55 protein-coding genes and 1 riboswitch (1 of these 56 running past the window's edge) are annotated in these 55,055 nt (G+C 69.0%); of the genes, 37 read left to right on the forward strand and 18 right to left on the reverse strand.

Annotated features, from left to right (window positions below; all coding sequences use genetic code 11):
- Positions 1–121 precede the first annotated feature (121 nt).
- The 3 genes from Q8S40_RS09445 to Q8S40_RS09455 form a co-directional block, all read right to left on the reverse strand.
- Positions 122–412, reverse strand: coding sequence for a hypothetical protein (locus Q8S40_RS09445; protein ID WP_304815501.1), 291 nt, complete (start codon positions 410–412; stop codon positions 122–124).
- A gap of 30 nt (positions 413–442) precedes the next feature.
- Positions 443–552: riboswitch (SAM-I-IV-variant riboswitch) on the reverse strand.
- Positions 553–614: 62 nt separating this feature from the next.
- The gene (locus Q8S40_RS09450; RefSeq protein ID WP_304815499.1) at positions 615–947 is read right to left on the reverse strand and encodes an FKBP-type peptidyl-prolyl cis-trans isomerase; all 333 of its coding nucleotides are present in this window, start codon (positions 945–947) and stop codon (positions 615–617) included.
- A gap of 16 nt (positions 948–963) precedes the next feature.
- Positions 964–1,377, reverse strand: a complete 414-nt coding sequence (locus tag Q8S40_RS09455) for a DUF3830 family protein (RefSeq protein ID WP_305670184.1) — start codon at positions 1,375–1,377, stop codon at positions 964–966.
- Between the two features lie 124 nt (positions 1,378–1,501).
- Here Q8S40_RS09455 and Q8S40_RS09460 point away from each other — a divergent pair, with 124 nt between their 5' ends.
- Positions 1,502–2,425, forward strand: coding sequence for a YihY/virulence factor BrkB family protein (locus tag Q8S40_RS09460; RefSeq protein ID WP_304815497.1), 924 nt, complete (start codon positions 1,502–1,504; stop codon positions 2,423–2,425).
- A gap of 16 nt (positions 2,426–2,441) precedes the next feature.
- On the opposite strand, the gene Q8S40_RS09465 is transcribed toward Q8S40_RS09460, so the two are convergent.
- Complete coding sequence (locus Q8S40_RS09465) at positions 2,442–2,816, reverse strand: DsrE/DsrF/DrsH-like family protein (RefSeq protein ID WP_305670185.1); 375 nt, start codon at positions 2,814–2,816, stop codon at positions 2,442–2,444.
- Between the two features lie 130 nt (positions 2,817–2,946).
- Entirely contained in the window at positions 2,947–3,771 is an 825-nt protein-coding gene (locus tag Q8S40_RS09470; protein WP_305670235.1) for a HesA/MoeB/ThiF family protein, read from the reverse strand.
- Between the two features lie 118 nt (positions 3,772–3,889).
- Here Q8S40_RS09470 and Q8S40_RS09475 point away from each other — a divergent pair, with 118 nt between their 5' ends.
- Entirely contained in the window at positions 3,890–4,558 is a 669-nt protein-coding gene (locus tag Q8S40_RS09475; RefSeq protein ID WP_305670186.1) for an SGNH/GDSL hydrolase family protein, read from the forward strand.
- Between the two features lie 167 nt (positions 4,559–4,725).
- Here the strand turns inward: Q8S40_RS09475 and Q8S40_RS09480 are convergent, their stop codons facing one another.
- Positions 4,726–6,129 (reverse strand): MBOAT family protein, encoded by a 1,404-nt coding sequence (locus tag Q8S40_RS09480; RefSeq protein WP_305670187.1) that lies wholly within the window; start codon positions 6,127–6,129, stop codon positions 4,726–4,728.
- Positions 6,130–6,138: 9 nt separating this feature from the next.
- A complete protein-coding gene (locus Q8S40_RS09485; protein WP_305670188.1) occupies positions 6,139–7,425 on the reverse strand; it encodes a GDSL-type esterase/lipase family protein in 1,287 nt (428 codons plus the stop codon).
- A 121-nt stretch (positions 7,426–7,546) separates the two neighbouring features.
- Here Q8S40_RS09485 and Q8S40_RS09490 point away from each other — a divergent pair, with 121 nt between their 5' ends.
- Positions 7,547–8,293: a GDSL-type esterase/lipase family protein gene (locus Q8S40_RS09490; RefSeq protein WP_305670189.1), complete on the forward strand. Its 747-nt coding sequence runs from the start codon at positions 7,547–7,549 to the stop codon at positions 8,291–8,293.
- A 24-nt stretch (positions 8,294–8,317) separates the two neighbouring features.
- Here Q8S40_RS09490 and Q8S40_RS09495 read toward each other — a convergent pair whose 3' ends face one another.
- The 8 genes from Q8S40_RS09495 to Q8S40_RS09530 form a co-directional block, all read right to left on the reverse strand.
- Positions 8,318–8,671: a VOC family protein gene (locus Q8S40_RS09495; RefSeq protein ID WP_305670190.1), complete on the reverse strand. Its 354-nt coding sequence runs from the start codon at positions 8,669–8,671 to the stop codon at positions 8,318–8,320.
- Positions 8,668–9,267 (reverse strand): nitroreductase, encoded by a 600-nt coding sequence (locus Q8S40_RS09500; RefSeq protein WP_305670191.1) that lies wholly within the window; start codon positions 9,265–9,267, stop codon positions 8,668–8,670. The genes Q8S40_RS09495 and Q8S40_RS09500 overlap by 4 nt, the downstream gene beginning before the upstream one ends.
- Positions 9,268–9,367: 100 nt before the next feature.
- Positions 9,368–10,411, reverse strand: a complete 1,044-nt coding sequence (gene hemC, locus Q8S40_RS09505) for a hydroxymethylbilane synthase (RefSeq protein ID WP_304815483.1) — start codon at positions 10,409–10,411, stop codon at positions 9,368–9,370.
- A 2-nt stretch (positions 10,412–10,413) separates the two neighbouring features.
- On the reverse strand, positions 10,414–11,646 hold the full coding sequence (locus tag Q8S40_RS09510) for a geranylgeranyl diphosphate reductase (protein WP_305670192.1): 1,233 nt from the start codon (positions 11,644–11,646) through the stop codon (positions 10,414–10,416).
- Positions 11,643–12,974 carry a BCD family MFS transporter gene (locus Q8S40_RS09515; RefSeq protein WP_305670193.1) on the reverse strand — a complete coding sequence of 444 codons (1,332 nt, stop codon included), beginning with the start codon at positions 12,972–12,974 and terminating at the stop codon, positions 11,643–11,645. Before Q8S40_RS09515 ends, Q8S40_RS09510 begins: the two co-directional genes overlap by 4 nt.
- Positions 12,971–13,903, reverse strand: coding sequence for a chlorophyll synthase ChlG (gene chlG / locus Q8S40_RS09520; RefSeq protein ID WP_305670194.1), 933 nt, complete (start codon positions 13,901–13,903; stop codon positions 12,971–12,973). The genes Q8S40_RS09515 and chlG overlap by 4 nt, the downstream gene beginning before the upstream one ends.
- The gene (ppsR, locus tag Q8S40_RS09525) at positions 13,887–15,302 is read right to left on the reverse strand and encodes a transcriptional regulator PpsR (protein ID WP_305670195.1); all 1,416 of its coding nucleotides are present in this window, start codon (positions 15,300–15,302) and stop codon (positions 13,887–13,889) included. The genes chlG and ppsR overlap by 17 nt, the downstream gene beginning before the upstream one ends.
- 96 nt (positions 15,303–15,398) lie before the next feature.
- Positions 15,399–16,358, reverse strand: coding sequence for a B12-binding domain-containing protein (locus Q8S40_RS09530; RefSeq protein WP_304815473.1), 960 nt, complete (start codon positions 16,356–16,358; stop codon positions 15,399–15,401).
- A 276-nt stretch (positions 16,359–16,634) separates the two neighbouring features.
- On the opposite strand from Q8S40_RS09530, the gene bchF reads away from it, so the two are divergent.
- Genes bchF through Q8S40_RS09620 form a run of 18 tightly spaced genes read left to right on the forward strand, consistent with a single transcriptional unit; the run spans position 16,635 to position 36,885 of the window.
- A complete protein-coding gene (bchF, locus tag Q8S40_RS09535; RefSeq protein ID WP_305670196.1) occupies positions 16,635–17,210 on the forward strand; it encodes a 2-vinyl bacteriochlorophyllide hydratase in 576 nt (191 codons plus the stop codon).
- Positions 17,207–18,484 carry a ferredoxin:protochlorophyllide reductase (ATP-dependent) subunit N gene (locus Q8S40_RS09540; protein ID WP_305670197.1) on the forward strand — a complete coding sequence of 426 codons (1,278 nt, stop codon included), beginning with the start codon at positions 17,207–17,209 and terminating at the stop codon, positions 18,482–18,484. Before bchF ends, Q8S40_RS09540 begins: the two co-directional genes overlap by 4 nt.
- A gap of 4 nt (positions 18,485–18,488) precedes the next feature.
- Entirely contained in the window at positions 18,489–20,072 is a 1,584-nt protein-coding gene (gene bchB, locus Q8S40_RS09545; RefSeq protein WP_305670198.1) for a ferredoxin:protochlorophyllide reductase (ATP-dependent) subunit B, read from the forward strand.
- A gap of 33 nt (positions 20,073–20,105) precedes the next feature.
- Positions 20,106–23,741 (forward strand): magnesium chelatase subunit H, encoded by a 3,636-nt coding sequence (locus Q8S40_RS09550; RefSeq protein WP_305670199.1) that lies wholly within the window; start codon positions 20,106–20,108, stop codon positions 23,739–23,741.
- On the forward strand, positions 23,738–24,634 hold the full coding sequence (gene bchL, locus Q8S40_RS09555) for a ferredoxin:protochlorophyllide reductase (ATP-dependent) iron-sulfur ATP-binding protein (RefSeq protein WP_304816072.1): 897 nt from the start codon (positions 23,738–23,740) through the stop codon (positions 24,632–24,634). Before Q8S40_RS09550 ends, bchL begins: the two co-directional genes overlap by 4 nt.
- A 1-nt stretch (position 24,635) precedes the next feature.
- Positions 24,636–25,337 (forward strand): magnesium protoporphyrin IX methyltransferase, encoded by a 702-nt coding sequence (bchM, locus tag Q8S40_RS09560; protein ID WP_305670236.1) that lies wholly within the window; start codon positions 24,636–24,638, stop codon positions 25,335–25,337.
- Positions 25,334–26,764 carry a BCD family MFS transporter gene (locus Q8S40_RS09565; RefSeq protein WP_304816071.1) on the forward strand — a complete coding sequence of 477 codons (1,431 nt, stop codon included), beginning with the start codon at positions 25,334–25,336 and terminating at the stop codon, positions 26,762–26,764. Before bchM ends, Q8S40_RS09565 begins: the two co-directional genes overlap by 4 nt.
- A 50-nt stretch (positions 26,765–26,814) precedes the next feature.
- On the forward strand, positions 26,815–27,564 hold the full coding sequence (gene puhA / locus Q8S40_RS09570; protein ID WP_305670200.1) for a photosynthetic reaction center subunit H: 750 nt from the start codon (positions 26,815–26,817) through the stop codon (positions 27,562–27,564).
- Complete coding sequence (gene puhB / locus Q8S40_RS09575; protein ID WP_305670201.1) at positions 27,561–28,226, forward strand: photosynthetic complex putative assembly protein PuhB; 666 nt, start codon at positions 27,561–27,563, stop codon at positions 28,224–28,226. The genes puhA and puhB overlap by 4 nt, the downstream gene beginning before the upstream one ends.
- A gap of 17 nt (positions 28,227–28,243) precedes the next feature.
- Complete coding sequence (puhC, locus tag Q8S40_RS09580) at positions 28,244–28,690, forward strand: photosynthetic complex assembly protein PuhC (RefSeq protein WP_304816067.1); 447 nt, start codon at positions 28,244–28,246, stop codon at positions 28,688–28,690.
- A 5-nt stretch (positions 28,691–28,695) separates the two neighbouring features.
- Positions 28,696–29,025: a hypothetical protein gene (locus tag Q8S40_RS09585; protein WP_304816066.1), complete on the forward strand. Its 330-nt coding sequence runs from the start codon at positions 28,696–28,698 to the stop codon at positions 29,023–29,025.
- On the forward strand, positions 29,013–30,137 hold the full coding sequence (gene acsF, locus Q8S40_RS09590; protein WP_305670202.1) for a magnesium-protoporphyrin IX monomethyl ester (oxidative) cyclase: 1,125 nt from the start codon (positions 29,013–29,015) through the stop codon (positions 30,135–30,137). Before Q8S40_RS09585 ends, acsF begins: the two co-directional genes overlap by 13 nt.
- 6 nt (positions 30,138–30,143) lie before the next feature.
- The gene (gene puhE / locus Q8S40_RS09595) at positions 30,144–30,980 is read left to right on the forward strand and encodes a putative photosynthetic complex assembly protein PuhE (RefSeq protein ID WP_304816062.1); all 837 of its coding nucleotides are present in this window, start codon (positions 30,144–30,146) and stop codon (positions 30,978–30,980) included.
- Positions 30,977–32,188 carry a 5-aminolevulinate synthase gene (gene hemA, locus Q8S40_RS09600; protein ID WP_304816061.1) on the forward strand — a complete coding sequence of 404 codons (1,212 nt, stop codon included), beginning with the start codon at positions 30,977–30,979 and terminating at the stop codon, positions 32,186–32,188. Before puhE ends, hemA begins: the two co-directional genes overlap by 4 nt.
- 38 nt (positions 32,189–32,226) lie before the next feature.
- Positions 32,227–33,249 carry a magnesium chelatase ATPase subunit I gene (bchI, locus tag Q8S40_RS09605; RefSeq protein ID WP_304816075.1) on the forward strand — a complete coding sequence of 341 codons (1,023 nt, stop codon included), beginning with the start codon at positions 32,227–32,229 and terminating at the stop codon, positions 33,247–33,249.
- Positions 33,246–34,979: a magnesium chelatase subunit D gene (locus tag Q8S40_RS09610; protein ID WP_305670203.1), complete on the forward strand. Its 1,734-nt coding sequence runs from the start codon at positions 33,246–33,248 to the stop codon at positions 34,977–34,979. The genes bchI and Q8S40_RS09610 overlap by 4 nt, the downstream gene beginning before the upstream one ends.
- Complete coding sequence (gene bchO, locus Q8S40_RS09615) at positions 34,979–35,860, forward strand: alpha/beta fold hydrolase BchO (protein ID WP_304815776.1); 882 nt, start codon at positions 34,979–34,981, stop codon at positions 35,858–35,860. Before Q8S40_RS09610 ends, bchO begins: the two co-directional genes overlap by 1 nt.
- A complete protein-coding gene (locus Q8S40_RS09620; protein ID WP_305670204.1) occupies positions 35,857–36,885 on the forward strand; it encodes a phytoene/squalene synthase family protein in 1,029 nt (342 codons plus the stop codon). Before bchO ends, Q8S40_RS09620 begins: the two co-directional genes overlap by 4 nt.
- A gap of 3 nt (positions 36,886–36,888) precedes the next feature.
- Here the strand turns inward: Q8S40_RS09620 and Q8S40_RS09625 are convergent, their stop codons facing one another.
- The gene (locus Q8S40_RS09625) at positions 36,889–37,686 is read right to left on the reverse strand and encodes a DUF2189 domain-containing protein (RefSeq protein ID WP_305670205.1); all 798 of its coding nucleotides are present in this window, start codon (positions 37,684–37,686) and stop codon (positions 36,889–36,891) included.
- Positions 37,687–37,907: 221 nt separating this feature from the next.
- Between Q8S40_RS09625 and Q8S40_RS09630 the strand changes: the two genes are divergently transcribed.
- The 15 genes from Q8S40_RS09630 to Q8S40_RS09700 all read left to right on the forward strand — a co-directional run bounded on the left by Q8S40_RS09630 (position 37,908) and on the right by Q8S40_RS09700 (position 52,319).
- Positions 37,908–38,780 carry a polyprenyl synthetase family protein gene (locus Q8S40_RS09630; protein WP_304815782.1) on the forward strand — a complete coding sequence of 291 codons (873 nt, stop codon included), beginning with the start codon at positions 37,908–37,910 and terminating at the stop codon, positions 38,778–38,780.
- Positions 38,781–38,821: 41 nt separating this feature from the next.
- The gene (locus Q8S40_RS09635) at positions 38,822–39,931 is read left to right on the forward strand and encodes a methyltransferase (RefSeq protein ID WP_305670206.1); all 1,110 of its coding nucleotides are present in this window, start codon (positions 38,822–38,824) and stop codon (positions 39,929–39,931) included.
- 79 nt (positions 39,932–40,010) lie between these two features.
- Positions 40,011–40,940, forward strand: a complete 930-nt coding sequence (bchC, locus tag Q8S40_RS09640; RefSeq protein ID WP_305670207.1) for a chlorophyll synthesis pathway protein BchC — start codon at positions 40,011–40,013, stop codon at positions 40,938–40,940.
- Positions 40,937–41,956, forward strand: a complete 1,020-nt coding sequence (locus Q8S40_RS09645; RefSeq protein WP_304815788.1) for a chlorophyllide a reductase iron protein subunit X — start codon at positions 40,937–40,939, stop codon at positions 41,954–41,956. Before bchC ends, Q8S40_RS09645 begins: the two co-directional genes overlap by 4 nt.
- A 3-nt stretch (positions 41,957–41,959) precedes the next feature.
- Complete coding sequence (gene bchY / locus Q8S40_RS09650; RefSeq protein WP_305670208.1) at positions 41,960–43,441, forward strand: chlorophyllide a reductase subunit Y; 1,482 nt, start codon at positions 41,960–41,962, stop codon at positions 43,439–43,441.
- A gap of 3 nt (positions 43,442–43,444) precedes the next feature.
- Complete coding sequence (gene bchZ, locus Q8S40_RS09655) at positions 43,445–44,905, forward strand: chlorophyllide a reductase subunit Z (protein WP_304815792.1); 1,461 nt, start codon at positions 43,445–43,447, stop codon at positions 44,903–44,905.
- 139 nt (positions 44,906–45,044) lie between these two features.
- Positions 45,045–45,224, forward strand: a complete 180-nt coding sequence (locus Q8S40_RS09660; RefSeq protein ID WP_304815795.1) for a light-harvesting protein — start codon at positions 45,045–45,047, stop codon at positions 45,222–45,224.
- Between the two features lie 36 nt (positions 45,225–45,260).
- Positions 45,261–45,446, forward strand: a complete 186-nt coding sequence (gene pufA, locus Q8S40_RS09665; protein ID WP_304815797.1) for a light-harvesting antenna LH1, alpha subunit — start codon at positions 45,261–45,263, stop codon at positions 45,444–45,446.
- Between the two features lie 129 nt (positions 45,447–45,575).
- Positions 45,576–46,403, forward strand: coding sequence for a photosynthetic reaction center subunit L (gene pufL, locus Q8S40_RS09670; protein ID WP_304815798.1), 828 nt, complete (start codon positions 45,576–45,578; stop codon positions 46,401–46,403).
- A 21-nt stretch (positions 46,404–46,424) separates the two neighbouring features.
- Entirely contained in the window at positions 46,425–47,429 is a 1,005-nt protein-coding gene (gene pufM / locus Q8S40_RS09675) for a photosynthetic reaction center subunit M (RefSeq protein ID WP_304815801.1), read from the forward strand.
- Positions 47,426–48,499 carry a photosynthetic reaction center cytochrome PufC gene (gene pufC, locus Q8S40_RS09680; RefSeq protein WP_304815804.1) on the forward strand — a complete coding sequence of 358 codons (1,074 nt, stop codon included), beginning with the start codon at positions 47,426–47,428 and terminating at the stop codon, positions 48,497–48,499. Before pufM ends, pufC begins: the two co-directional genes overlap by 4 nt.
- An 84-nt stretch (positions 48,500–48,583) precedes the next feature.
- Entirely contained in the window at positions 48,584–49,012 is a 429-nt protein-coding gene (locus Q8S40_RS09685) for a YqaA family protein (protein ID WP_371136824.1), read from the forward strand.
- A 19-nt stretch (positions 49,013–49,031) separates the two neighbouring features.
- Positions 49,032–50,558: a phytoene desaturase gene (locus Q8S40_RS09690; protein ID WP_304815809.1), complete on the forward strand. Its 1,527-nt coding sequence runs from the start codon at positions 49,032–49,034 to the stop codon at positions 50,556–50,558.
- Between the two features lie 284 nt (positions 50,559–50,842).
- Positions 50,843–51,529 carry a response regulator transcription factor gene (locus tag Q8S40_RS09695; RefSeq protein ID WP_305670210.1) on the forward strand — a complete coding sequence of 229 codons (687 nt, stop codon included), beginning with the start codon at positions 50,843–50,845 and terminating at the stop codon, positions 51,527–51,529.
- 61 nt (positions 51,530–51,590) lie between these two features.
- Positions 51,591–52,319 carry a hypothetical protein gene (locus Q8S40_RS09700; RefSeq protein ID WP_305670211.1) on the forward strand — a complete coding sequence of 243 codons (729 nt, stop codon included), beginning with the start codon at positions 51,591–51,593 and terminating at the stop codon, positions 52,317–52,319.
- A 21-nt stretch (positions 52,320–52,340) separates the two neighbouring features.
- Here the strand turns inward: Q8S40_RS09700 and crtD are convergent, their stop codons facing one another.
- Together crtD and Q8S40_RS09710 are read right to left on the reverse strand one after the other, a co-directional pair.
- On the reverse strand, positions 52,341–53,819 hold the full coding sequence (gene crtD, locus Q8S40_RS09705; protein WP_305670212.1) for a 1-hydroxycarotenoid 3,4-desaturase CrtD: 1,479 nt from the start codon (positions 53,817–53,819) through the stop codon (positions 52,341–52,343).
- Between the two features lie 4 nt (positions 53,820–53,823).
- A complete protein-coding gene (locus tag Q8S40_RS09710) occupies positions 53,824–54,564 on the reverse strand; it encodes a hypothetical protein (RefSeq protein ID WP_305670213.1) in 741 nt (246 codons plus the stop codon).
- A gap of 67 nt (positions 54,565–54,631) precedes the next feature.
- Between Q8S40_RS09710 and Q8S40_RS09715 the strand changes: the two genes are divergently transcribed.
- A protein-coding gene (locus Q8S40_RS09715) for a cytochrome P450 (RefSeq protein WP_305670214.1) crosses the window boundary here: on the forward strand, positions 54,632–55,055 show its 5' end (the start). Its footprint extends 971 nt past the window's final position; only the first 424 of its 1,395 coding nucleotides appear in the window; its start codon is at positions 54,632–54,634; its stop codon lies off the right edge, out of view.

The raw sequence follows: 55,055 nt of genomic DNA on the forward strand, positions 1-55,055 counted from the left end.
GCCAGGCCGAGCGCGGCGGCCAGTCCGCCGATGCCGCCGCCGGCGACCAGGATGGGCGGATTGGTCTGCATGTGGGTGTGTCCTGCCCGGTCGCCGCAGGATCACGCGCCGGTGGGCGCTGTCAATCGCGTGGCCCCATGCGCTGCCGCAGCCAGGCCGCCAGCTCCGCGCGGCGGTCCCCCGGCAGGGCGCGTTCCAGGTGCAGGGTCAGGTGCCCGCGGCGGCGATCCGGCGGGATGCGGCAGGCATGGGTCCAGGTCTCGCCGCCGCGCTGGTGCAGCAGCACGTACAGCAGGGCCGGCCGGCAGCGCCCCGCGCGGTCGCGCCAGGCGCCGGCGCCGACGAATTCCGCCATGTCGTCAGGCCCCAGGAAAAGGGAGAGATCCGGGCCATCGCCTAATGAATCCAGCACGCCGTCCTCCTGAACACGGACCGACGGCGGCGCTTCCCGAATAATTGCCGGAACGGCCGCATCCCCCCGGTGAAGGAGGCGCCACCTTGCCCGGGCGGGCAGGTTGGCGTTGGGCGTCGGCCCAACTCTTGATGCAGGGGCGGAAATAGCAAGCAGATGCCGCATGGGGCAAGGGGATTTTCCCGCTTGCCCCATGGGGAGATCACCCGACTTCGAGCAGCTCCACGTCGAAGACCAGCGTGGCGTTCGGCGGAATCACGCCGCCGGCGCCGCGCGCGCCGTAGCCGAATTCGGGCGGAATGGTCAGGGTGCGGTGGCCGCCCACCTTCATGCCCTGCACGCCGCGGTCCCAGCCCGCAATCACTTGGCCCGCGCCGAGCTGGAAGCGGAACGCCTCCCCCCGGTCGCGGGAGCTGTCGAATTTCCGGCCCTTGTTGTCCGCCGCCTTCGCGTCGAACAGCCAGCCCGTGTAATGCACCGCGACCGGCTTGCCGGAGACGGCGAGCGTCCCCTCGCCGACGGTGGAATCAACCATCGCAACGCCCATTGAGTCAGCCCTTCCGGAAAGTGATGTTCTTGGCCCCGTCCCACAGCACGGAACGGCCGATCCTGGCCAGGCGGTCCAGCCCGCCGGTGATGGTCAGGAAATGATTGCCCGCCAGCTGCCCGGCCTTGGAGGAAAAGCAGCAGGGACCATAGGCGATCAGGATCTCCGTCTCGCTCACCCCGCCCGGATAGACGATGACATGGCCGGGCGCCGGGTGGCTGGTGGCATTCTCATGCCCGATGCCGAGGTCGCGGTCGCCCATCGGAATCCAGCAGGCCTCGCCGGACCAGCGCACATGGATGATACGGTCGCTGAAGGGGAGCAATTCCCGGAAGCGGGCGCAGGTCTTCGGCGCCTCCGCATCCTCGAAGCGGGCCTGGAAGATCTCGCCCGCGATCTCGATCTCGATATCCGCCACCTTTTTCGCCTCCGTGCTGTTCGTCCCGCCTACGCGAGCGGCCGCCTCTTGCCAAGCCGGTCCGACCGGTGCGCAACCGTCGCGGGTGCCGACCGTTCTGCCCGCTGAGTGACAGGAGACCCCAATGCTGCTGGCCCGGACACGTGCCCTGCTGGCCGATACCATCCGCGGCTACATCGCCGATGAGGCGATGACCCGGGGTGCGGCGATTGCCTGCTACACCATGTTCTCCCTGGTGCCGCTGCTGGTGGTGGCGGTCGGCATCGCCAGCGTCTTCTTCGGCGAGGCGATCGTGCAGGGCGCGGTGGATGACCAGCTGGTCGCGCTGGTGGGCCGACAGGGTGCCAGCGCGGTGCAGTCCATGGTGCGCGATGCCGGCGGGCTGGAGGGTACCGGCGTGCCGGCGCTGGTCGGCCTGGTGGTGCTGCTGATCACCGCGAGCGGCGTCTTCGCCGAATTGCAGGGGGCGCTGAACGCCATCTGGAAGACGCAGGAACCGTCCATGTCGGTGTCCTACCTGCTGCGCGCCCGGCTGCTGAGCATGGGGCTGGTGGGCGCCACCGGCTTCCTGCTGCTGGTGTCCCTCATCGCGAGCGCGCTGCTGGCGGCGCTCGGCGCCTGGACGGACATGATGTTTCCCGAATTTGCCCCGGTGATGCGGGCGATGAACATGGGCGTGTCCTTCCTGCTGACCGCGCTGCTGTTCGCCGCGATCTACAAGGTGCTGCCGGACCGGCGGCTGCGCTGGCGGGACGTGGCGGTGGGCGCGCTGGTCACCGCCTTCCTGTTCACCATCGGGCGGGTGCTGATCGGCTGGTATCTCGGCGGCAGCGGCATCGCCGCCCGCTATGGCGCGGCGGGCGCGCTGATCGTGGTGTTGCTCTGGGTGTATTATTCGGCCCAGGTGTTTCTGCTCGGCGCCGAATTCACCCGCGCCTGGACCGGGCGCATCGGCAGCCGGCGCAAGGCGCCGGTCGGCGGGGTGGTGGAGCCGCCGCCCTCCATCGGCGATGGGCGGGATGAGGTGGCGCCCGGCGAAAAGGCCTGATCCCTGGGCGGGGCCGCTACAGCGTGGCGATCTGGCCCTGGCCCACGGCGCCGAGGAAGGTCACCACGCCCGCCACTTCCACCCCCGGCGCCAGCCCGGCGGCGGCGAGACCTTCCACCTTCAGCCCGGCCTCGCAGGCGATGCGGCGGATGCCGAGGTCTGCCGCGGCTTCCAGCAGTTCGGCCAGGGTGGCGACGCCGCGTTCGGCCAGCAGCCCCTCCCGCGCATCGGCCAGCAGGGGGGAGGGGGCGAGGAACAGGCGGCAGCCTGCATTGCTGGCGAACAGCACGACATCCCGCCCCACCGCCGCGGCGCCGGTGGCCAGTACAAGGGCGTAATGCGCCCGGTCATGCGCGCCGGACAGCAGCAGGATGCCGAGCGGGAGGCTCATGCCAGGGACCATGGGGTGTGACCCCCCGAAGGCGGGCGAGCGCCCAAATGGGCGCCGCGCCAAGTGGCGCGTAGCCCGGCGAAGCGCCGGCGCGTGAGGACGGATCGGTCACGATCCGTCGGATTGCGGTTCATACCGCGCAGGCCGGCGCGGCGGGTTCGGCATGGGCCGACAGGTCTCGGATGCTGGGCGCGTCGCCACACAGCGCGCAGGCTGGGTCACGCCGCAGCTTCACGGTCCGAAAGCGCATGTCCAGCGCATCCCACAGCAGCAGCCGGCCGGACAGGCTCTCCCCGATGCCGAGGATATGCTTCAGCACCTCCGTCGCCTGCAGCGTGCCCATCACGCCGGTGACGGCGCCGAGCACGCCTGCCTCGGAACAGGTCGGCACCAGCCCCTCCGGCGGCGGTTCCGGGTGCAGGCAGCGGTGGCAGGGGTGCGGCGCGCCTTCATGGCTGCGGAAGACGGAAAGCTGCCCCTCGAAGCGCAGCACCGCCGCCGAGACCAGCGGGCGGCCCAGCAGATGGCAGGCATCGCCGAGCAGGAAGCGCGTGGCGAAATTATCCGTACCGTCGCAGACCAGGTCGTATTTGCCGATATTGGCCCAGGCCCATGCGGCATCGAGGCGGCGCGCATGCACCTCCACCCGGGTTTCCGGGTTCAGCGCGGCGATGGTCTCGGCGGCGCTCTCGGCCTTGTTGCGGCCGATGCGGGCCGTGTCATGCGCCACCTGGCGCTGCAGGTTGGACAGCTCCAGCCGGTCATCGTCGATCAGCCCGATCGTTCCCACGCCGGCCGCGGCGAGATACAGCGCCAATGGCGAGCCAAGGCCGCCGGCGCCGACCAGCAACACCCGCGCCGCGCGCAGCTTCGCCTGGCCGGTCGCGCCCACTTCTTCCAGCAGGATGTGGCGCGAGTAGCGGCGGATTTCCGCCTCGGAAAAATCGAGGTCCATTTCGGGGTCCATCGGCAGGATATGGGCGCGCCGCATCCAACGATGCAAGACGCGGTTCACGCCCGGTTCATGCCTGCGGTGGCATGCGGCGAGGGTAGGGCGGAGCATGCGGCGGTTGATGCGGTGGCTGGCGAGCCTGGGTTTCGGAATGCTGCTGGCCGGGCGGGCCTGGGCCTGCCCGGATGTGCTGCTGGGCGACAGCCTGGCGGTCGGCATGGCACCCCACGCCCGCGCCGCCGGCTTCGAGGTGATCGCCCAGAACGGCGCCGGCCTGCCCTGGCTGCGGCAGCAGGCGCCGCGTTGCGTCGGCCGGCTGGTGCTGGTGTTCGGCACCAATGACCTGCGCGGCCTGGGGACGGAGGCGGCGGAGGCCTATCCGCGCCAGATCGCCGCCATCATGGAACGCTGGCCGGCCGAGCGCATCATCTGGGCCACCCCCGGCTGCTTCGCCCGTGATGCGGCGCTGGAATCCGCCAGCCGTTTGCTGGACCGGGCGCTGCTGGACAGCCAGACCCGCGCCGAGGCAGCGCTTGCCCATCTGCCGGCCCTGCATCGCGGCCGGGTCTCCCGCTGCGAATACCCCACCGCCGATGGCGTCCACCCCACCGCGGCGGGTTATCGGGCGTGGTGGGAGGGCCTGCAGGGGATGATGGCTCAGCGCCCGGTGCCGAGTGCGGCTGCAACCGCCTCGACGAGGTTCGGGATGCCGAGTGCGGCCATGGCGGCATCCCAGGCCTCGGCCAGGGCGATCAGGGCTTCCGTCCCGGGCACCAGCGGCAGCCCATAGGCCGCATCCAGCATCGCGCCGGACCGCCCGGCGGCGAAGACCAGCAGCGCCAGGCCCACCACCCAGGCCGCCGCACCGGCCCGGCGCGTGGCGCTGCGCGGGGAGAAATCATCCGGCAGCGGGCTGGTCTGGGCTTCGAGCCAGGGCTGGCGCATCGCGGTCCCCCGTCAGAACTGGAAGTAGATGAAGGGCGCCACACCCTCCGGCGCCGCCAGGATGATGGCCAGCATCGCCAGGCCGAAGACCAGGCCGAGCAGCGGCGCCGGCAGCGGCCGCAGCGCATCCTCCAGCCGCTGGCGCAGGTCCGGCGGCACGAAATGCAGGCCGAGGCCGAGCGCGATGATCGCCAGCAGCCGCGGCGTGGTGGCCATTCCCTGGGCGGCATCAGGCGCGCCATCGACAATCCCCTGCGCCAGGGCGGCGATGGTGGCGAGGTCCGGCGCGCGGAACAGCACGAAGGCGGCGACCACGATGTGGAAGGTGATTGCCCAGCGCAGCACCCGCCCGGCGAACGAGGCCGGCACAGCACGCCCGCCAAGGGCACGTTCCACCACCAGTGCCAGCCCGTGCAGCAGCCCCCACAGCACGAAGGTCCAGGCCGCACCGTGCCAGATGCCGCCCAGCAGCATGGTCAGCAGCAGGTTGCGCCGGGTGCGGCCCTCCGGCCCATGGCTGCCGCCGAGCGGCTTGAACAGATAATCCCGCAGCCAGGTCGAGAGCGAGATGTGCCAGCGGCGCCAGAACTCGGACAGGGTCAGGGCGCGGAAGGGCTGGTCGAAATTCTTCGAAAAATGATAGCCGAGCAGCGCCGCCAGCCCGATCGCCATGTCCGAATAGCCGGAGAAATCCAGCCAGATCTGGATGGTATAGCCGTAGCAGGCGAGGATGATGTCCAGCGCGCCCCAGGCGCCTGGGTCGCGGAACACCGGGTCCACCAGCCCCGTCGCCAGCTCATTCGCCAGCAGCATCTTCTTGGCCAGCCCACCCAGGATCAACAGGCCGCCCATCACCACCGGCACGCGCTGGCGGTCCGGCAGCGCGTGCAACTGCGGCAGGAAGCGCGCGGCGCGGACAATCGGGCCGGCTGCCAGATGTGGGAAGAAGGTGAGGTAGACCAGCACCTTCAGCGGCGAGCGTTCGACCCGCGCATCGCCACGATGCACATCCACCATGTAGGAGAACGCCTGGAACACGTAGAAGGAGATGCCGACCGGCAGCAGGATCTCCGGCACCGGCAACGGCGGCAGGCCGAGCGCGACCGCAAGTGGCGACGCCTCCCGCACCAGGAAGCCGGCATATTTGAACCAGCCGAGCCACAGCAGCACCCCGGCCACGCCAAGCCACAGCAGCCCGCCGCCCCGCCCCTCCGCCACGCCGCGCCCGATCGCCCAGGTCCATAGCCCGATGCCCAGCAGGGCGGCGCAGAAGGGCAGGCTGAAGGCGGCGTAGAACACCAGGCTGGCCAGCAGCAGGAAGGGCAGCACCAGCGCCGGCAGGAAGCGCACGGTCAGCCAATGGCCAGCGAAGACCACGGCGAAGAAGATCGCGAACAGGCCGGTCGGGAACAGCATCGCCCGGCGTCAGGCCCCGGCGGGGCCGAGGCCGGCGCCGCGCAGCAGATGCGCGTGCAGCCTGTCGGCGGTCAGGCGATAACCATCGGCGGTGAAATGCACCAGGTCGGGCCGCATCAGTGGCGGATTGGCCTGCACCAGGCGGGGCAGGCGGCAGGGGTCCTGCGTCACCTCCGCCGACCAGTCGAAGAAGCCCACCCTTTCGCTGGCGGCGACGCGGCGCTGCGTGGCGCGCACCGCCTGCAAGGCGGGCAGCGGGGTGACCGGGCAGGCGCCGCGGCCGCGCCGGACCGGGCGGCCCGCATCCGGCACGCCCATCAGCAAAATGCCGCTGCGCGGGCTGGCGGCGCGCAGCGTGGCGATGCGACGGGACAGCGCCAGGCCGTAGGCGGCGGCATCGAAATCCCGGTCCGTGGCTTCGTTGGTGCCGTATTCCAGGATGATCAGCGCCGGCGGCGCCACCGCCAGCTCCCGCGCCAGGATGGCCGGGTCGCGATTATCCAGCGTGGCGAGGGTGGCGCCGTTGATGCCGAAGGATTCGACCAGCACGCCATTGCCGCGCCGGTCCACGCCCCAGCCCAGCAGCTCGACCTGGCCATCCCCCACCAGTTCCAGCGCCACCTCCCGGCTGCCGGGGGCGAGGTCCAGGCGGATGATCCGCGTGGTCGGGCGGGCGGTGCGGGTGGCGCGCGGCAGATCGGGGATGCCGGTGTTCAGCACCCGGAAGCTGCCGCTATCGGGTCCGCATTGCAGCACCAGGTGCAGCCGGTCGAAGCCGCGCGGGTCGCTCGCCCGCAGGCCGATCCGGTCGCCTGCGCGAGAGCCCGCCAGGCGATAGCCGGACAGGCCGAAGGGGCCGGGCGTGGCGGCGCGCAGCGCATGGGCGGCGGTCCATTCGCCCTCCTGCTCCAGCGTCAGGCCGGCGGGCAGGAAGCCGCGCTGCGCCCGGCCGGGCGGCATGCGGCCGGGCCCGATCGCGCCGAAACGCCCTTGCAGATGCTCCCGCAGCCGTTCCGCCAGGCGCGGGAAGGCGATGTGGCTGTCGCCCAGCAGCAACACCAGCGCGCGGCCCTGGGCGCCGCCCTGCAATGCCCGGAGCGCCCCGCCCAGTGGAGCAAGGGGATCGTCGCCGGCGGCGGCGGGCAGCAGCGCCTCGAATGCCGGATCGGGGGCACCCTCCAGCCCCTCCGCCCGCCTTGCGGCGTCGGCGGCCGGGCTTGTCGGGACGGGCTGGCTGCGGCATCCGGCCAGTAGGGGCAGCGCCAGGCACGCAATGAGGCCCCGTCGTTTCAACATGCTGCGCCGGTTGTCCTTATGCCGTTCATATTCAACTGCTAGTGTGGCGCAGTTCCTCGTGCATGCGGAGTCTCGGATGCGGTCGCGTCGCAGCCTTTCTTCCACCGAGTCATCCCGGCCGATGCTGCTGGGGCGTCGCCACCTGTTGCTGGCCGGGGCGGCCTGTGGGCTGGGCCGGCCCGCCGCGGCCGATACGGCGCCGGTGCCGGAGCGGCTGAACCTGCTTTTCCTGGGCGATTCGCTGGCGCAGGGCCTGTTCCTGTCGCTCAGCCCCGTGCTGCGCCGCAGGCCGACACCGCGCATCATCAACGGCACGCTGCACGCCACCGGCGTGACCCGCACCGATGAGCATGACTGGACCGCCGTGACCCGCGACCTGGCGGCGGCACACCAGCCGCAACTGGCCGTATTCTGGATTGGCGCCAATGACTTCCGCCCGCTGGTGGTGCGGGAGGAGCGCACCCGTCACCGCTTCGGCACGCCCGGCTATGCCGAGCATTACGCGCGGCGGGTGACGGAGATGGTGACCCACGCCACCGATGCCGGCGCCCGCGCCGTCTGGCTCGGCCTGCCCAATATGCGGGAGGCGCAGTTCGCCGGCGCGGTGCGCCAGCTCAATGCCATCCAGCAGGCGGCGGCAGAGGCGGCGGGCGCCATCTGGGTGGATACCTGGGAGGCGACGAGCGATGCCGAGGGCCGCTTCCTGCCCGCCGTGCCACTTCCGGCAACGACGCGCGTGTTCCGCGCCGAGGATGGCGTGCATTTCACCGGCTGGGGCTATCTGCGGATCGGCGCGCTGCTGTTCGACGCCGCGGCGGAGCATTTCCCGGACCTCGCCCCGGGGCTGGGGCGGCTGACCGAGGCCTGACCGGCTACGCGCCGCAGGGCCTGGTCAGACCTCGGCGCAGCCGAAGCGCAGCAGATTGCCGTGCGGGTCGATCAGGTGGAATTCATGCATGCCCCAGGTGCGCAGCGCGAAGGGCGACAGGCCGGGCACGCCGCGCGCCGCGAATTCCGCATGCAGCGCCGGCACCTGGCCGCCTCGGATGTAGCAGGCGGTGTGTTCGGCATCGATGCGCCGCGTGGTGAGCCAGAAATGCAGCTCCATCGCCTCCCGCCGCACAATTCCATAGTCGCCATAGCTCTCCCCGGTGAAGCCAAGCTGGTCGCGGTAGAAGTCCAGCGTCTCCGCCAGGTTCAGCGAGGCGAGGATGGGGATGCAGCGGGCGGGGTCGGGCGCCGTCATGCCGGCTGCCAGTCCCGCCAGAAGCCGTCCGGCGCAGGGCGCTCCGGGCGGGGGCGCCCGGCCTCCGGCGTGCCGACATAGATCCAGCCGAGCAGGCGGTCCGTCTCCGCGAAGCCCAGCGCGCCCTTGATGGCCGGGTCCTGCAAGGCGGCGGAGGACAGCCAGCAGCAGCCGAAGCCCATCGCATCCAGCGCGTTGAGGAAGTTCATGATCCCGGCGGCGGCCGTCGCCTCCTGTTCCCAGGCCGGGATCTTGGGATGGGCGCGGATGGTGGCGCCGGCGGCCACCACCAGCGGGGAGCGCAGCGGCTTCAGCCGTTCCAGATCGAGCCGCGCCTCCGGCGTTTCCGGTGCGCGGGCCTGCATGGCCCGGGCGAGCAGCTCGCCGAAGGCGGCGCGGGCCTCGCCCTGGATGCCGACGAAGCGCCATGGACGCAGGCCGCCATGGTCCGGCGCCCGCGTGGCGGCGGCAACGGCCAGCGACAGCGCCGCCGCATCCGGCGCCGGGTCGTGCAACTGGCGGGGCGGGACGGAGGCGCGGGCGAGCAAGGCGCGCACCGCCTCATTCACGGCAGGGGGGAAGGGAGCTTCGGGCATGGTCGTCCTGTGACAGGGTGCGACCTAGATGATGCGAATCATTCGCAATTACAAGCTTCGGAATGTGGCGGTGGGGAGGGGCCGCAGCCCCCTCCACTGGTCAGCCGAAGATGTCGGCCGGGCTGTCCTTGCGCAGGCTGTCGCCCAGTTCCCGGCCCATGGCGGCCGCATCGGCCGGCGCGCCCCACAGCTTGCGCTTCAGCAGGAAGGACCCGTCGGCACGGGCCACCAGCCCGGTCAGGTGCAGCGAGCCATCCGGCAGAAGCTGCGCATGGCCACCGATCGGCGTGCGGCAGGACCCGTCGAGCGAGCCCAGCAGGGCGCGTTCGGCGGCGCTGACGCAGGCGGCATCCCGGTCCTCGATGGCGGAGAGCAGCTCGCGCAGCTCCACGTCATCGGCCCGGACGGTGACGCCGACGATGCCCTGGCAGGCCGCCGGGACCATGGTTTCCGCATCCAGCACCACCGCCGCCTCGTGCTCCATCTCCATGCGCTTGAGGCCGGCGATGGCGAGCAGCGAGGCCTGCGGCCCGCCTTCCGCCCGCACCTTGGCCAGGCGCATCTGCACATTGCCGCGGATGATCTCGACCTGCAGGTCCGGCCTTGCATGCAGCAACTGGCTTTGCCGGCGGATCGAGGCGGTGCCGATCAGCGCGCCATGCGGCAGGCAGCCATAGGGGTCGTCGGAGGCGCCGCCGGGGCAGGTCGGGCCGAGCACGATTGCGTCCCGGCTATCCTCCCGCTTCAGGGCGCAGGCCAGCACGATGCCGGGCGGCAGCTCGGTTTCCAGGTCCTTCATGCTGTGGACGGCGAAATCGACCCTTCCGTCCAGCAGCGCCTCATGGATTTCCTTGGCGAACAGGCCCTTGCCGCCGATATCGGCCAGCCGCCGGTCCTGCACCAGGTCGCCGGAGGTGGCGATGATGCACTCCTCGAAGGCCTTCACCTCCCGCAGCAGCGGGCAGACCTTGGTGATCAGGCCGAGGAAATGCCGCGTCTGCCACAGCGCCAGCGGCGACCCGCGAGTGCCCACCTTCAGCGGCAGGGTGCGCGTGGAATGCCGGTGCTGCGGCGAATGGCCATGAATGGCGCCGCGTTGGCGAAGGCCCTGGGGACCGGTGGAATCGAGGGAAGAAAGCAGCATGGTCAGGCGTCTCCACGCGAGGTCGCGGCGGTCCGGTCCAGGCGTGGCCCCGCGAGGCCGACAAGATGCGCCATGTCCTTCAAGAATATCTTGATGTGCGTCAAAGGGTCTTTGCGCACGAGTTCCTTGTTCATGTAGGCCTCCCAGGTCAGGCGCTGGACGTCCTTGTCCTGGCAGATCGCAACGAACTTCTCGCGGCGCTTGTCCGAGGAGTACCAAAAATACTGCATGATCCCGAGGATCAGGAAGACGCGGCCATGCGCCTTCATGAAGCGCTTCCGCGCCGTCCGCAGCGCGCTGGCGCGGCCGGTGGCGCAGAATTCGGCGGCGGCATCGGCGGCCAGGCGGCCACACAGCATGGCGTAGTAGATGCCCTCGCCGGACGAAGGTGCAACCACCCCCGCCGCATCGCCGGCCAGCACCACGTCCCGCCCATTGTCCCAGCGCTTCAGCGGCTTCAGCGGAATCGGCGCGCCCTCGCGCCGGATGGTCCGCATCTTGTCGAGGCCGGTGGAGGCGCGCAGCTCGCTCACCGAACCGCGCAGCGAGAAGCCCTTATTCGCCGAGCCGGTGCCGATCGAGACCTTGTCGCCATGCGGGAAGATCCAGGCGTAGAAATCCGGCGAGAGCTTGCCCTGGTAGAACACGTCGCAGCGCTTCGCGTCATACTTGGGTGCTTCTGTCGTCGGGGCTTCGACGATCTCGTGGTAGGCGAAGACGCAGGGGATCTTCTCCGCGCCCTTCACGGATTGCTTGGCGACTGCGCTGCGCGCGCCATCGGCGCCGATGATGCAGCGGGCGCGGATGCGGGTTTCTTCCGTCGCACCCTTCGCCGTGTAGGCGACGATGGCGACGCCATCCGCATCATGCTCGATCCGTTCGAAGCTGCCGGTCAGGCGCGTGGCGCCGGATTCAGCGGCGCGCACGCGCAGGAATTCGTCGAAGGGTTCACGCTCGACCATGCCGACGAAACCGCCATCGATCGGCATGTCGACCTCGCGGTTCGAGGGCGAGATCATCCGCGCGGCATTCACCTTGGCGACCAGCATATGGTCCGGGATTTCGAAATCACGTATCAGGCGCGGCGGGATGGCGCCGCCGCAGGGCTTGATGCGCCCCGCCTTGTCCAGCAGCGCCACGCTGCGGCCCTGGCGGGCCAGGTCATGCGCCGCGGTAGCGCCGGCGGGGCCGCCGCCGACGACGACGACGTCGAATTCCTCCATCATGAAGGTCATGCCTGTTGCCTCCCCATCAGCGGCGGGACATTACCCGCGCTGGTCTGTCGCCTCGGCGCGCGCCCGATGCGCAGCGCCAGAAATGCCGCGACGAGGAACAGCCCCGCATCGGCCAGAAAAACTGTGACGTAGCCACCCCCGGCGCTGCCGGTCAGCAGCCTGCCGAGATCCAGCACCACCGTGCCGGCCAGCCCGCCGGCGCCGAAGGCGATGGCCTGCGCCGCGCCGAACATGCCCATCCGCACGCCCTGCCGCCCTTCCGCCCCCTGGGAGACGAGCTGCATCATCGCGGCGATGGCGGCCGCGGCGAAGGCGCCATTGGCCAGGCCGAGGGCGAAGAAGGCTTCCCGCAATGGGAAATGCGCGCCCGCCATGCCGGCGCTGGCCAGCACCACCAGCATCGCGCAGGCCGCGAAGCAGCCGGCCAGGATGCAGCCCCGCAGCACCGCGATCCGGCCGCCGGAGAGGGTGCCGATGAGGGCGGCCAGAATCATCCCCGCCAGGACACCGGCATTCTGCACGGATGAAAGCCGGGTGGTCTCGCCGAGGGTCATGCCGAAGACGGTGCCGGCGAAAGGCTCCAGGATCAGGTCCTGGGCGCTGTAGGCCAGCATGGAGACGAAGACGAAGATGCTGAAATGCCGCGCCACCGGCTCCGCCCATACTTCGCGCAGCGCGGGGCCGAAGGCGGTGCGGGCGCTGGCGGGCGGCGCGGCGCGGGTCCTGCCCTCGATGCCGGTCACGGCCACCAGCGCCAGCAGAAAGGCAATGACAGACACGCCGGCGGAGACCGCGACAAGCCGCATGCCGGAATAGGGGTCCAGCAGCCGCCCGGCGATGGCCGTGGTCAGCACGAAGCCCGCGATCATCATGATCCAGACGAGGGAGGCCGCAGCCGGCCGCCGCGCCGGCGCGACCCGCGCGGCCAGCAGCACCAGCAGCGAGGTGCCGGCGGCGCCGACGCCGATGCCGACCAGCAGGAAGGCCAGCACCGCCAGCGCGATGCCGGGAACCAGGGCCGTGCCCATCCAGGCCGTCGCCACCGCCCCCAGCACGCCACCCAGGCCGAGCACCGCCATGCCGCCGATGATCCAGGGCGTGCGCCGCCCACCCTGGTCCGAGCCATGGCCCAGCCGCGGCCGGAGCATCTGGATTGCGTAATGCAGCGCCACCAGCACGCCGGGCAGGGTGGCCGGCAGGGCGTGTTCCACCACCATCACCCGGTTCAGCGCCGCCGTGGTCAGCACCACCACGGCACCCAGCGCCGTCTGCACCAGGCCAAGCCGGATGATGCCGAGCCAGCCGAGCGGGGGAAGCGTTGCGGTCATGGGGCGAGCGCCACCGCCGCGGCCATCATGCCCGCGACGTAGAGGGTGATGCCGGTGCCATTGTACCAGGGCGCCAGCCCGCGCGGATCGCGCAGCAGCTTCCGCATCAGGGCGAACTGCGCCAGCAGGGATGCCGCGATCAGCCCGGCCGCGATCGGCATGCCCCACAGCATCAGCAGCGCCACCACCACCGCCTGCGGCGCCGCCATGAACAGGCAGGCGACCCGCGCGGCGCGCGGCGCGCCGAGGATGACGGGCAGGGATCGCAGGCCGAAGCGGGTATCACCCTCGATCGACTTGAAATCATTCAGCGTCATGATGCCATGCGCGCCGAGGCCGTACAGCACGGCGATGGCCACCACCCGCGCATCCGGCGCGCTGGCGGTCAGCACCGCGACGGCGGTGATCCAGGGCAGCGTCTCATAGGACAGGCCGCAGGCCAGGTTGCCCCACCAGCCATTCTGCTTCAGGCGCAGCGGCGGCGCGGAATAGATCCAGGCCATCACCACCGCCAGCACCGTCGCCGCGAAGCCCCAGGGGCCGAGCGCCAGGCCAATGGCCAGCGAGGCCAGCGTCCAGGCGATGGCGACATACAGGCCCCACATGCCGGGCATGCGGCCCGAGGGGATCGGCCGGTTCGGCTCGTTGATCGCATCCACATGCCGGTCGAACCAGTCATTCACCGCCTGGCTCATGCCGCAGACCATCGGGCCGGTGAGCAGCACGCCCAGCGCGATGAGCGGGAAGTTCTCGAGCACATTGACGCCGGAGGCGGCGACGCCGCAGCCGAAGGCCCACATCGGCGGAAACCAGGTGACCGGCTTCAACAGCTCCAGCACCGCCGCCGGCTGCAGGCGCGGTGCAGGCCGGGGCGCGGGCAGGCCGATGCCGGTCGCCGGATTGCCCATCTCGCTATCCCTGCTGGTCATCGAGATCACCAAGGCCGTAGCGCCGCAATTTGACGTACAGGCTCTGCCGCGACAGCCCGAGCATCTCGGCCGCGGAGGCGCGGTTGTCGCCGGTCAGCTCCAGCGCCGCCTCGATGCAGAGCCGCTCGATGGCGTCGGTCGCCTCGCGCACCAGATCCTTCAGCGGCACCCGGCCGATGAGCTCGGTGAGCTGTTCCACCGATCGCGTCGCGCCATCCGCGGCGCGCACGGCCGGGCGGGTGCGCGCGCCGATGTCGCGCAGCTGGAAGCCGAAGCAGGATTGTCCCTCATTCATCACGGAGACGGCGGAAATCTCCACCTCCACCTGCCCGCCCAGCGCGCCATGCAGCGTGGTGGTGTAGAGCCGGACGGCGCCCCGGCTGCGGAGGTTGGAGAGCAGCACATCCAGCTCCACACCCTGCCGGCCAATCCAGCGGTCCAGCGTCTCCCCGCGTGCCTGATCCTCATGCGCCAGCTGCGCCATGTCGAGGAAGGCGGCGTTGGCGGTCAGGACATGGGCGCTGGCATCGGTGACGACGAAGCCATCGGGCGCCACCTGGACCACCTTCAGCATCCGGGCCTGCGTATCCGGCAGCGCCGCGGCGGGCTGCGCGAGCGCGGAGAGCCGCACCAGGAACAGCAGCCCCGCTTCCTGCCGGAAGGTGGAGGCGGAAACCACCATCGCCTCGCCGCCTTCCGCCAGATGCGCGGTCACGTCATCCGCGCGGCCGGCGCTGCGGACGCTGGCCAGCAGGGCCTGCACCGCGGGGCGGTCTGCCGGTTCGAACATCTCGGCCAGGGTGCGGGCCGAACTGCGCCGGGCGTTGCGGCCGAACAGGCGCTGCGCGGCGGGGTTGGCTTCCAGGATGCGCTGCTGGTCGGCGTCCAGGATCAGCACCGGGTCCATCGCCATCTGGAACAGCAGGCGGTAGCGCGTCTCGGCCTGGCGCAGGCGGGAATAGTCCCGCTCCATGGATTGCTGCACCTCGACCATACGCTGCTGCAATTGCGACAAAGGCCGCAGGTCCCGCGCGAACACCACATGCCGCCCGGCGTCGCCCAGCGGCGCCACAGAACACAGCAGCGGAATGGTCGCGCCGCGCGTCGTCACCTGGTTGATGTGGCGCCAGCGTGCCGCATCCTTCGGCGGGTCGCGCGCCAGCATGGCCTCGACCTTGACGCGGCTGTCCTTGGCCACCGTCTCGCTCCAGGCGCGGCCGAGCAGGGTGTCGGGGCCATCGAAGTCCCGCGCCAGATCCTCCTGGCTGAAGGCGATGTCCCGGATGATGCCCGCCTGGTCAAGCACGAGCGCAACATCCGCGGCTGCGGTGATCAGCCCTGCGGTGGCATCCGCATCGAGTGGGCCGAGCGAAATCCTGGGGGTAGCGAACGATTTCACGAACCATTGCGTCCTTCATCCCGAGGGTCCCCTCCCCAGCCGAGCCTCCTGAGCATCCACACGTCTTCATTCACATCCTGCCGGGAAGCCCCCGGCTTAGGCCTCACGCATCAGCAGAGCCAGTAGCGTCTCCGCCTTCAGCGCTGCTTGTTGACCGTCTGCCGCCGTTGCATCCGCGCCCACCAGCGCGGCCAGCTCCGGCCGATCGACGAAGACCCGTCCGCCGACGAGCACCCCGATCTGCGGGTTGCGGGAGGCGCGTCGCACCGCCCGGATGGTGGTGGCCAGGACCTCAAGATGATCCTCGCTGGCCATCGAGAAGCCGATGGCGGCGAACCATTGCCGCCGCACCACCGCCGACAACTCCTTGGCGGTGGTGCCGGTGCCGGAGGAAACCTCCCACCCCTGGCGCCGGAAGAATTCGCCGACCATGACCAGGCCAAAGCTGTGCTGCTCACCCGGTACCGGGGCCAGCAGGATCCGGCGTTCCACATCGCCGCGGCCGAGTCGCGGCTGGAAGGCGGGGCTGTTCTCCAGCACCACCTGCTGCAGGCAGCACAGGCCGATGGTGACCGCCGTGAAGTCGCAGCGGTCCTGTTCCCACATCTCGCCGAGATGCCGGGCGACCGGGGCCAGCAGGTACAGATAGATCCGCTCCAGCGGCATGCCGCGCCCGGTGAGGCCGCCGACATAGGCGAGTGCGCCGCTGAGGTCGCCCTGCAGGGCCAGGCCGGCAACGACGGAGATATCCTCCGGCTGCGGCATGCTGGCGCCGGGGCTGTCGATATAGGCGGGCGTATTGGCTTCGCGCCGCGAAAGCACCAGGCGGGGGATCACCTCCGTCTCCAGGGTGCGGGCCAGCAGGGCGACGCGCCGGCGCTCGGCGTTCGCAGGCCGGATGCGCGCGGGCGGCGCACGGGGGCTGGCAGGCGGCGACCACCTGTCGCTGCCGGCGGGGTCGCGGCCATGGCCGGAATGCGGGGCGGACCCTGCCTCCTGCGCCTGGCTGGCGGTTTCCGCCATGTGCTGTGCTGCCATCATCGGCTTCGCGGACATCGCCCCCTCCGGTGCTTCATACTTGAATGCCGACGCCCTCCCCTGTCAACCGCGATTTACGTCAATCGTGCTTGACACTGTGAGCGCCGGGCCTCTAGCCTCCCTGAACAAGCACGGTGTGGGAGAGAAAAAGATGCGCAGGGAAGCGGCCAAGCCGGCCAACAAGCGCAGTCTTCTCGGACATTTCCCCCATCGCGGGCTGCCGGCCAGGGGCCACGGCAGCCGTCTGCGGACAGCGGACCGCCTTTGACGGAGGGTTGTCAAGCCATGCTTACAATGAACGGGTTGTCTGGACTGCTTGACGCACTGGATGCGTCACCCTGGGGGGCCACCTCCGGCCGTGCGGCGCGCCACAACCGGGAGGCGCAGGTCGCCCGCCGGCCGCTCTACACCGCGGAGGAGCGCCGGCGGCGCGATGCCACGCCCTGGACCCTGGTTCAGGGCGTCCTGGCGCCGATCCAGTTTGCCGTATTCCTGGTGAGCCTCGGCCTGGTGCTGAGCTTCCTCGCCACCGGGGACGGGCTGGCGGTGGCCACGGCCTCCGTCGTGGTGAAGACACTGCTGCTCTACACCATCATGGTCACCGGCTGCGTGTGGGAGAAGGTGGTGTTCGGCCGCTACCTGTTCGCGCCGGCCTTCTTCTGGGAAGACGTCTTCAGCATGCTGGTGCTGGCCTTGCACAGCGCCTACCTGCTCGCCGTCTTCACCGGTTTCGGTGACGGGCAGGGCCAGATGCTGCTGGCACTCGCCGCCTACGCCGCCTACGTCGTCAACGCCGCGCAGTTCCTGATGAAGCTGCGCGCCGCGCGGCTCGATGAAGCCCGCGCCAACGCCCGCGGCGTGGTGGCATGAGCGCCGCGGCCGCCCTGCCCCAGCCTGGCTGCGCCGATGCGCCCGTGCTGCGGGAGCGCGGCCAGCGCGAGGTGTTCTGCGGACTGACCGGCATCGTCTGGCTGCATCGCAAGATCCAGGACGCCTTCTTCCTGGTCGTCGGCAGCCGCACCTGCGCGCATCTGCTGCAATCCGCCGCCGGCGTGATGATCTTCGCCGAACCCCGCTTCGCCACCGCCATCATCGATGAACGCGATCTGGCGGGCCTCGCCGATTGTAACGCGGAACTTGATCGCGTCGTGACGCGGCTGCTGGAGCGGCGGCCGGACATCCGCATGCTGTTCCTGGTCGGCTCCTGCCCCAGCGAGGTGATTAAGCTGGATCTGTCCCGCGCCGCGCAGCGCCTGTCGCAGCGCTTTCTGCCGCAGGTGCGGGTGCTCAACTATTCGGGCAGCGGCATCGAGACCACCTTCACCCAGGGCGAGGATGCCTGTCTCGCTTCCCTGGTGCCGGAAATGCCCGCCGAACCCGGCGCCGCGCGGTCCCTGCTGGTGGTCGGCGCATTGGCCGAGGTGGTGGAGGACCAGTTTCTGCGGATCTTCGCTGCGCTGGGCGTCGGGCCGGTTCGTTTCCTGCCGTCACGCCGCGCGACGGAGTTGCCGGCGGTGGGTCACGGCACCCGCTATCTGTTGGCGCAGCCCTTCCTGAACGATACGGCGCGGGCGCTGGAAGCCCGCGGTGCGACCCGTATCGCGGCGCCGTTCCCGCTGGGCGTGGAGGGCACAACCGCCTGGCTGAGCGCGGCCGCCGAAGTCTGGGGCGCCTCGCCCGCGCGCATCGCGGAAGCGACCGGCGCCGCAGCGGCAAGGGCCGGTGCGGCACTGGCAAGAATTCGCCAAAGGCTCGAGGGCAGAAGCATCTTCTTCTTCCCCGACAGCCAGCTCGAGATCCCGCTGGCGCGCTTCCTGTCGCGCGAGCTCGGCATGCGGCTGACCGAAGTCGGCACGCCCTATCTGCATCGCCAGCATCTGGCGGAAGAACTGGCCCTGCTGCCGGCGGAGGCCACGCTGTCCGAAGGCCAGCATGTCGATCGCCAGCTGGATCGCTGCCGCGCGCTGCGGCCGGACCTCACCGTTTGCGGTCTTGGCCTGGCGAATCCGCTGGAGGCGGAGGGGCTGACGACGAAGTGGTCCATCGAACTCGTCTTCACGCCGATCCAGGGCTACGACCAGGCCGCGGATCTAGCGGAGCTGTTTGCGCGGCCGTTGCTGCGCCACGCGAAGCTGGCGGTGTAGCACCATGCAGCTCGCGCTCTGGACCTATGAAGGCCCCCCCCATATCGGCGCGATGCGCGTCGCCACCGCGATGGAAGGCGTGCACTACGTGCTGCACGCCCCGCAGGGCGATACCTACGCCGACCTGCTGTTCACCATGATCGAGCGCCGCGCCAAGCGCCCGCCCGTCACCTACACCACCTTCCAGGCGCGCGACCTCGGCGGCGATACGGCAAACCTGTTCCGTGAGGCTGTGCTGGATGCCTATGAGCGGTTTAAGCCGCAGGCAATGCTGGTGGGTGCAAGCTGCACGGCGGAGCTGATCCAGGATGATCCGGGCGGGCTGGCGAAGACGCTGGGTCTGCCGATTCCCGTGGTGCCGCTGGAACTGCCTGCCTATCAGCGCAAGGAAAACTGGGGCGCATCCGAGACCTTCTACCAGCTGGTGCGCGCCTGCGCCGGTCCGCATGTGCCGAAGCCCGGTACGGTGCGGCCGAAGAACGCCACGCCCCGCTGCAACATCCTCGGCCCCACCGCACTCGGCTTCCGTCACCGGGACGATGTTCCGGAAGTTGAGCGCCTGCTGGAGACGCTCGGGATCGAGACGCATGTGATCGCGCCGATGGGCGCGACGCCGGCCGATCTCGCGACGCTGGGTGATGCCGATTTCAATGTGGTGCTGTACCCGGAAGTCGCCGGACAGGCGGCCGCCTGGCTGCGCCGCAGCTTCGGCCAGCCTTGCACCACGGTGGTGCCGATCGGTGTCGGCGCGACGCGGGATTTCGTGCAGGAAGTGGCGAAGCTGGCCGGTGTGCCGGCGACCACGGCCGAAGGCACGCTGCGGCTGCCGTGGTACTCGCGCTCCGTCGACAGCACCTACCTGACCGGCAAGCGTGTTTTCATCTTCGGCGATGCGACGCATGCGATCGCGGCGGCGCGGGTGGCGGAGAAGGAGCTTGGCTTCACCGTGGTGGGCCTCGGCAGTTATTCCCGTGAATTCGGCCGCGAGATCCGCGCCGCCGCCGCGCTGCATGGCGTGGAGCCGCTGATCACCGACGACTACCTGGAGGTCGAGGCGCAAATCACGGCGCTGCAGCCGGAGCTGGTGCTGGGTACGCAGATGGAACGCCATGTGGCCAAGCGCCTCGGCGTGCCGTGCGCGGTGATTTCGGCGCCAGTGCATGTGCAGGATTTCCCGGCGCGCAATTCGCCGCAGATGGGTCTCGAAGGCGCGAATGTGCTGTTCGACACCTGGGTCCACCCCCTGATGATGGGGCTGGAGGAACATCTTCTCGGCATGTTCCGCGAGGATTTCGAGTTCAACGACGTGCAGCCCAGCCATCTTGGCCATGGTGCGCCGTCACAGTCGGGCAAAGAGGCCGCGCCCGCCGCGCAGCCCATGCCCGTGCCCGCGGCGGAGACTCCCCACTCCGCCGCGGGCGCCCCTTTGCTCGCCTGGGGCCAGGATGCCGAGAAGGAGCTGAAGAAGATTCCCTTCTTCGTCCGTGGCAAGGCCCGGCGCAACACCGAACGATTCGCGCAGGAGCGTGGGATCGGGACCATCACGATCGAGACGCTTTACGACGCGAAAGCGCATTTTTCGCGGTGAGATATTTCTCTCACCGCCGCACCGGAGGGCCGGATGCCTGAGGGTATGAATTGGCGTGCTGCCACCACGATGCGAGTCGTCGTGGTCACCATGGACAGCCATCTGGCCGGCGCGATGATGCAGGCGCGCGACGTGTTGCGGCGGGACATTCCCGGGCTGGAACTGTCCGTGCATGCGGCGGATGAATGGGGCACGGATGCGGAGGCGCTGGCCGCCTGCCATACCGACATCGCCCGCGGCGACATCGTCATTGCCACCATGCTGTTCCTGGAAGACCACATCAACCTGGTGCTGCCGGCGCTGCGCGCGCGGCGCGATGCCTGCGATGCGATGGTGTGCTGCCTTTCGGCCGGCGAGGTGATGAAGCTGACCCGCCTCGGTCGCTTCGACATGGGCGCCGAGGCGAAGGGCGTGATGGGCCTGCTGAAGCGCCTGCGCGGCAGCAAGAAGGGCGCGGCATCGTCCGGCAAGGGCCAGATGAAGATGCTGCGCGAGTTGCCGAAGCTGCTGCGCTTCATCCCCGGCACCGCGCAGGATGTGCGGGTGTATTTCCTGGCGCTGCAATATTGGCTGGCCGGCAGCCAGGCGAATCTTTCAAACCTCGTGCGGCTGCTGGTGAACCGTTACGCGGCGGGTCCGCGGCAGGTGCTGGTCGGCACGCTGAAGGTGGCGCCGCCGGTCGAGTATCCTGAAGTCGGGCTGTACCACCCGCGCATTCCCGGCCAAGTCACGGATCGCGTTTCGCAGCTTCCGGCACGAGGGACCAAGGGCACGGTCGGGCTTTTGATCATGCGGTCCTATGTGCTGGCCGCGAATGCAGCGCATTATGATGGCGTGATCGCGGCGCTCGAGGCGCGTGGCCTCAACGTGGTGCCGGCCTTCGCCAGCGGCCTCGACAATCGCCCGGCCATCGAAGCCTTCTTCGTGCGGGACGGTGTGACGACGGTGGATGCCGTCGTCTCGCTGACCGGCTTCTCGCTGGTCGGCGGGCCGGCCTACAACGACGCGCGCGCGGCGGAGGAAACGCTGGCGGCGCTGGATGTTCCCTACATCTCCGCCCATCCGCTGGAATTCCAGACGATGCGGCAGTGGCAGGCCGACCCGCGCGGCCTGCTGCCGGTGGAGGCCACGATGATGGTGGCGATTCCGGAGCTGGATGGCGGCATCCTGCCGATGACCTTCGGCGGCCGCTGCGGCGCGTCCTCCACCGGCACGGTCTGCCCGGGTTGCGACGGCATTCAGTGCGGCCGCGACATGGTATCCTATCGCGAACGCGCGGACACCCTGGCGGCGCGCGTCGCGCGCATCGTGGCGCTGCGGCGCTCGGCGCGGGCGGAGCGGCGCGTGGCGGCGGTGGTGTTCAATTTCCCGCCGAATGCCGGCAACACCGGCACCGCCGCCTACCTCTCCGTCTTCCAGTCGCTGTTCAATACGCTGGGGGCGATGCAGAAGGCGGGCTACACCGTGGAGATGCCGGCCAGCGTCGATGCGCTGCGCAACGCCATCATCAACGGCAACGCCCAACAATACGGCGCGGTTGCCAATGTCGCGGCGCGCATCCCGGCCGATGACCATGTGCGGCGCGAGACGCATCTGGCCGAGATCGAGCGCACCTGGGGCCCCGCGCCCGGCCGCGCGCAATCGGACGGCGCCAGCATCTTCGTGCTCGGCGCGCAGTTCGGGAATGTCTTCATCGGCGTGCAGCCTGGCTTCGGCTATGAGGGCGACCCGATGCGACTGTTGTTCGAGCGCGGCTTCGCGCCGACGCACGCCTTCAGCGCCTTCTATCGCTGGATTCGCGAGGATTTCGGCGCCCATGCCGTGCTGCATTTCGGCACGCATGGCGCGCTGGAATTCATGCCTGGCAAGCAGGCGGGCCTGTCCGCGGAATGCTGGCCCGACCGGCTGATCGGCGACCTGCCGAACCTGTATCTGTATGCGTCGAACAACCCGTCGGAAGGCATGCTGGCCAAGCGGCGCGCGGGGGCTTCGCTGATCAGCTACCTGACACCGCCGGTGACCAGCGCCGGGCTGTATCGTGGCCTTCTCGACCTGAAGGCGACGCTGGATCGCTGGCGCGCGCTGGAGCCGGATTGCGATGCCGGCGTGCGTGCTGCGGTGGCCGAGTTGGTGCAGGCGCAGGCGGCCGCAGTGGATTTGGCCCCGGCCGAGCCGGCCTGGGACGCGGATGATGCGCCCGGCGTGATCCAGCGCCTCGGCAACCAGCTTCTGGAGCTGGAATACACGCTGATCCCGCATGGGCTGCATGTGGTGGGCGAGGTGCCGGATGCGGCGCAGCGCAAGGAGATGCTGGACGCCGCCGGCGTGACGGAGCCGGCCGAATTCGCCCGCCTCGACGCGCTGCTGGCGAAGGAGCATGAGCTGCCCGCAATCCTGCACGCGCTGGATGGCGGCTATACGCGGCCAGCCCCTGGCGGCGACCTGCTGCGGACCACGGATGTGCTGCCGACCGGTCGCAACCTGCATGGCTTCGACCCCTTTAAGATCCCCTCCGCCTTCGCGGTGCAGGATGGCGCACGCCAGGCAGACCGCCTGCTCGCGCGGCATGCAGCGGATGGCAAGGGCCTGCCGGAGACGGTGGCGATCGTGCTGTGGGGCACCGACAACCTCAAGACCGAGGGCGGCCCGATCGCGCAGGCGCTGTGGTTGATGGGCGCCGAGCCACGGCATGACAGCTATGGCCGACTGACCGGCGCCAAGCTGGTGCCGCTGGAGGTGCTGGGCCGCCCGCGCATCGATGTGATGGTGACGCTGTCCGGCATCTTCCGCGATCTTCTGCCGCTGCAGACGAAGCTTCTGGCAGAAGCGGCGCTGCTCGCCGCCAGCGCGGACGAGGCGATTGAGCAGAACTACATCCGCAAGCATGCGCTGGCGCATCTGGCGCAGCATGGCGGTGAAATGGCGCAGGCGGCGCTGCGGGTTTTCGGCAATGCCGACGGCGCCTACGGCACCAACGTCAACCAGATCCTCGATGCCGGGCTGTGGACGGATGAGGATGAACTGGCCGAGGCCTATGTGAAGCGGAAGGGCTTCGCCTATGGCGTCGACGGCAAGGCGGCGCGGCAGGACAAGGTGCTGACGCAGCTTCTGGGGTCCGTCGATGTCACCTACCAGAATCTCGACAGCGTCGAGGTTGGCCTGACCACCATCGACCAGTATTTCGACACGCTCGGCGGCATGAGCCGGGCAGTGCGGCGGGCGCGGGGCGGGCAGGAGGCCTCGGTCTATGTCGGCGATCAGACCCGCGGCGAGGGCACCATCCGCAGCGTCGCCGAACAGGTGGCGCTTGAGACCCGCACGCGGGCGCTGAACCCGAAATGGTTCGAGCCGCTGCTGGCGCATGGCTATGAAGGCGTGCGCCAGATCGAGGCGCAGGTGACCAACACCATGGGATGGTCCGCGACGACCGGCCAGGTGGCGCCCTGGATCTACCAGAACCTGGCCGAGACCTACATGCTCGACCCCGCCATGCGGGCGCGGCTCGCAGCATTGAACCCTACCGCTTCCGCGAAGATCGCCAACCGGCTGATCGAAGCGCAGGAGCGCAGCTACTGGCAGCCGGATGCCGAAACCCTGGCGGCGCTGCGGCGCGCGGGTGAGGAACTTGAAGACCGGCTCGAAGGTATTACCGAGGAGATGGCGGCATGACCGTGATCGTACGACCGCGGCCCGATGAGCGTCTGATCGGCGATGGCGATGGCAGCGTGCAGGTGCACATGGCCGACCGCATCGAAGGCGCGAAGGTCTTTGCCATCTATGGCAAGGGCGGCATCGGCAAGAGCACCACATCATCGAACCTGTCCGTCGCCTTCGCCAAGCTTGGCAAGCGCGTGCTGCAGATCGGTTGCGATCCGAAGCATGACAGCACCTTCACCCTCACCGGCCGCATGATCCCGACGGTGATCGACGTGCTGGACGGTGTCGGCTTCCATTCGGAAGAGCTCCGCGCCGAGGATTTCGTGGTGGAAGGCCGCCATGGCGTGATGTGCGTCGAGGCTGGCGGCCCCCCGGCCGGCACAGGCTGCGGCGGCTATGTGGTGGGCCAGACGGTGAAGCTGCTCAAGGAGCATCACCTGCTGGAAGACACCGACATCGTCATCTTCGACGTACTCGGCGACGTGGTCTGCGGCGGCTTTGCCGCGCCGCTGCTGCATGCGGATCGCGGCGTGATCGTCGCGGCGAATGATTTCGACAGCATCTTCGCGATGAACCGCATCGTGGCCGCCATCAAGGCGAAATCGCAGAACTACGGCGTGCGGCTGGGCGGCGTCATCGTCAACCGCTCGAAGGACACCGACCAGATCCAGAAGTACAATGCGGCAACCGGCATGGAGATGTTGGCGCATCTGCCGGACCTCGACGTGATCCGCCGCTCCCGCCTCAAGAAAGCGACGCTGTTCGACATGGAGCAGACGCCGGAGGTGGAGGCGGTTTGCACCGAGTACCTGCGTCTTGCTGCCGGGCTCCTCGCCGGCGTCACGCCGCTTGAAGCGACGCCGCTTAAAGACCGGGAAATATTCGACCTGCTGGGGTATGACTGAGATGCAGACCACCAGCTACGCGACCCGCCGCGGCGAACTCGAAACCTATTTCGACCGCACCGCCGCCAAGGCCTGGGAACGCCTGACCTCGGATGCACCGGTCAGTGGCATCCGCGCCACCGTTCGTGCCGGACGGGATGCGATGCGCGGCAAGCTGCTGTCCTGGCTGCCGCCGGATCTGCGCGGCAAGCGCGTTCTGGATGCCGGCTGCGGCACCGGTGCGCTGGCGGTGGAAGCCGCGCGACGTGGCGCGGAAGTGGTGGCCGTCGATATCTCCCCCACCCTGGTCGGGCTTGGCCAGGAACGTGCAGCGGGGCAGCACGGTGCGGGCTCCGTCAGCTTTCATGTCGGTGACATGCTCGACCCTGCCTTTGGGCGGTTCGATCATGTGGTGGGCATGGATTGCCTGATTCACTACAGGCCCGCTGATGTGCTGCGCGCTCTCTCGGGTCTTTCGGCGCGGACGGAGGGCAGCATCCTGTTCACCTTCGCGCCGCGCAGCGCCTTCCTGATGGCCTTCCTCACCGTGGGCCGCCTGGTGCCGCGTGGTGATCGCTCGCCGGCCATCGTGCCGGTGGCGGAAGCGACGCTGCGGCGGCTTGTTGGCGGCGACGCAGCCATGGCCGGCTGGGACGCGGTGCGCACGCACCGGGTGGCCAGCGGCTTCTACACCTCCCAGGCACTGGAGCTCGTGCGTCGATGAAGCGCCCCGGCAGGATCATCCGGATGTGGCAGGGCGTGGGGCCGCATCTGCTACCCTTCGCCAACGCCACATCCGAACGCCTGCCGATGTCGCGGCTGCTGCGGCTGTCGCTGTTCCAGATTTCCTGTGGCATGGCAGCGGTACTGCTGGTCGGCACGCTGAACCGCGTGATGATCGTGGAGCTGAAGGTCTCCGCCTGGCTGGTCGCCACCATGGTGGCGCTGCCACTGGTTTTCGCGCCGCTGCGGGCGCTGATCGGATTCAAGTCCGACACCTACAAATCCGTGCTCGGCTGGCGCCGCGTGCCCTATCTGTGGCTCGGCACGATCATCCAGTTCGGCGGCCTGGCGATGATGCCCTTTGCGCTGCTGGTCCTGGCCGGGGACACCTGGGCGGATCCCTGGACCGGACAATTGGCCGCGGCCATCGCCTTCCTGATGACCGGCTTCGGCATGCACATGGTGCAGACGGTGGGCCTCGCCCTGGCCGCGGACCTGACACCGCGCGACCAGCAGCCGAATGTTGTGGCGATGCTTTCGGCCATGCAACTCGTCGGCATGGTTCTGGCTGGTCTGGTCTTCGGTGCGTTGCTGGCGGATTTCTCGCAGCTGCGGCTGATCCAGGTGGTGCAGGGCGCGGCGGCGCTGACGCTGGTTCTGAACCTGGTCGCGGTCTGGCAGCAGGAAGCACGCGATCCGTCCCGCACCGCGCGGACCGCGGAACGTGAGCCGACCTTCCTCGAAGCGTTCCACGCATTGCGGCAATCCGGGCCGTGGAACCGCCGCCTGCTGGGTGCCGGGTTGGGCACGGCCGGCTTCGCCATGCAGGACGTGCTGCTTGAGCCCTATGGAGGACAGATTCTTGGCCTGTCCGTGGGCGCGACCACCGGCCTGTCCGCGTTGCTCGCGGGCGGTGCGGTCATCGGCTTCCTGCGCGCGGCACGCCGCCTGCGACACGGCGCGGACCCGCACCAGGTCGCGGCAACCGGCGGGTTGTTCGGCATTGCCGGCTTCACCGTGATCATCTTCTCCGGCGCCATCGGCAGCGGTGGGCTCTTCGCGGGCGGTGTGGCGCTGATCGGCCTTGGTGCCGGTCTGTTTGGCCACGCAACGCTCACGGCCTGCATGCGCGCGGCGCCGCCGGAGCAGACGGGCCTGGCACTCGGCGTCTGGGGCGCGGTGACGGCGACCTCGGCGGGGGTTGCCATCGCGCTGGGCGGAGTGTTGCGGGATCTGATTTCCGCGCTGGCAGAGGCCGGCGCGCTCGGCGAAGGCCTGGCACAGGCGGCTACCGGCTATGTCAGCATCTACCTGATCGAGATCGTGCTGCTGTTCATCACACTCGCCGTTGTCGGACCGCTGGTCCGCAGCCGCGGTGCGTCTCAAGCTCGCCCCGCAGCCGGCCTCGCCGGCGCGGCACAAATCTGACCAACAGGAAGCGGAGGCCTACAATGCCCGGCGCACACCAATTCGTTCAAATGGATCTGGCGGCAGGGCTGCTCTACGCCTTCTTCGCCTTCTTCTTCATCCTGGTTCTCTGGCTGCATCGCGAAGGCAAGCGGGAGGGTTATCCGCTGATCTCGGACCGGCCGAGCCACCCGCTGCGCGTGCCGATCGAGGGTTTCCCCGGCGTGCCGCCGCTGAAGGTCTTCAAGCTGAAGCATGAGGACCATCACGCGGCGACACGTACCGAGCGCGACCTGACCGGATTGGTGGTGCCGGCCGATGGCTATCCCGGCGCGCCGCTGATCCCGACGGGCGATGCGATGCGCGACGGTATTGGCCCGGCCGCCTATGCCGAGCGGGCCGACGTGCCGGACCTGGCCTTCGACGATGATCTGCCGAAAATCATTCCGCTGCGGGCGGCGCACGGCTTCACCATCGGTGAAACGGACCCGGATCCGCGCGGCAAGCCGGTCATCACGCTGGATGGCAAGGTGGCCGGCGTGGTCGTGGACCTCTGGGTCGACCGGTCCGAGATGATCCTCCGCTATCTGGAGGTCGAGGCCACCGGCGCCGCGCGGCGCGTGCTGGTGCCGATGTTCCTGGCCACCATCAATTCCGCCGGCACGGTACGCGTGATCTCCGTCACCGCCGCACAGCTGGCGGCTGCCCCGGCCATCGCGCAGCCGGAGCAAATCACGCTGCTGGAGGAAGACAAGGTCGCGGCGTATTTCGGCGGCGGGCATTTCTACGCGACGCCCGAGCGCAGCGAGGCACTGGTATGAGCCGGCATCCCGAAGTCCAGGAGCATGACGGGGAAGACGTCCCCGGCCTGCCCGGTCCGCTGCCGAAGGGTGAAAACATCCTTTGGCAGGGTGCGCCCGAATGGCAGGGCATTGCACGGCGCGCGCTGTTCGTGCGCGGCATCGCGATCTATTTCATCCTGCTCGCGGTGCTGCGTGGCGGCGACCTGACCTCGCAGGGCGCGGGCGCGATGGAGGCGGTGGCCGAGGGGCTGCTGCTGGTGGTGATCGGCGCCGTGCCGGTGGCGCTGCTGCTGCTGTTCGCCGGACTATCGGCGCGCACCAGCCTGTACACCATCACGACGCGGCGGATCGTCATGCGCGTCGGCGTGGCACTGCCGATGACCATCAACATCCCCTTCGTGCTCATCGACAAGGCCGATGTGGCAAAGCATGCGGATGGCACCGGGGACGTGATGGTGACGCTGGCGAAGCCGCACCGGGTGTCCTGGCTGGCCCTATGGCCGCATATCCGGCCCTTCCGCATTTCGCATCCGCAACCCATGTTGCGGGCGTTGAAGGATGCGGATGTGGCGGCGCAGGTCCTGTCCCGCGCCCTGGCGGCCGCGGCCTCCGTGCCGGTGCCGGCAGTGGCGGCGAGCGGTGAGGCGCGCAAGCCGGGCCACGCCGAAGCGATGGCCTGAGAGAAGGAGGGAAGGTGATGTCACAGACCATCGAGACCAACCCCATCCTGCGCCGCCCGGCCCTGGTCTGCGGCAGCATGATCGCGGGCGTGCTGGCGCTGGTGCTGGCCTCACCCTTCCTGCCCAGCGCGCGGGATGGCGTGGTGCCGGTGGCGCTGGCGCAGCGCGACCTGTTCTTCTCCGATCGTGGCGATGGTGGTGTGGTGGTCAGCGATTCGCGTGATGGCCGGCAGGTGGCGGTGCTGGAGCCCGGCGAGGGTGGCTTCGTTCGCGGCACGGTGCGGGGCCTGGTGCGCGAAAGGAAGCGCGAGGATATCGGTTCCGCCATACCGTTCCGCCTCACGGCATGGCAGACTGGCCAGATCACGCTGGAGGACCAGGCTACGGGCCGCAAGCTGGACCTGACGGGCTTCGGTCAGACGAATGCAGGGGCCTTTGTGCGTTTCTTGTCAAACAGGGAGTAACCAGGATGAACGGCCGCTGGGGAGTGGGCCGGGCGATCTTCGGGGGTGAAACACTCGAAGTGCCCTGCACGGTGGATATCGAGAGAACGGCGGACAGCTTTCACGCCTATGCCGTGCCGGAGGGCGTTTTCCTGCGCCCCGGCGACCAGGTCATCGTGCATGGCACGCCGGGGCATGTGGCATTCGGCGAGCGCATGACCTTCGAGACGCGGGCAACGGTGCTGCGCGCCGGGCCGCTGACGCGCTTCTGGACCCAGTGGGTCGCAATCTTCGAGCTGACCGAATTGTACCATTGCGGCTTCGAGCCGAAGGAGGCCATCGCATGGAACGCCTGATCCTGGATGGGCCCGCCATTGTCGAGCCTTCGGTTGCCGCGGGTAACACGCCGGGTGGACGCCCGGATGCGGATGGTGTCGCAACCAAGATGGCGCTGACCGAGACGGTGCTCTCGCCGCGCTTCTACACCACCGATTTCGCGGCGATGGACCGCATCAGCATTGAGGCCGTGCGGCCGCAATGGGATGCGATGATGGCAGAATTCCACGCCGACCCGAACAAGGGGCATTTTACCCGCACATCGGAATTCGACGAATACGACATCACGACGCTGCCGGAGCCACTGCAGAAGGAGCTGCTGGATTTCCTCGTCAGCTCCGTTACCGCCGAGTTCTCCGGCTGCGTGCTGTATGCGGAAATCAAGAAGCGCGTGACCAACCCGGACATGAAGGACATCTTCAGCGTCATGGCACGCGATGAAAGCCGGCATGCCGGCTTCATCAACGATGCGCTGAAGGATCTGGGCGTCGGCGTCGACCTCGGCTTCCTGACCAGGGCGAAGAAGTACCACTACTTCCAGCCGAAGTTCATCTTCTACGCCACCTACCTGTCCGAGAAGATCGGCTACGCACGCTACATCACCATCTTCCGCCAGTTCGAGCGGCACCCGGAGCTGCGTTTTCACCCGATTTTCAAATGGTTCGAGAATTGGTGCAATGACGAGTTCCGCCATGGCGAAGCCTTCGCCCTGCTGATGCGCGCCAACCCGCATCTGCTGTCCGGCGGCAACGTCTATTGGGTGCGGTTTTTCCAGCTCGCGGTCTTCGCCACGATGTATGTGCGCGACCATGCGCGGCCGGAATTCCACAAGGCGCTTGGCATGACGCCGACCGAATACGACATGAAGGTCTTCCGCATCACGGAGGAGATTTGCCGGCAGGTCTTCCCCGCCACGCTCGACGTGGACAATCCCAGCTTCCTGCGGGGGCTGGAGCGGCTGCGGAAGATCGGTGACGGCATTGCCGCGGCCAAGGCCCGGGGCGGCATCGTGGGCGGTATCAAGCGCGCCGGGCTGACGGCGGCGGCGGCGGCGAGTTTCGCGCGGCTGTACTTCCTGCCGCCGCGGCGGCAGGCGCTGCCGGCCGATCCACGTCTCTCGCCGGCCTGGTAGAGCATCATGGCCGAGCATGGGCTGCCCGCGCTGTTCACGCTGTTCATCTGGTGGTTCAGCACGGGCATCATCCTGTACCTGGATGGGCTGCGGCGGGAGACCTATCGCTGGACCATGCTCGGCGCGACCATCCTGCTGGTGGCGGCCCTGGCCGGGCTGCATGCCTCGGCCTGGGACCTGACGACACGCGGCGCCTATCTCGGCTTCCTCGGCGGGCTTCTGGTGTGGGCCTGGATCGAAATGGCGTTCCTCACCGGCCTCGTCACCGGACCGCGCCGCACCGCCTGCCCACCGGGTGCCACCGGCTGGCCGCGGCTGCGTGCGGCGCTGGCGGCGGTGCTATGGCATGAACTGGCGATCATCGCGGGGGCCGCCTGCATCGCGCTGGCCACCTGGGACGCGCCGAACCGTATCGGGCTTTGGACCTTCCTGGCCTTCTGGATCATGCGGCAATCCGCCAAGCTGAATGTCTATCTTGGCGTACGGAACCTGGCGGAGTCCTTCCTGCCGGATCACCTGCGCTACCTCGAGAGCTTCTTCCGCCGGCGCCGGATGAATGCATTGCTGCCGTTCTCCGTCGTTGCCGGCATCCTGGCCTGCGGTCTGCTTGTGCAGCAGGCCATCGCGCCGGACGCGTCACCGCATGAGGTGACGGGCTACACGCTACTCGCCACACTCGTCGCACTCGGCCTGATCGAGCACATCTTCATGGTGATGCCCGTGCCCGCCGATGCGCTGTGGCGCTGGGGCCTTGCCTCACGCAAGGAAAAGCCAGTTCGTGACAGGATAGGGTGCGAGCCAACGCACTGCAGACCAGTTCCGGCCACAGGGGGTCCGAGATGAACTACGAATCCTTCTTCCGTGCCCAGCTCGACGGCCTCCGGCGCGAGGGGCGCTATCGCGTCTTCGCCGATATCGAACGCCATGCCGGGCAGTTTCCGAAGGCCACGCGGCACCGCAACGGCAAGACCTCCGAGGTCACCGTCTGGTGCTCGAACGACTATCTCGGCATGGGGCAGCACCCGAAGGTGCTGGCGGCGATGCACAAGGCGCTGGACCAGCATGGTGCGGGCGCCGGTGGCACGCGCAACATCTCCGGCACCAACCATGAACATGTTCTGCTGGAACGCGCGCTGGCGCGGCTGCATGGTACGGAAGACGCGCTGCTGTTCAATTCGGGCTACATGTCCAACTGGGCCTCGCTCTCCACCCTGGCGGCGCGGATGCCCGGCTGCGTGATCGTCTCCGATGAGATGAACCACGCCTCGATGATCGAGGGCATGCGCCATTCCCGCGCCCAGCGCCGCATGTTCCGCCACAACGACCTGGTGGACCTGGAGCGCGTGCTGTCCGAGATCGACCCCTCCGCGCCGAAGCTGGTGGCGTTCGAGAGTGTCTATTCCATGGATGGCGACATCGCCCCGATCGCCGCCATCTGCGACCTGGCCGACAAATACGGCGCGATGACCTATTGCGACGAGGTGCATGGCGTCGGCCTGTATGGTCCGAATGGCGGCGGCATCACGGATCGCGATGGCGTCTCGCATCGCCTGACGGTGATCGAGGGTACGCTGGCCAAGGCGTTCGGCGTGATCGGCGGCTACATCGCCGGCTCCGCCGCCATGTGCGATTTCGTCCGCAGCTATGCCAGCGGCTTCATCTTCTCCACCGCGCTGCCGCCGGCGATCGCGGCCGGGGCACGCGCCTCCATCGAACACCTGATGGCCAGCGGCGTGGAGCGGGAACGGCTGCATGAACGGGCGGCGACGCTGCGCAAGCGGCTCGATGCCATCGGCGTGCCGCATCTCGACAACCCGAGCCACATCGTGCCGGTAATGGTGGGCGATCCCGTGGTGTGCAAGGCGATCAGTGACATCCTGCTGGATGATCACGGCGTCTATGTGCAGCCCATCAACTACCCCACCGTGCCGCGTGGCACCGAACGGCTGCGCATTACGCCCAGCCCGGTGCACAGCGATGCCGACATGGACCATCTGGTGGAGGCGCTGTCCGCCGTGTGGTCGCAATTCAGCCTGCAGCGGGCCGCCTGATGCATATTGGAACCAGTACCTTGACCAGCCGCAAGACCATGACAGCGCGGCCGGTCTTCCCGTTCGATGCCATTGTCGGGCAGGACGAGATGAAGCTCGCCCTGCTGATCGCGGCGGTGGATCCTTCCATCGGCGGCGTGCTGGTGTTCGGCGATCGCGGCACCGGCAAATCCACCGCGGTACGTGCGCTCGCGGCGCTGCTGCCGCCGATGCAGGCTGTTGCCGGCTGCCGCTTTTCCTGCGATCCGGCGCGGCCGGAGGGGCTGTGCGACGCCTGCCGTGACTCCACGGATCTGGTTGTTGCCACGGTGCCGGTGCCGGTGGTCGATCTGCCGCTGGGCGCGACCGAGGACCGGGTTGCAGGCGCGCTGGATATCGAGCGTGCACTTGCGCAGGGCGAGAAGGCCTTCGAGCCCGGGCTGCTGGCCCGCGCGCATCGTGGCTTCCTCTACATCGACGAAGTGAATCTTCTGGAAGACCATCTGGTCGACCTGCTGCTGGATGTCGCCGCCTCGGGCGAGAATGTGGTGGAGCGGGAGGGCATCAGCATCCGCCACCCGGCGCGCTTCGTGCTGGTCGGCAGCGGTAATCCGGAGGAGGGAGAGCTGCGGCCGCAATTGCTGGACCGCTTCGGCCTGTCCGTCGATGTCCGCACGCCGACTGACCTCGCGACCCGCGTCGAGGTCATCAAGCGGCGCGATGCGTTCGAGCGCGATGGCGCCACCTTCCTCGCCAACTGGGCGGAGGCCGCCGCAGCGACGCGGGAGAAGATCCTGGCGGCGCGTGCGCTGCTGCCGGCGGTCGCGGTGCCGGATGTGACGCTGGAAAATGCGGCGCGGCTGTGCATGGCGCTCGGCACGGATGGGCTGCGCGGCGAACTCACGCTGATCCGCACGGCGCGTGCCCTAGCGGCGCTGGAGGGTGATGAGGTGGTGGGCGTGCCGCATCTGCGCCGCATCGCCGCCCCCGCCTTGCGCCACCGCCTGCGCCGCAACCCGCTGGATGAAGCGGTGGCCACCACCCGCGTGGATCGCGCCGTCACCGAGTTGTTCGGCGCGTGACCGACACCGCGGCACCCGCTTCGGATGCCGTGCAGGCCGCGATGCTGCTGGCGGTCGATCCCGCAGGTCTCGGCGGCGCCGTGCTGCGCGCGGCGCCGGGTCCGGCGCGGGAAGGGTGGCTTGCCGGGCTGCGTGCGGCGTTGCCCACGGGCACGCCCTGGCGGCGCCTGCCGCTCGGCATCCCCGATTCGCGGCTGCTCGGCGGGCTGGACCTGGCCGGGACACTGGCCGCCGGACGGCCTGTGCTGGAACGCGGCGTGCTGGCGGAAGCCGATGGCGGCATGGTCATCGCCCCCATGGCGGAACGGCTGGAGGCGAATACCGCGGCGAAGCTTGCCGCGGTGCTGGATGCCGGTCACGTAGCGGTGCAGCGAGACGGGCTGGACCTGATGCTGCCGGCGCGCGTTGCGCTGATCGCGCTGGATGAGGGGCTGACGGAGGAGGAAACGCTGCCGCCGGCGCTGGCGGAACGTCTCGCCTTCAGGCTGGAGCCGGAGACTGTGCCGCTGGGTGCCGCCCCGCAGATCGCTGTGGCCCGTGCACGGCTGGATCAGGTTGCGGTGCCCGATGCGCTGCTGGCCGCGCTGTGCGGCGCCGCCATGCAGTTCGGCATCGCCTCCCTCCGCGCGCCCCTGTTCGCGCTGCGGGCCGCGCGGGCTGCCGCGGCGCTGGCCGGACATGAGGCTGTGACGGAGGCGGATGCGGCGCTCGCCGTGCGGCTGGTCTATGGGCCGCGGGCGACCCGCCTGCCCGAATCGGATCCCGACCAGGCGGAGCCACCGCCCTCGCCGGAGGAGAACCCGCAGGACAGCGACCAGCCCGAGCCGCAGCCCGGCCCGCAGGAATTGCAGGAGATGCTGCTGGAAGCGACGCGCGCGGCGCTGCCCGCTGGGCTGCTTGCTGCGCTCGGCGCCGGCGCGCGTGATGCGGCGCGGCAGGCGGGCGCGCAGGGTCGGGAAGGCCAGCGCCGCATGTCCGCACTGCGTGGCCGCCCAATCGGCACGCGCGCAGGTGCGCTGCGGGCCGGTGCCAGGCTGTCGCTGGTGGAGACGCTGCGCGCGGCCGCACCCTGGCAGGGCATTCGCCGGCGGGAACGTGGCGACCGGCCCGGCCCGCTGGTGCTGGTGAAACAGGATGACGTCCGCCTGCTGCGCTTCCAGCAGCATACCGAAACCACCGCGATCTTCGCCGTCGATGCTTCCGGCTCCGCCGCGCTCGCGCGGCTTGCCGAGGCGAAGGGCGCGGTGGAACTGCTGCTGGCCGATTGCTATGTGCGGCGCGACCGCGTCGCCGTGGTCGCCTTCCGCGGCCGCGCGGCGGAGCTGCTGTTGCCGCCGACCAATTCGCTTCTGCGTGCCAAGCGCAGCCTCGCTGGGCTTCCAGGTGGAGGCGCCACGCCGCTCGCCGCCGGCATCGATGCGGCCATGGCGCTGGCCGAGGAAGCGCGCCGCCGAGGCCGCACGCCGCTGCTGGTGCTGCTGACCGATGGCCGCGCCAATATCGCCCGCGACGGCACGGCGGGCCGCCCGCGCGCCGAGGCCGATGCGCTGGCTGCCGCAGCACCCTGCCGCGCCGCCGGGATTGCCACGCTGCTGGTCGATACCGCACCGCGCCCGCAACCCTTCGCGAAGCAGCTGGCCGAGGCGATGGGGGCCCGCTACCTGGCTTTGCCCAGCGTGGATTCGCAAAAGCTGTCGGCCGCGGTGGCGACGACACGGGAGGTGGCGTGATGGCCGAACGCCCCAACTGGAACATCGAGGGTCGCGACTGGCCGAACCGGGCGGCGAGCCGATTCGTCACCGCTGCCGGGCTGCGCTGGCATGTGCAGGTGATGGGCCAGGGGCCTGTGCTGCTGCTGCTGCACGGCACCGCCGCGGCCACGCATTCCTGGCGCGACCTGATGCCGCTGCTGGCGCGCGACTTCACCGTGGTGGCGCCCGATCTGCCAGGCCATGGATTCTCGGATGGCGTGCCGGCGGTGCGGCTTTCGCTGCCGCATATGGCGGCCTCCGTCGCAGCGTTGCTCGGCGTGCTCGGGATGCGGCCGGTGCTGGCGGCGGGTCATTCGGCGGGGGCGGCGATCCTGCTGCGCATGGCGCTCGATGGGCGCATCGCACCGGATTGCATCCTCAGCCTGAATGGCGCCCTGCAGCCGCTGGGGGATCGCCACGCCGCCTTCTTCACGCGCACGGCGCGGATGCTGGTGGGCCTGCCCTTCGTGCCGAGCCTGTTCGCCTGGCGGGCCGCGGATCGCGCGGTGGCGGAGCGGTTGTTGCGCGATACCGGCAGCCGGATCGAGGCGCGCGGCGTCGATCTCTACGCCCGGCTGTTCCGCCATTCCGGCCATCTGGCCGCGGCCTTGGGCATGATGGCGCATTGGGATCTGGTGCCGCTGCTGCGCGACCTGCCGAGGCTGGCGCCGCGCCTGGTGCTGGTGGTGGGAGCCGAGGATCGCGCGGTGCCACCGGTGCAGGCGGAGGCCGTGCGAAAGCGCCTGCCCACCGCGCGAATCGTCACGCTGCCAGGGCTTGGCCATCTGGCACATGAGGAACAGCCGGCGCAGGTTGCGACTCTCATTCAGCAGGAATGCGCGGGGGCGCTGGCGGCATGAACAGGTTGCAGGGTCTAGCCGCCGAGGATCGTGCCGCCTGCCGCGCCATGCTCGCCAGCGGGTCGAAATCCTTCCGGGCTGCTTCACTACTGCTGCCGGCGCGAATCGCGGAACCGGCGGCGGCGCTCTATGCCTTCTGCCGCGTCGCCGATGACGCGATCGATGAGGCGCCGGACCCCGTCGCGGCCCTGCCGCCGCTGCAGCGCAGGCTGGATGCGATCTATGCCGGGCGGCCGCAGGCGCATGCGGCGGATCGCGCCTTCGCCGTGGTGGTCCGGGATTTTGCCATCCCGCAGGTGCTGCCCGCCGCGCTGCTTGAGGGTTTCGCCTGGGATGGCGAGGGCCGGCGCTACGCCGATCTCGCAGCGCTGGAGGGCTATGCCGCGCGTGTTGCCGCCACGGTCGGCGCGATGATGACGCTGCTGATGGGGGTGCGCGATGCCGCCGCGCTCGCGCGTGCCTGTGACCTCGGCGTGGCCATGCAGTTCACCAACATCGCCCGCGATGTGGGAGAGGACGCGCGCAATGGCCGGCTCTATTTGCCGCTCGACTGGTTGGCGCAGGAAGCGATTTCGGCGGAGGAATTCCTCGCCCGGCCGGTCTTCACCCCGGCGCTCGGCCGTGTGGTGCAGCGGCTGCTGGATGCGGCGGATGTGCTGTATGCGCGGGCGGAGGATGGCTTCGCCCGGCTGCCCTGGGATTGCCGTGCGGGCATCGGCGCCGCGCGCCACGTCTATGCCGGGATCGGCCGCGCGGTGGAACGCCAGGGCGGCGATTCGGTCAGCCGGCGCGCCATGGTGCCGAACCGCAGCAAGGCGCTGCTGATGGCGCGTGGCGCCGCGGCGCTGACCGCCCGGCGCGCCGCCAATCCGGCACCACCCCTGCCGGCGACCCGCTTCCTGGTGGAAGCGGTGGCCGCGCAGGCGCCGCTGTCCAAAGATCGGCTGGCGGAGCGGATTGCCCGCGCTGTCGCCCTGTTCGATCGCCTGGCGGAAAGTGCGACTCTGGGTCCGATGGCGCGCTGAGTCTCAGCGCACCACCGCCAGCCGGTACAGATGCCAGGTCGCATGCCCCAGCACCGGCAGCACGACGGCCAGCCCGATGAACAGCGGCAGCGAGCCGAGCAGCAGCAGCACCGCCACAATCAGCCCCCAGGCCGCCATCGGCAGTGGATTCTTCGCGACCACGCGCAGCGAGGTGCCGATGGCCTGCCCCAGCCCGGCCTGCGGCCGGTCCAGCAGCATGGGAAAGGACACCACCGTCAGCGCCAGCACCAGCGCGGCGAAGCCAAGTCCAACCACGTGGCCCAGCAGCAGCATGCGCTGCCCCTCCGACGTGCCGAAGACCTGTTCCAGCAGCGCCAGGCCGCCGCCGTTGAAGCGCGGGTCCTGCGCCAGCGTGCCGAGGGTGGCCGCATGGATCGCATCCGCCGCCCAAAGCCAGGCGAGGAACACAACCAGCAGCAGTACGCCGAGGCCGATGATGGCCGGCAGAGCCGGTGCACGCAGCACACCGAACACATCGGTCCAATGGGTCGGCTGCCCGGCCTCCCGCCGCCGGCTGATCTCATACAGGCCGAGCGCGGCAAGCGGGCCGACCAGGGCGAAGCCGGCGGCCATCGGGTAGAACAGGTGCATCACCTCGCCCCCCGCCGCCAGCGTGGCCGCCACCAGCCCGATGAGTGGATAGAGGACACAGAGGAACATCAACTGCGTCGGCGTGGCCAGGAAATCAGCCCAGCCCTCGCGCAGGGCGGCGCGCAGATCCCCCAGCCCGATGCGCCGCAGCGCCGGCGGGGAGAGATCGAGATGTCGCGTGGTGGTCATAGCCTCAGCCATCGTTCGCTTCCCCCATTCAGGTTCCACGGACGGCCCGGTGCCGGCGATGGCCGGCAAGGACCCCGCGACTGTCAAGTGGGGCGTACAGGGCCTCGCTGCGCCTCAAGCCCGCGTGACCGAATGACGGTTGACTTGACTGTCAAGAAAGTCTGACACTCCGGACTGACAAGCTGGACTTACATCAGGCCGGCGCGTTCGGGAGGTTGCCAATGGATACGGTGTCGCGGATCGAAGCCAGCCTGGCGGATGCGGTGCTTTGCGCCGAAGCGGCCGGTGCACCGCCCCGGCTTGCGGCGGCCATGCGGCATGCGGTGTTTCCGAAGGGCGGGCGCATCCGCCCGCGGCTGACACTCGCGGTGGCCGCGGCCTGCGGCGATGACCGCCCGGCGCTGTCCTCCGCCGCCGCCGCGGCGATCGAACTGCTGCATTGCGCCAGCCTGGTGCATGACGACCTGCCCTGCTTCGACGATGCCGCCACCCGCCGCGGCAAGCCCAGCGTGCACCGCGCCTTCGGCGAGCCACTGGCCGTACTGGCCGGCGATGCGCTGATCGTGCTGGCCTTCCAGACCCTGGCGCGGGCCGCGCCGGCGGGGCCGGAACGGCTGGGCCCGTTGCTGTTGATCGTCGGCGATGGCGTCGGCGTGCCCTTCGGCATCGTCGCCGGCCAGGCCTGGGAGTGCGAGCCGCGCGCCGACCTTTCCGAATACCAGCGGCAGAAAACCGGCAGCCTGTTCGCCGCCGCGACCGTCGCCGGCGCCACTGCCGCGGGCCATGCGGAGCCGGAAGCCTGGCGCCTGCTCGGCGACCGGCTGGGCGAGGCCTACCAGGTGGCGGATGACCTGCGCGACGCGGTGGAGGATGAGGCCACCATCGGCAAGCCCGTGGGTGTGGACAAGGCGCTCGGGCGGCCGAGCGCGGTGGCCGAATTCGGCCTCGCCGGCGCGGTGGCACGGCTGCTGGCGCTGTCCGAACAGGCGGTGGCGGCGATTCCGGAATGCCGCGGCCAGGCGCTGCTGCGTGGCCTGATCCTGGCCGAGTCGAAGCGCCTGATGCCGGCGAAGCTGGCCGCCCAGGCGGCGTGAAACCCGCCATGCAGGCGCCCGCCATTCCCGCACCCGGCCTGATGGACCGCTTTCGCGCGTGGCGCGAAGGCGTCACGGCCAATCCGCGCTTCCGCGCCTGGGCCGCACGCTTTCCGCTGACCCGGCCGGTGGCGCGGCGCCGGGCGCGGCAGTTGTTCGATCTCTGCGCCGGCTTTGTCTATTCGCAGGTGCTGGCCGCCTGCGTGCGGCTGCGGCTGTTCGAGATGCTGCATGAATCGCCCGCCAGCGAGGCTGCTCTGGCGCTCCGCCTGGCGGTGCCGCCGGAGGCAATGGGCCGCCTGCTGGCCGCCGCCGCCGCGCTGGACCTGACCCGCCAACGCCAGGACGGCATGTGGGTGCTGGGGCCGCTCGGGGCGGCGATGATCGGCAATCCCGGCATCGCCGCCATGGTGGAGCACCACGCGCTGCTCTACGCCGATCTGGCCGATCCGGTGGCGCTGCTGCGGCGTGACCGCGGTGGCAATGCGCTGTCCAATTACTGGGCCTATGCCGGTGCCGATGCGCCCGAGGCGCTGGGGGCGGAGCGCGTTGCGGATTACTCCGCGCTGATGGCGGCCTCCCAGCCCATGGTCGCGGCGGAGGTGCTGGCCAGCTACGATTTCCGGCGCCACCGCGCGCTGCTCGATGTCGGCGGCGGGGAGGGGGCCTTCCTGGCGGAGGTCGCCCCGGCCGCGCCCGATCTGCGGCTGATGCTGTTCGACCTGCCCCAGGTGGCGGCGCGTGCCACGGCGCGTTTTGCTTCGCGCGGCCTGGCTGATCGTTCGCAGGTGTTCGGCGGCGATTTCAGCACCGATCCGCTGCCGCAGGGCGCCGACCTCATCAGCTTCGTCCGCGTGCTGCACGACCATGACGATGCCGTGGTGCTGGGCCTGCTGCGCGCTGCCCGCGCCGCGCTGCCACCCGGCGGCCGCCTGCTGATTGCCGAGCCGATGGCCGGCACCAGCGGCGCCGAGCCGATGGGGGAGGCGTATTTCGGCTTCTACCTGCTGGCCATGGGCCGCGGCCGTCCGCGCCGTGCGGAGGAGCTGCAAGCCATGCTCGCTGCCGCAGGATTCGCCCGCAGCCGAGCCCTGCCGACGCCGACGCCGCTGCTGACCCAGGTGCTTGTCGCCGATGTCAGCATTACCTGACGCTCGCATGTCAGTTTGTCTTGACATGTGCGACTGTCAGGGTAGGCTGACACACAAGGAAAAGGGAGCAACCGTCCAGGTGGACACGGTGGCAGTCTTGCTGGAAGCGCCGGAACGTCTCGTTCTCAGCCGCCTCGACCTCACGCCTCCGGGCGAGGAGGACATCGTGGTGGATGTGGAATGGAGCGGGATCAGCACCGGCACCGAGCGTCTGCTGTGGTCCGGCCGGATGCCGCCCTTCCCGGGCATGGGCTACCCGCTGGTGCCTGGCTACGAATCGGTGGGCCGCGTGGCCTCCGCTGGTGCCGCCTCGAAGCGTCGTGTGGGTGAGCGGGTCTTCGTGCCTGGTGCGAAGTGCTTCGGTCCGGTGCGTGGGCTTTTTGGTGGCGCCGCTTCGCGTCTGGTTGTGCCAGGTGCGCGGGCCGTGCCGATCGATGAGGCGCTGGGCGAAGATGGCGTGCTGATGGCCCTCGCCGGCACCGCGCAGCATGCCATCGCGGCGGAACTGCCGGAGCTGATCATCGGCCATGGCGTGCTCGGCCGGCTGGTGGCGCGGCTGGTGGTGGCGGCCGGTGGTGCGCCCACGGTGTGGGAGACCAACCCGGCGCGTGCCGATGGGGCCATGGGCTACCAGGTCGTGGCGCCTGAAAACGACGCGCGGCGTGATTATCGCAGCATCTGCGATGTCAGTGGCGACAGTGGATTGCTCGACACGCTGGTGCAGCGCCTGGCGCCGGGCGGCGAGATCGTGCTGGCGGGCTTCTACAGCGCGCCGCTCAGCTTCTCTTTTCCACCCGCCTTCATGCGGGAGGCGCGGTTCCGTGTCGCCGCGGAATGGCGGGAGCCGGATCTGATTGCAGTGCGTGACTTGCTCGATGCCGGGCGTCTGTCCTTCGAAGGCCTGATCACGCATCGGCGTGACGCGACGGCCGCACCGGACGCCTACCGTACCGCCTTCAATGACCCGGCGTGCCTCAAGATGATCCTCGATTGGAGAGCATGCTCATGACCGCACAAACCGGTTCACAGCCCGCGCCGTCCGCACAGCAGAGCATGGCGGATGCGCTGCGGGCGGAAGCGGAGCAGGAGCCGGACGCGGTGGCGACGGGGCCTGTGAAGAAGGAAACGCAGATCATCGCCATCTACGGCAAGGGCGGCATCGGCAAGTCCTTCACCCTGGCGAACCTGTCCTACATGATGGCGCAGCAGGGCAAGCGCGTGCTGCTGATCGGCTGCGACCCGAAATCCGACACCACCAGCCTGCTGTTCGGCGGCCGTTCCGTGCCGACGATCATCGAAACGTCTTCGAAGAAGAAGGCGGCCGGTGAGGCGGTGAAGATCGGCGATGTCTGCTTCAAGCGCGACGGCGTCTTCGCCATGGAGCTCGGCGGCCCGGAAGTCGGCCGCGGCTGCGGCGGGCGCGGCATCATCCACGGCTTCGAATTGCTGGAGAAGCTCGGCTTTCACCAGTGGGATTTCGACTACGTGCTGCTCGACTTCCTGGGCGACGTGGTCTGCGGCGGCTTCGGCCTGCCGATCGCACGCGACATGTGCCAGAAGGTGATCGTGGTCGGATCGAACGACCTGCAGTCGCTGTATGTGGCGAACAACGTCTGCTCCGCGGTTGAGTACTTCAAGAAGCTCGGCGGCAATGTCGGCGTGGCCGGCATGGTCATCAACAAGGATGACGGAACCGGGGAGGCGCAGGCCTTCGCGAAGGAAGTCGGCATCCCGGTGCTGGCCGCCATCCCGGCCGATGACGACATCCGGCGCAAGTCCGCCAATTACGAGATTGTCGGCGTGCCAGGTGGCCAATGGGCCAGCGTGTTCGAGGAACTCGCCCTGCAGGTCGCAGGCGCACCGCCGGTGCGGCCCTACCCGCTGACGCATGAGAATCTGCTGAACCTGTTCAAGGGCGATGCGGTCGGCCGCGGCGTCGTGCTCGACCCGGCAACGATGGAAGACATGTGCGGCGCCGAGGTGCTGAACAAGCCGTCCCTCGAAGTCGTCTATGAGGGCGCCTGAATCATGACCGAGACCGCAGGCTGCCACGGAGGCCGTGAGACGTTGGAGGCCGCCGCGCGCGCCGCCGGCAAGTCTCTGGTGATGGACGAGCTGACCAAGAACTACCCGCGCGGTCCGCATGACCAGCCACAGAGCATGTGCCCGGCTTTCGGATCCTTGCGCGTCGGGCTGCGGATGCGGCGCACGGCGACGATTTTGTCGGGCAGCGCCTGCTGCGTGTACGGGTTGACCTTCACCAGCCATTTCTACGGTGCGCGGCGCACGGTGGGCTATGTGCCCTTCAATTCCGAGACGCTGGTGACCGGCAAGCTGTTCGAGGATATCCGCGATGCGGTGACGGAGACCGCGAAGCCGGAAGACTACGACGCTGTTGTCATCATCAACCTGTGTGTGCCCACCGCCTCCGGCGTGCCGCTCGACCTGCTGCCGAAGCAGATCAACGGCGTCCGCATCATCGGTATCGACGTGCCGGGCTTTGGTGTGCCGACGCATGCGGAAGCCAAGGATGTGCTGGCCGGCGCCATGCTGCGCTACGCCCGTGGCGAGGCCGAGGCCGGTCCCGTGGCGCGACCGCGGCAGATGGTGGATGGCGCGCGCAGTGTCGCGCTGATTGGCGAGCTGTTTCCAGCGGACCCGATGGGTGTCGGCGCGATGCTTGCGCCGATGGGCCTGACCGTCGCACCGCAGACACCGGCACGCGAATGGCGTGACCTCTATGCCGCGCTGGACTGCGAAGTCGCCGCCGCGGTGCACCCCTTCTACACCGCCAGCATCCGCGAATTCCGTGCCGCCGGCCGACCTGTGGTCGGCTCCGGCCCTGTCGGGCATGACGGCACGGCGGCTTGGTTGGAGGCCATCGCACGCGCCACCGGCACCAGCGCCGCGCAGCTCGATGCCGCCAAGGCGCGCGCGCTGCCGGCGATCAAGGCGGCACTGGAAGCCGCCCCGATCAACGCGCGTATCACCGTCTCCGGCTACGAGGGTTCCGAATTGCTGGTGGCACGGCTGCTGTCGGAAGCCGGCGCGGAGGTGCCCTATGTCGGCACCGCATGCCCGCGCACCGAGTGGTCCGACGCCGACCGTGAATGGCTGGAGGCGCGCGGCACGCATGTGCAGTTCCGTGCCAGCCTGGAGCAGGACATGGCGGCGATGCGGGAGGTGAAGCCGGACCTGGCGCTCGGCACCACGCCGCTGGTGCAGAAGGCCAAGGAGCTCGGCATCCCCGCGCTGTACTTCACGAACATGGTCTCCGCCCGGCCGCTGTTCGGCGCGCCTGGTGCCGGTTCCATGGCCGGGATCGTCGCGGCGCAGACCAAGGGGCGGGAGCGCTTCGGCCGCATGGTCAGCTTCTTCGAAGGTGTCGGCACGCCGGATGGCGCGGGCTACGGCTTCCGCGAGAAGCCGGTGGACCCGCCGGGCTTCCGGGAGCGTCAACGCAAGATCCAGGCCGCCAAGGCGAAAGCCGAAGAATCGGTGGGGACCTGACGCATGCTCGTCCTCGATCACGATCGGGCTGGTGGCTATTGGGGCGCGATCTACGCCTTCTCCGCCGTGCGCGGATTGCGCGTGGTGATCGACGGCCCGGTGGGCTGCGAGAATCTGCCCGTCACCGCCGTGCTGCACTACACGGATGCGCTGCCACCGCATGAGTTGCCGGTGGTCGTCACCGGCCTCGACGAAGACAGCCTGTCCAAGAACGGCACCGAGGATTCCATGCGCCGCGCCGCCGGCACGCAGGACCGGGAATTGCCGGCCGTGGTCGTCACCGGCTCGATCGCAGAGATGATCGGTGGTGGCGTGACGCCACAGGGCAGCAACCTGCAGCGCTTCATCTGCCGCACCATCGACGAGGATCAGTGGCAGGCCGCGGATCGCGCCATCATGTGGCTGTGGACCGAATTCGGCGCCCGCGGCCGCAAGATGCGCGCGCGCAACCCAAAGCTCGGCACCACGCCGCGCGTGAACATCATCGGCCCGATCTACGGCACCTTCAACATGCCGTCCGACCTGGCCGAGATCCGCCGCCTGGTCGAAGGCATCGGTTGCGAAGTGAACCTGGTGTTCCCGCTCGGCAGCCATGTCGAGGATATCGCCAAGCTGCCGGATGCGGATGTCAACGTCTGCATGTATCGCGAATTCGGCCAGAAGCTGTGCGAGGAGCTGGAACGCCCCTGGCTGCGCGCACCGATGGGCCTGTTCGCCACCACCAATTTCCTCCGCAAGCTCGGCGAGATGACGGGCCTCGACCCCGAGCCGTTCATCGAGCGGGAGAAGCACACCACGATCAAGCCGATCTGGGATCTGTGGCGCAGCGTCACGCAGGATTTCTTCGCCTCCGCCAGCTTCGCGGTCGTCGCCACCGATACCTACACGCGCGGCCTGCAGCGCTTCCTCGGCGAGGAAATGGGCGTGCCCTGTGCCTTCGCCTTCAGCCGCATGGCCGGCGAGAAGCCGGATAATGCGGCGGTGCGCCAGGCGATGAAGAACTCGCCGCCGCTGGTGCTGTTCGGCAGCTACAATGAACGCATGTATGCGGCGGAGCTGAAGTCCCGCGCCATGTACATCCCGGCCAGCTTCCCGGGTGCGATCATCCGCCGTGCCACAGGCACGCCCTTCATGGGCTACGCCGGCGCGACCTACATCGTGCAGGAATACTGCAACGCGCTGTTCGACGCGCTGTTCCACATCCTGCCGCTCGGCACCGACCTCGACCGCGTGGATCCCACGCCGGCGCGTGCGGCGGAGCCGTGGGACGATGATGCCGTCGCGTTGCTCGATGCGCATGTGGAGGCCGAGCCCTTCCTGCTTCGGATCTCGGCGGCCAAGCGGCTGCGCGAGTCGGTGGAGCAGGCAGCGCGCGCGGCTGGCGAGCCACGAATTTCCCGCGAACGCGTCCGGCACACGCTGGGCGATGTGGTCGCGCACCCCGTTGCAGAGGGCGTCGCATGATGCGGCCCCTGCATCCTTCCGTTCCAGCGTGCTGCCACAAGCGGTTCGCGGTACGGCCTTGGCGGTTTCCCGCCGATTCCATCCCAGCCGCGCGGGATCAGCGCGGTGGCGGCCGAAAGGCAAAATGGAGGTCATCATCATGGCCGAAAGCTCAAAGACCGGCCTGACCGAAGGCGAGGCACGCGAGATCCACTCCCTGCTGATCCAGGGTTGGGCGTTCTCCGTGTTCGCTTCGATGGGCGCGCATATCCTGGTGTGGCTGTGGCGCCCGCTGGTCTACGGCAACCAGATCGTCCCGCCGGACTGGCGCTTCTTCTGAGGCGCGGTGTTCGACGAGAGATAGGAGATACAAGCAATGCATAAGATCTGGATGGTAGTCGACCCGCGCCGTTCGCTGTTCCTGGCGATGGTCGGCGTGATCGCCGTGTCGGGGTTGCTGCACGTCGTCGTGCTCGCATCCCCCCGCTACTGCGACCATTGGGGCTGGTGCGCGACGCCTGCGACCTTCACGCCGGGGCAACCGGTCGGAGCCCTGCGTTAAAGCAGGGCGAAGGCGCCGGTGTCGCTCCGCGGCAGCGGGCGAGGCCAGTACAGCGGCCCTCGTCCGCTGCCCGGGACGACGACACAGGCAGGCGGGCACTAGGCCCCGCCCATAAGGGAGCGTCATGCGATGGCGATAATGACTTTCGAGCGGAAATATCGCGTCCGCGGGGGCACCCTGGTGGGCGGCGACCTGTTCGATTTCTGGATAGGCCCGTTCTGGATCGGGTTCTTTGGGGTCACCACGGCCTTCTTCACCTTCCTCGGTGTGGGCCTGATCCTGATGGGCGCGGCGATGGGTGGCACCTTCAACCCCTGGCTCATCAACATCGCACCGCCGGACCTCAGCTATGGTCTGCGCCTGGCGCCGATGGCCGAGGGTGGGCTCTGGCAGGCGATCACGGTGTGCGCGATTGGCGCCTTCGTGTCGTGGACACTTCGCCAGGCCGAGATCTCCCGCAAGCTGGGCATGGGCTATCACATCCCCATCGCCTACAGCGTTGCGGTCTTCGCCTACATCACGCTGGTGGTCATCCGCCCCGTGCTGATGGGCGCCTGGGGACACGGTTTCCCCTACGGCATTTTCAGCCACCTCGATTGGGTTTCCAACGTCGGCTACCAGCACCTGCACTTCCACTATAACCCGGCGCACATGCTGGCGGTGACGTTCTTCTTCACCACCACGCTCGCGCTGTCGATGCATGGTGGCCTGGTGCTGTCCGCGCTGAATCCGGCCAAGGGCGAAGTGGTGAAGACGGCCGAACATGAGAACACCTACTTCCGCGACCTGATCGGCTACTCGATCGGCACGCTCGGCATCCATCGCCTCGGTCTGTTCCTGGCGCTGTCGGCGGGGTTCTGGAGCGCGGTGTGCATTGTCATCAGCGGGCCGTTCTGGACCCAGGGCTGGCCGGAATGGTGGGGCTGGTGGCTCAACCTGCCGATCTGGAACAAGTGACGGGAAGGGGGGATCACGCAGATGCCTGAATATCAGAACCTCTTTACCCGGGTGCAGGTCCGGGGGCCGGTGCCCTATCCGGGTACGCCGATGGGCACCGCCCAGCTGCTCGCGGGCAACTCCGAACGCGAGACGCCTGGCACCTTTGTCAGCCTGTTCGGCAAGATCGGAGATGCCCAGGTCGGGCCCGTCTATCTCGGCACGCTCGGCGTGCTCTCGATCATCTTCGGCTTCATCGCCTTCGAGATCATCGGCCTCAACATGCTGGCCTCCGTGAACTGGGACGTCGTCCAGTTCATCCGTCAGCTTTTCTGGCTGGCGCTGGAGCCGCCTTCGGCTGAATACGGGCTTCGCATTCCGCCGCTGCGCGAAGGCGGCTGGTGGATCGCCGCCGGCTTCTGCCTGACGGTGTCCATCCTGCTGTGGTGGGCGCGGACCTACCGCCGCGCACGTGCACTCGGCATGGGCACGCATGTGGCCTGGGCCTTCGCCGCCGCGATCTGGCTGTATCTGGTTCTGGGCTTCATCCGCCCCGTGCTGATGGGGTCCTGGAGCGAGGCGGTGCCCTTCGGCATCTTCCCGCATCTCGACTGGACCGCGGCATTCTCCATTCGCTACGGCAACCTGTTCTACAACCCGTTCCATGCGCTTTCGATCGTGTTCCTGTACGGCTCCACCCTGCTGTTCGCCATGCATGGTGCGACCATCCTGGCACTGGGCCGCTACGGCGGTGAGCGTGAGATCGAGCTGGTGCTGGATCGTGGCACGGCGGCTGAACGTGGTGCGTTGTTCTGGCGCTGGTGCATGGGCTTCAATGCCAGCTTCGAGAGCATCCATCGCTGGGCCTGGTGGTTCGCCGTGCTCTGCCCGCTGACAGGCGGCATCGGCATCCTGCTGACCGGCACGGTGGTGGACAACTGGTACCTTTGGGCCGTCGATCGCCACTTCGCCCCGGCCTATCCGCAGATCTGGGAACCGGTCATCGACCCGGCCCTCGCTGCCCCGATGCAAGGAGCGCCTCGATGAGCCTCACCGCACGCGTCGGCCTGGTCTTCGCCGCAGCCCTTTGCGTCGTGATCGTGCTGATGACCTTCGAACGGCCACCGGTGACCACAAGCCAGCAAGGCTTCCGTGGCGTCGCGATGGAGCAGGTGGTCAACCCGCGCACCCAGGCGGTGCGCCTCGCGGCCAACCGTGTTCCGGAGGCGCTTGAAGCCGCCGATACGGATGGCGAGAGGGCGCGCGAAATCTACGAGAACGTCCAGGTGCTGGGCGAACTGAGCGTCGCGCAGTTCGGCCGCATCATGCAGGCGATGACGGAGTGGATCGCCCCGGAGCAGGGCTGCGCCTATTGCCACAATGTCGAGAACATGGCGTCCGACGAAGTCTACACCAAGGTGGTGTCGCGCCGGATGCTGCAGATGACGCGCACCATCAATGTGGACTGGACGCCGCATGTCGGCGCAGCCGGTGTCACCTGCTACACCTGCCACCGGGGCCGCCCGGTGCCGGCGGAGGTCTGGGCCTCCACCATCCTGCCGCATAACGGCCTGCAGGCCTCGCGTGGTCAGAACCACCCCGCGCCGGTCGCCAATCTCAGTTCGCTGCCCGGCGAGCCCTTCACGCCCTTCCTCCTGCAGGATCAGGAGATCCGCGTGATCAGCACGGCGGCGCACCCGAACGGCAACCCGGTGGGCACCATGCAGACCGAGTGGACCTATGCGCTGATGATGCACATGTCCGAGGGTCTCGGCGTGAACTGCACCTTCTGCCACAACAGCCGGTCCTTCGCGAACTGGTCCACCAGTCCGCCGTCGCGGCTGACGGCCTGGCACGGCATCCGCATGGTGCGGGACATCAACAACGACTATGTAGTGCCGCTGACGCCGCTGTGGGCCGCCAATCCGCGCGGCCCGGCGGAAGGCCCGCACATGCCGCGGCTCGGTCCGGCCGGGGATGCGTTGAAGGTGAACTGCGCTACCTGCCACCAGGGCGCCAACCGGCCCTTCTACGGTGCGCCGATGCTGCAGGACTATCCGGAGCTCAACCTGGTCTCCGACGGCCCGCTGCGCGCAGCCTCGGCTGCCGCGCAGTGACCTGCCACGGCGCCAGGCCCGCGCGGCCTGGCTGCCGTGTTTGCATCCAGCGCGTAATCGGGCATAGCCATGTCCGTGGCTGGCATGCTGGAACTTCTCGGGTTGTTTGCGGTGGCGCTCGGCGCCGCCAGCCTGCTTCCCATGGCATCGGAACCGCTGCTGGTCGGGCTGCTGCTTTTGGGCGGGCAGCCCGTTTGGCTGTTGGTGGCGGTGGCGAGCCTGGGCAACACGCTGGGCTCCGTCATCAACTGGGCGCTGGGCCTGCAGTTGCTGCGCTGGCAGGACCGGCGCTGGTTTCCCGTGAAGCCCTCGGCGCTGGAACGGGCGAGCGGCTGGTACCGTCGCTGGGGCTATTGGTCGCTGCTGCTGAGCTGGGCGCCGGTCATCGGCGATCCGCTGACACTGGCCGCCGGCGTGATGCGCGAACCGTTCTGGCGCTTCCTTCTGCTGGTCGCCGTTGCGAAGACGGGACGCTATGTGGTGCTTGCGCTGGTGACGCTCGGCCTCACCTGAGCGGAAGGGAGGACGCAGCATGATGGACGGCACGGATCTGCATCGGGACACCCGCCCACATGCCGTGGTCATCGGTGCCGGGTTTGGCGGACTGGCCGCCGCCATCCGCCTCGGCGCCCGCGGTTGGCGCGTGACGGTGGTGGAGAAGCTGGATGCGCCCGGCGGCCGCGCCTATGTCTACCGGCAGGATGGCTTCACCTTCGACGCCGGCCCCACCATCATCACCGCGCCCTATCTGCTGGAAGAGTTATGGACGCTGGCCGGGCGCCGCATGGCGGATGACCTCGACCTGCGGGCGATGAACCCCTTCTACCAGATACGCTTCGACGACGGCACGGTGATGAATTGCAGCGCCGACCTGGTGGCGACGCGGACCGAGATTGCGCGCATCGCGCCGGAGGATCTGCCGGGCTTCGACCGCTTCATCGCCGATAGCGAGAAAATCTTCGAGGTCGCCTTCGCGAAGCTCGCCGACCAGCCCTTCCACCAGCTCGGCACGCTGCTGCGTGCGGTGCCGGACATGCTGCGGCTGCAGGGCTACCGCACCGTCTACAGCAAGGTCAGCGACTATTTCACCAATGACAAGCTGCGTATCGCGTTCAGCTTCCATCCGCTGCTGATCGGCGGCAACCCGCTGAACACCACCGCCTATTACTGCCTGATCGCGCATCTGGAGCGGCTGCATGGCGTGCATTATGCCATGGGCGGCATGGGCGCGGTGGTCGACGGTCTGGTGGGCCTGATCCAGCATTTCGGCGGCACGCTGCGGACCGGGACCGAGGTGCAGCAGATCACGGTGCAGAATGGCCGTGCCAGCGGCGTGCGTCTGGCCGGCGGCGAAACACTCGCCGCCGACATCGTCATCTCGAACGCCGATGTGGGCTGGACCTATACCAAGTTGCTCTCGGAGCATAAGCGCCGGCGCTGGACGGATGCGAAAGTCGCGCGCGCCAATTATTCGATGAGTCTTTTCGTCTGGTATTTCGGCACGAACCGGCGCTTCGAGGATGTGTATCACCACACCATGGTGCTCGGCCCGCGCTACAAGGAATTGCTGACGGACATCTTCAAGCGGAAGGTGCTGTCGGAAGATTTCTCGCTGTACCTGCATCGGCCGACCGCGACCGACCCCTCCCTCGCCCCGCCTGGCTGCGACAGTTTCTACGTGCTGTCACCGGTGCCACATCTCGGCAGCGGCACGGATTGGGCGCAGCACGCCGAACCCTACCGCGCCGCCATCGAAAAGCGCCTGGAGGAAACGGTGCTGCCCGGCCTCGGCGCAAGCCTCGTCACCTCCCGGGTCCTGACACCGCAGGATTTCCGCGACCGGCTGCTTTCCGTGCAGGGTGCCGCCTTCTCGCTGGAACCCCAGCTTTTCCAATCCGCCTGGTTCCGTCCTCACAATGTCAGCGAGGACTTACCCGGCCTCTACCTTGTCGGCGCCGGCACCCACCCTGGCGCGGGGGTCCCTGGCGTCGTTTCCTCGGCGCGTATTCTCGACCAGGTCGTGCCGCATGGCAGCGCGGTGGTGCGCGCGCCGGCCTGACTTCGGGGCTGCTCCGCGCACAGCCGCGGCGCCCCTGCCATCACCGATTTGCACGCGAGTTTGATCGCAGATTGCCCAACCGGCGGATTCCAGGCCGCACGGTTCGCCTTTGCGTGCGCCATGATCGCAACGGCTGCAACGACGCTCCCCAATGCATCTGAAGGCGTCGTAAAGAGACGAAAGTCTAAAAAAGATACGAAAGATGCCAGGGTTGTTAACTCCGTGCGCCCGACACTCCCGTATAACACCCGTGTTGCATGTCTTTTTACGGGAAGGGTCGCAAAATGAAGTCTATCCTGCTCGTCTGCAGCGATGGTCGCCTTCGTGCCAGTCTGGCTGACGGTCTCGCCGCGTCCTTCGCGGTGCAGGAGGCGGAAGACGCCGCCGCAGCCGAAGCCTTCCTCATGGCGGCCGGCGCGGGCTGCGATGCGGTGCTGATCGATACCGGCCTGCGCGCGGCGGATGGCCCGGAGCTTTGCCGCAGCCTGCGGTCGAAGGGCATCGACATGCCGATCCTGTTGCTCAGTGAGGCAAGAGGCGAGGCGGATGTGGTGGCCGGCCTCGACGGCGGCGCCAATGACTACGTGCTGAAACCCTTCAGCATGGAGGAATTGCGGGCCCGCCTCCGCGCCCACCTGCGGATATCGGCGACGGCGGAATCGGCGGTGCGAACCATCGGGCCCTATGCGTTCCGCCCCTCCGCGAAACAGCTGTTCGAGCGCACCCGCAACCGCACCATCCGGCTGACCAGCAAGGAGGTCGCGGTGCTGAAATACCTCCACGCCGCCGATGGGCGGCCGGTGGCGAAGCACACGCTGCTGATGGATGTGTGGGGCTACAACAACGCCGTCAGCAGCCACACGCTGGAGACCCATATCTGGCGCCTGCGCCAGAAGATGGAGGACAACCCAGCCAATGCCCGGCTGCTGCTGACCAATCGCGATGGCTATCGCCTGAACCACGCGGTCTGACGATGACGGGTTTTCTGCAACCCCGTTTCGTCGGCGGCCGGGTCGCCGATGAGGCCGTGCGATGAGTGTGCTGGAGGCCGCACAGGCCATCTGCCGGCTCGTCCGGCGGCCGCGCCCGCCGGGCCAGGGTGGTGCGGGTGGCGGCTCCGGCACCGCGCCATCCGCCGTCTCACCGACGGAATTCGTCGATGGCCGGTGGCAGGTTCTCGGCGGCAGCCGCAGCCATGCGGTGGAGACGATGGCGAGGCCCGCCCGGCGGATCGCCCAGGCCTCGCTCCCGCTGGCCACGGGGGCCGCGGTCACCGGGGGCACGATCCTGGTCTGCCAGGCGCTCGGCCTGCCCGGCGCGCTGATGGAGGCCGGGCGCGGGCTGCTGGCCGATGGCGGTGACGCCGCGGATGGCGGTGACGCAGAGACCGGCAATGTGGCGGGGTCCGTGGGCGTGGTGGCAGGTTCGGCGATCGGCGGCGGCGCGGGTGCCGTGGCTGGTGCGACACCCTCCCCGAGCGATGCATCGCCTGCAGCGATCCCGCCTGGCGACGGGATTCAGCTTCTCATGGCGGCTCCCAGCCTCTTCCCCAACGGCAGTCTGCCGCAGGATGGGGTGCGGCTCGTGGATGGTCCGCGCCAGGTGGTCCAGCCGGAGCCCACGCCTGTGTCCGAGCCCGGCTCGCTCGCGTTGTTTGGCGTGTCGCTCGCACTGGTGGGCGGCATCCTGCTCACCACCGCGGCCAGGCGCCGCCGGGTTGTGCGTTCGGCGCACCCTCGCCGCATGGATGGTGCGGCCTGAACAGGCCTGCGGCGCCGCGGTCTACCGGCGCCAGCCGCGCTCCAGCACCCGCGCCGCCGCCAGCCGGCCCGACATGGCGGCCATCGGGATGCCCGGACCTGGGTGGACGGAGCCGCCAGCGAGGAACAGGCCGGGCAGGCGTGACCCGGCGCCGGGACGGGCGAAGGTGCCGGTGGCCCCGTGGCTGGCGCGGCCGTACAGCGCGCCGCCGGTGCCGGGGAACAGGCCGTGGAAGCCGGCCGGCGTGGTGGTCGTGGTGTTGCCGGGGGTCGCCTCGATCTCCAGGCCGCAGCGGCGCAGCAGGGCCAGGCTGCGGTGCTGCAACTGCTCCAGCGCATCGGGCGGCAGCTCGGCCAGGTCGCCATCGGCGGGGGCGTTGACCAGCAGCAGCAGGCGCTCGGGCGTGCCGGACGGCACCTCGGCATGGCCGCGATCCTGGGCGCAGATGTAGACGGTGGGTGCTTCCGTGATCTGGCGAGCGCGGAAGATCGCAGCGAATTCGGCGGCGTAGTCCTCGGCGAAGAAGACGTTGTGGTGGGTCAGCGGAAAGCCATGCGTCACCGCGTTCATGCACCAGGTAACGGCGGAGAGGGACCGCGCGGCGCGCGGCGTATCGCGCGCCGCGCGGCGGGCGCCGCCGCCGAGCAACCCCTGGCCGAGCGCCGCGACATCACCGTTGAACACCACCGCATCGGCGGCCAGCGTTTCGCCGCCGGCCAGGCGCACGCCGGCGGCGCGGCCGTTCTGCACCAGGATCTCCCGCACCTCCGCATTGAAGCGGAAGCTGGTGCCCTGGCTTTCGGCGAGGTCGCGGATGGCATCCGCCACCCGTCGCATGCCGCCCTCCACCAGCCAGACGCCATCCTGTTCGACATGCGCCACCAGCATCAGCGTGGCGGGGGCGAGGAAGGGGGAGCAGCCGCAATAGGTGGCGTAGCGCCCGAATAGTTGCCGCAGCCGCGGATCGGTGAAATGTGTCCCGAGTGCCTGCCACATCGTCGCCCAGGGCGCCGTGCGCCACAGCGCATCCAGCCGCCCGACCCGGCGCACCAGATCGAGCGGGGAGGGCCGCTGCGCGGCGATGAAGCTGTGCTGCAAGGTGCGGAAGATATCCGCGCTGCGGGCGGTGAAATCGCGAAACCCCTGCGCGTCCCGCGCGCCCGCGAAATCGCCAATGGCCTCGGCGGATCGGTCGAGATCCGCGAACAGGTCGAGCCGCCCGCCCGCGCGCCAGGCATGTCGCGCCAGGATGTCGGCGCGGCGCAGCACCAGCGCATCCTCCAGCCTCCGCCCCGCATCCTCGAAAAGCCCCGCAAAAATCCAGCGCATGGTGAAGACGGTGGGGCCGCCATCGATCGCCGCGCCGCCGGCCTGCACATGGCGCATCTTGCCGCCCGGTGTCGCCGCGCGTTCCAGCACGGTGACGCGCACGCCCTGGCGGGCCAGATCCGCCGCGGCCGACAGGCCACCCATGCCGGCGCCGATGACCACCACATGCATGGCGTCAGGCGACCGCGCGCTGCCGCTGCCGGTTGCGCGCCTGGCGCTCCACCTCCAGCCGGTGCCAGATGATCAGCGCGAGGCCGATGATCAGCGGAATGCTCCACATGCCCGGATGCAGCGCCAGTTCCGGAAAGATGCGGACGGAGCCGAAGGCCATGAAGGCGGTGTAGACCGAGATTCCGGCGCCGACGAAGGCCTTGATATGCTCCTTCAGCCAGTCCTCCCGCCTCACGCGCGGCTTGTGCAGGAACCACAGATTGGTCAGCCCGGTGGCAACCCCGACCACGGCGATGCCGATCATCAGATTCTGCCCGATGATCCAGCCCTGCACCGCGCAGACCAGCGCGGCGGCGATCACGGCGTATTGCAGCGCCAGGTTCAAGGGCGTGCGGTTGGCGGCATGGCGCTGCTTGCTGGTGATGCAGAGCCAGCCATACCAGGCGAGGTTGATGGTCAGGATGCCGGTGTGCAGCATCATCCAGCCGAACATGCCGCGCAGGAACGGCGCATCGTAATCCGCGGCCAAATGCGGATGCGTGCCGAAGGGATCGGCCAGCGTCAGCAGGCTCATCGCCACCGCGAAGCTCCCCGTCGCAAGCATGGCGAAGGTGAAAATGCGCCCCCAGCGGCGATGATTCGCGCCGCCCTTGCGCCCGATCACCGGCACCCAGAAGGCGATGGCGCCGGTCACGCCGGTCAGGATATGCGCGATGACCAGGCTGTGGAACAGCATCAACGCCACCTGCTGTTCTCCTCCCTTGACAGAAAGTGACAATGCCACTTGACAGTTCCCGCTGCAAGGCGAGGAAATGACGGCGATGGAAGGCTTTGGCGCCAGCGTGGCGCGAGAATTCGTGCCGCCGCACCCCACGCCGCGCTCCCCCGTGGTGGCGCTGTTCCGCGCGCTGCTGGAGGGGGAGGGAGATCTGCTCGGCCTGCTGCCGGCGGAAGCCTACACCATGCCGATCGGGCCGCTGGGCTATTCGCGGCGGTCCATCGTGGTGGTGAACGAGCCGAAGCTGGTGCGCCACGTGCTGGTGGACCCGGACGGCATCTTCCCGAAATCGGACCTGATGGTGAATGCGCTGGAGCCGCTGATCGGCGACAGCATTTTTGTCAGTTCCGGCGCCACCTGGAAGCGCCAGCGCCAGATGATGGACCCGGCGCTGACCCTGATGCGGGTGAACCGCGCCTTCCCCTGCATGGAGGCCGGGATCGAGGCCGCGGAAGCGA

The sequence above is a fragment of the Falsiroseomonas sp. genome (assembly GCF_030695085.1).
GTDB lineage: Bacteria > Pseudomonadota > Alphaproteobacteria > Acetobacterales > Acetobacteraceae > Falsiroseomonas.

Excerpts from the sequence above, each read along its gene's own strand:
- Q8S40_RS09550 (WP_305670199.1), top strand. The coding sequence starts at position 20,106 with ATGCCTGAGGGTATGAATTGGCGTGCTGCCACCACGATGCGAGTCGTC.
- Q8S40_RS09620 (WP_305670204.1), top strand. The coding sequence starts at position 35,857 with ATGAACAGGTTGCAGGGTCTAGCCGCCGAGGATCGTGCCGCCTGCCGC.
- Q8S40_RS09495 (WP_305670190.1), bottom strand. The coding sequence starts at position 8,671 with ATGACGGCGCCCGACCCCGCCCGCTGCATCCCCATCCTCGCCTCGCTG.
- Q8S40_RS09510 (WP_305670192.1), bottom strand. The coding sequence starts at position 11,646 with ATGACCTTCATGATGGAGGAATTCGACGTCGTCGTCGTCGGCGGCGGC.
- Q8S40_RS09480 (WP_305670187.1), bottom strand. The coding sequence starts at position 6,129 with ATGCTGTTCCCGACCGGCCTGTTCGCGATCTTCTTCGCCGTGGTCTTC.
- puhB (WP_305670201.1), top strand. The coding sequence starts at position 27,561 with ATGAGCCGGCATCCCGAAGTCCAGGAGCATGACGGGGAAGACGTCCCC.
- hemA (WP_304816061.1), top strand. The coding sequence starts at position 30,977 with ATGAACTACGAATCCTTCTTCCGTGCCCAGCTCGACGGCCTCCGGCGC.
- puhC (WP_304816067.1), top strand. The coding sequence starts at position 28,244 with ATGTCACAGACCATCGAGACCAACCCCATCCTGCGCCGCCCGGCCCTG.
- Q8S40_RS09695 (WP_305670210.1), top strand. The coding sequence starts at position 50,843 with ATGAAGTCTATCCTGCTCGTCTGCAGCGATGGTCGCCTTCGTGCCAGT.
- Q8S40_RS09635 (WP_305670206.1), top strand. The coding sequence starts at position 38,822 with ATGGACCGCTTTCGCGCGTGGCGCGAAGGCGTCACGGCCAATCCGCGC.
- Q8S40_RS09500 (WP_305670191.1), bottom strand. The coding sequence starts at position 9,267 with ATGCCCGAAGCTCCCTTCCCCCCTGCCGTGAATGAGGCGGTGCGCGCC.
- Q8S40_RS09490 (WP_305670189.1), top strand. The coding sequence starts at position 7,547 with ATGCTGCTGGGGCGTCGCCACCTGTTGCTGGCCGGGGCGGCCTGTGGG.
- Q8S40_RS09530 (WP_304815473.1), bottom strand. The coding sequence starts at position 16,358 with ATGTCCGCGAAGCCGATGATGGCAGCACAGCACATGGCGGAAACCGCC.
- pufA (WP_304815797.1), top strand. The coding sequence starts at position 45,261 with ATGCATAAGATCTGGATGGTAGTCGACCCGCGCCGTTCGCTGTTCCTG.
- Q8S40_RS09565 (WP_304816071.1), top strand. The coding sequence starts at position 25,334 with ATGAAGCGCCCCGGCAGGATCATCCGGATGTGGCAGGGCGTGGGGCCG.
- Q8S40_RS09465 (WP_305670185.1), bottom strand. The coding sequence starts at position 2,816 with ATGAGCCTCCCGCTCGGCATCCTGCTGCTGTCCGGCGCGCATGACCGG.
- Q8S40_RS09475 (WP_305670186.1), top strand. The coding sequence starts at position 3,890 with ATGCGGTGGCTGGCGAGCCTGGGTTTCGGAATGCTGCTGGCCGGGCGG.
- pufC (WP_304815804.1), top strand. The coding sequence starts at position 47,426 with ATGAGCCTCACCGCACGCGTCGGCCTGGTCTTCGCCGCAGCCCTTTGC.
- pufL (WP_304815798.1), top strand. The coding sequence starts at position 45,576 with ATGGCGATAATGACTTTCGAGCGGAAATATCGCGTCCGCGGGGGCACC.
- chlG (WP_305670194.1), bottom strand. The coding sequence starts at position 13,903 with ATGACCAGCAGGGATAGCGAGATGGGCAATCCGGCGACCGGCATCGGC.
- bchY (WP_305670208.1), top strand. The coding sequence starts at position 41,960 with ATGACCGAGACCGCAGGCTGCCACGGAGGCCGTGAGACGTTGGAGGCC.
- bchI (WP_304816075.1), top strand. The coding sequence starts at position 32,227 with ATGACAGCGCGGCCGGTCTTCCCGTTCGATGCCATTGTCGGGCAGGAC.
- Q8S40_RS09690 (WP_304815809.1), top strand. The coding sequence starts at position 49,032 with ATGATGGACGGCACGGATCTGCATCGGGACACCCGCCCACATGCCGTG.
- Q8S40_RS09660 (WP_304815795.1), top strand. The coding sequence starts at position 45,045 with ATGGCCGAAAGCTCAAAGACCGGCCTGACCGAAGGCGAGGCACGCGAG.
- Q8S40_RS09625 (WP_305670205.1), bottom strand. The coding sequence starts at position 37,686 with ATGACCACCACGCGACATCTCGATCTCTCCCCGCCGGCGCTGCGGCGC.
- acsF (WP_305670202.1), top strand. The coding sequence starts at position 29,013 with ATGGAACGCCTGATCCTGGATGGGCCCGCCATTGTCGAGCCTTCGGTT.
- puhE (WP_304816062.1), top strand. The coding sequence starts at position 30,144 with ATGGCCGAGCATGGGCTGCCCGCGCTGTTCACGCTGTTCATCTGGTGG.
- crtD (WP_305670212.1), bottom strand. The coding sequence starts at position 53,819 with ATGCATGTGGTGGTCATCGGCGCCGGCATGGGTGGCCTGTCGGCCGCG.
- Q8S40_RS09450 (WP_304815499.1), bottom strand. The coding sequence starts at position 947 with ATGGTTGATTCCACCGTCGGCGAGGGGACGCTCGCCGTCTCCGGCAAG.
- Q8S40_RS09485 (WP_305670188.1), bottom strand. The coding sequence starts at position 7,425 with ATGTTGAAACGACGGGGCCTCATTGCGTGCCTGGCGCTGCCCCTACTG.
- puhA (WP_305670200.1), top strand. The coding sequence starts at position 26,815 with ATGGATCTGGCGGCAGGGCTGCTCTACGCCTTCTTCGCCTTCTTCTTC.
- hemC (WP_304815483.1), bottom strand. The coding sequence starts at position 10,411 with ATGCTGCTTTCTTCCCTCGATTCCACCGGTCCCCAGGGCCTTCGCCAA.
- Q8S40_RS09630 (WP_304815782.1), top strand. The coding sequence starts at position 37,908 with ATGGATACGGTGTCGCGGATCGAAGCCAGCCTGGCGGATGCGGTGCTT.
- Q8S40_RS09645 (WP_304815788.1), top strand. The coding sequence starts at position 40,937 with ATGACCGCACAAACCGGTTCACAGCCCGCGCCGTCCGCACAGCAGAGC.
- bchB (WP_305670198.1), top strand. The coding sequence starts at position 18,489 with ATGCAGCTCGCGCTCTGGACCTATGAAGGCCCCCCCCATATCGGCGCG.
- Q8S40_RS09470 (WP_305670235.1), bottom strand. The coding sequence starts at position 3,771 with ATGGACCTCGATTTTTCCGAGGCGGAAATCCGCCGCTACTCGCGCCAC.
- bchL (WP_304816072.1), top strand. The coding sequence starts at position 23,738 with ATGACCGTGATCGTACGACCGCGGCCCGATGAGCGTCTGATCGGCGAT.
- Q8S40_RS09685 (WP_371136824.1), top strand. The coding sequence starts at position 48,584 with ATGCTGGAACTTCTCGGGTTGTTTGCGGTGGCGCTCGGCGCCGCCAGC.
- Q8S40_RS09460 (WP_304815497.1), top strand. The coding sequence starts at position 1,502 with ATGCTGCTGGCCCGGACACGTGCCCTGCTGGCCGATACCATCCGCGGC.
- Q8S40_RS09540 (WP_305670197.1), top strand. The coding sequence starts at position 17,207 with ATGAGCGCCGCGGCCGCCCTGCCCCAGCCTGGCTGCGCCGATGCGCCC.
- bchF (WP_305670196.1), top strand. The coding sequence starts at position 16,635 with ATGAACGGGTTGTCTGGACTGCTTGACGCACTGGATGCGTCACCCTGG.
- bchM (WP_305670236.1), top strand. The coding sequence starts at position 24,636 with ATGCAGACCACCAGCTACGCGACCCGCCGCGGCGAACTCGAAACCTAT.
- Q8S40_RS09515 (WP_305670193.1), bottom strand. The coding sequence starts at position 12,974 with ATGACCGCAACGCTTCCCCCGCTCGGCTGGCTCGGCATCATCCGGCTT.
- Q8S40_RS09585 (WP_304816066.1), top strand. The coding sequence starts at position 28,696 with ATGAACGGCCGCTGGGGAGTGGGCCGGGCGATCTTCGGGGGTGAAACA.
- bchO (WP_304815776.1), top strand. The coding sequence starts at position 34,979 with ATGGCCGAACGCCCCAACTGGAACATCGAGGGTCGCGACTGGCCGAAC.
- pufM (WP_304815801.1), top strand. The coding sequence starts at position 46,425 with ATGCCTGAATATCAGAACCTCTTTACCCGGGTGCAGGTCCGGGGGCCG.
- bchZ (WP_304815792.1), top strand. The coding sequence starts at position 43,445 with ATGCTCGTCCTCGATCACGATCGGGCTGGTGGCTATTGGGGCGCGATC.
- Q8S40_RS09700 (WP_305670211.1), top strand. The coding sequence starts at position 51,591 with ATGAGTGTGCTGGAGGCCGCACAGGCCATCTGCCGGCTCGTCCGGCGG.